49 protein-coding genes, 1 tRNA gene and 2 pseudogenes (2 of these 52 running past the window's edge) are annotated in these 57,671 nt (G+C 36.1%); 34 read left to right on the forward strand and 18 right to left on the reverse strand.

Going from position 1 to position 57,671, the window contains the following annotated elements; genetic code table 11:
* Both M2306_RS16385 and M2306_RS16390 read left to right on the forward strand, forming a co-directional pair.
* Positions 1 to 1,512 carry the 3' portion of a zinc-dependent metalloprotease gene (locus tag M2306_RS16385; protein ID WP_259188940.1) on the forward strand. 372 nt of this gene lie to the left of the window's left edge, so the window shows 1,512 of its 1,884 coding nt (coding positions 373-1,884); the start codon falls outside the window, past its left edge; it ends in the stop codon at positions 1,510 to 1,512.
* 4 nt (positions 1,513 to 1,516) lie between these two features.
* Complete coding sequence (locus M2306_RS16390) at positions 1,517 to 2,362, forward strand: hypothetical protein (RefSeq protein ID WP_259188939.1); 846 nt, start codon at positions 1,517 to 1,519, stop codon at positions 2,360 to 2,362.
* Between the two features lie 42 nt (positions 2,363 to 2,404).
* Here the strand turns inward: M2306_RS16390 and M2306_RS16395 are convergent, their stop codons facing one another.
* Entirely contained in the window at positions 2,405 to 3,754 is a 1,350-nt protein-coding gene (locus M2306_RS16395) for a saccharopine dehydrogenase family protein (protein WP_115091822.1), read from the reverse strand.
* 427 nt (positions 3,755 to 4,181) lie between these two features.
* Here M2306_RS16395 and M2306_RS16400 point away from each other — a divergent pair, with 427 nt between their 5' ends.
* Together M2306_RS16400 and pckA are read left to right on the forward strand one after the other, a co-directional pair.
* Positions 4,182 to 4,580, forward strand: coding sequence for a DUF423 domain-containing protein (locus M2306_RS16400; protein WP_259188938.1), 399 nt, complete (start codon positions 4,182 to 4,184; stop codon positions 4,578 to 4,580).
* Between the two features lie 67 nt (positions 4,581 to 4,647).
* Positions 4,648 to 6,267 carry a phosphoenolpyruvate carboxykinase (ATP) gene (gene pckA, locus M2306_RS16405; protein ID WP_115091820.1) on the forward strand — a complete coding sequence of 540 codons (1,620 nt, stop codon included), beginning with the start codon at positions 4,648 to 4,650 and terminating at the stop codon, positions 6,265 to 6,267.
* Between the two features lie 365 nt (positions 6,268 to 6,632).
* Here the strand turns inward: pckA and M2306_RS16410 are convergent.
* A pseudogene (locus M2306_RS16410) lies at positions 6,633 to 7,377 on the reverse strand (uroporphyrinogen-III synthase).
* 14 nt (positions 7,378 to 7,391) lie between these two features.
* Positions 7,392 to 8,063: a DUF4271 domain-containing protein gene (locus M2306_RS16415; RefSeq protein ID WP_181816735.1), complete on the reverse strand. Its 672-nt coding sequence runs from the start codon at positions 8,061 to 8,063 to the stop codon at positions 7,392 to 7,394.
* Positions 8,064 to 8,166: 103 nt separating this feature from the next.
* On the opposite strand from M2306_RS16415, the gene M2306_RS16420 reads away from it, so the two are divergent.
* From M2306_RS16420 to M2306_RS16430, 3 genes are read left to right on the forward strand one after another with little or no spacing between them, the layout of a single operon-like run.
* Positions 8,167 to 8,886 carry a polyprenol monophosphomannose synthase gene (locus M2306_RS16420; RefSeq protein ID WP_115091818.1) on the forward strand — a complete coding sequence of 240 codons (720 nt, stop codon included), beginning with the start codon at positions 8,167 to 8,169 and terminating at the stop codon, positions 8,884 to 8,886.
* Positions 8,886 to 10,223 (forward strand): dihydroorotase, encoded by a 1,338-nt coding sequence (locus M2306_RS16425; protein WP_259188937.1) that lies wholly within the window; start codon positions 8,886 to 8,888, stop codon positions 10,221 to 10,223. Before M2306_RS16420 ends, M2306_RS16425 begins: the two co-directional genes overlap by 1 nt.
* A gap of 13 nt (positions 10,224 to 10,236) precedes the next feature.
* Positions 10,237 to 10,761, forward strand: coding sequence for a DUF4296 domain-containing protein (locus tag M2306_RS16430; RefSeq protein WP_115091816.1), 525 nt, complete (start codon positions 10,237 to 10,239; stop codon positions 10,759 to 10,761).
* A gap of 34 nt (positions 10,762 to 10,795) precedes the next feature.
* Here M2306_RS16430 and M2306_RS16435 read toward each other — a convergent pair whose 3' ends face one another.
* Positions 10,796 to 11,794: an NAD-dependent epimerase/dehydratase family protein gene (locus M2306_RS16435; protein ID WP_259188936.1), complete on the reverse strand. Its 999-nt coding sequence runs from the start codon at positions 11,792 to 11,794 to the stop codon at positions 10,796 to 10,798.
* Positions 11,795 to 11,976: 182 nt separating this feature from the next.
* Here M2306_RS16435 and tyrS point away from each other — a divergent pair, with 182 nt between their 5' ends.
* The 4 genes from tyrS (at position 11,977) to M2306_RS16455 (ending at position 19,098) form a co-directional block, all read left to right on the forward strand.
* Positions 11,977 to 13,269, forward strand: coding sequence for a tyrosine--tRNA ligase (tyrS, locus tag M2306_RS16440; RefSeq protein WP_259188935.1), 1,293 nt, complete (start codon positions 11,977 to 11,979; stop codon positions 13,267 to 13,269).
* 424 nt (positions 13,270 to 13,693) lie between these two features.
* Positions 13,694 to 16,789, forward strand: a complete 3,096-nt coding sequence (locus M2306_RS16445; RefSeq protein WP_259188934.1) for a SusC/RagA family TonB-linked outer membrane protein — start codon at positions 13,694 to 13,696, stop codon at positions 16,787 to 16,789.
* A gap of 4 nt (positions 16,790 to 16,793) precedes the next feature.
* A complete protein-coding gene (locus M2306_RS16450; RefSeq protein ID WP_115091812.1) occupies positions 16,794 to 18,311 on the forward strand; it encodes a RagB/SusD family nutrient uptake outer membrane protein in 1,518 nt (505 codons plus the stop codon).
* A 127-nt stretch (positions 18,312 to 18,438) separates the two neighbouring features.
* A complete protein-coding gene (locus M2306_RS16455; protein ID WP_115091811.1) occupies positions 18,439 to 19,098 on the forward strand; it encodes a response regulator transcription factor in 660 nt (219 codons plus the stop codon).
* A gap of 36 nt (positions 19,099 to 19,134) precedes the next feature.
* Here the strand turns inward: M2306_RS16455 and yihA are convergent, their stop codons facing one another.
* A complete protein-coding gene (gene yihA, locus M2306_RS16460; RefSeq protein ID WP_259188930.1) occupies positions 19,135 to 19,755 on the reverse strand; it encodes a ribosome biogenesis GTP-binding protein YihA/YsxC in 621 nt (206 codons plus the stop codon).
* A 4-nt stretch (positions 19,756 to 19,759) separates the two neighbouring features.
* Positions 19,760 to 20,524: an alpha/beta fold hydrolase gene (locus M2306_RS16465; RefSeq protein ID WP_259188928.1), complete on the reverse strand. Its 765-nt coding sequence runs from the start codon at positions 20,522 to 20,524 to the stop codon at positions 19,760 to 19,762.
* Positions 20,525 to 21,245: 721 nt separating this feature from the next.
* On the opposite strand from M2306_RS16465, the gene mraZ reads away from it, so the two are divergent.
* The 15 genes from mraZ (at position 21,246) to M2306_RS16540 (ending at position 37,983) form a co-directional block, all read left to right on the forward strand.
* Entirely contained in the window at positions 21,246 to 21,704 is a 459-nt protein-coding gene (gene mraZ / locus M2306_RS16470) for a division/cell wall cluster transcriptional repressor MraZ (protein WP_181816734.1), read from the forward strand.
* Entirely contained in the window at positions 21,697 to 22,608 is a 912-nt protein-coding gene (gene rsmH, locus M2306_RS16475) for a 16S rRNA (cytosine(1402)-N(4))-methyltransferase RsmH (RefSeq protein WP_259188926.1), read from the forward strand. The genes mraZ and rsmH overlap by 8 nt, the downstream gene beginning before the upstream one ends.
* Positions 22,605 to 22,964: an FtsL-like putative cell division protein gene (locus tag M2306_RS16480; RefSeq protein ID WP_002987710.1), complete on the forward strand. Its 360-nt coding sequence runs from the start codon at positions 22,605 to 22,607 to the stop codon at positions 22,962 to 22,964. The genes rsmH and M2306_RS16480 overlap by 4 nt, the downstream gene beginning before the upstream one ends.
* Entirely contained in the window at positions 22,955 to 24,967 is a 2,013-nt protein-coding gene (locus tag M2306_RS16485; protein WP_115091809.1) for a PASTA domain-containing penicillin-binding protein, read from the forward strand. Before M2306_RS16480 ends, M2306_RS16485 begins: the two co-directional genes overlap by 10 nt.
* Positions 24,964 to 26,418, forward strand: a complete 1,455-nt coding sequence (locus M2306_RS16490; protein WP_115091808.1) for a UDP-N-acetylmuramoyl-L-alanyl-D-glutamate--2,6-diaminopimelate ligase — start codon at positions 24,964 to 24,966, stop codon at positions 26,416 to 26,418. The genes M2306_RS16485 and M2306_RS16490 overlap by 4 nt, the downstream gene beginning before the upstream one ends.
* Before the next feature lie 16 nt (positions 26,419 to 26,434).
* Complete coding sequence (gene mraY / locus M2306_RS16495; RefSeq protein ID WP_115091807.1) at positions 26,435 to 27,646, forward strand: phospho-N-acetylmuramoyl-pentapeptide-transferase; 1,212 nt, start codon at positions 26,435 to 26,437, stop codon at positions 27,644 to 27,646.
* 3 nt (positions 27,647 to 27,649) lie between these two features.
* Positions 27,650 to 28,981 (forward strand): UDP-N-acetylmuramoyl-L-alanine--D-glutamate ligase, encoded by a 1,332-nt coding sequence (murD, locus tag M2306_RS16500; protein WP_115091806.1) that lies wholly within the window; start codon positions 27,650 to 27,652, stop codon positions 28,979 to 28,981.
* A gap of 24 nt (positions 28,982 to 29,005) precedes the next feature.
* Positions 29,006 to 30,247 (forward strand): FtsW/RodA/SpoVE family cell cycle protein, encoded by a 1,242-nt coding sequence (locus M2306_RS16505; RefSeq protein ID WP_236594206.1) that lies wholly within the window; start codon positions 29,006 to 29,008, stop codon positions 30,245 to 30,247.
* Between the two features lie 6 nt (positions 30,248 to 30,253).
* Positions 30,254 to 31,348 carry an undecaprenyldiphospho-muramoylpentapeptide beta-N-acetylglucosaminyltransferase gene (gene murG, locus M2306_RS16510; protein ID WP_115091804.1) on the forward strand — a complete coding sequence of 365 codons (1,095 nt, stop codon included), beginning with the start codon at positions 30,254 to 30,256 and terminating at the stop codon, positions 31,346 to 31,348.
* 3 nt (positions 31,349 to 31,351) lie between these two features.
* Complete coding sequence (gene murC, locus M2306_RS16515) at positions 31,352 to 32,701, forward strand: UDP-N-acetylmuramate--L-alanine ligase (protein WP_259188925.1); 1,350 nt, start codon at positions 31,352 to 31,354, stop codon at positions 32,699 to 32,701.
* Between the two features lie 7 nt (positions 32,702 to 32,708).
* Positions 32,709 to 33,446: a cell division protein FtsQ/DivIB gene (locus tag M2306_RS16520; protein WP_115091802.1), complete on the forward strand. Its 738-nt coding sequence runs from the start codon at positions 32,709 to 32,711 to the stop codon at positions 33,444 to 33,446.
* Between the two features lie 9 nt (positions 33,447 to 33,455).
* Entirely contained in the window at positions 33,456 to 34,901 is a 1,446-nt protein-coding gene (gene ftsA / locus M2306_RS16525) for a cell division protein FtsA (RefSeq protein WP_259188922.1), read from the forward strand.
* Between the two features lie 15 nt (positions 34,902 to 34,916).
* Positions 34,917 to 36,965 (forward strand): cell division protein FtsZ, encoded by a 2,049-nt coding sequence (gene ftsZ / locus M2306_RS16530; RefSeq protein ID WP_115091800.1) that lies wholly within the window; start codon positions 34,917 to 34,919, stop codon positions 36,963 to 36,965.
* Positions 36,966 to 37,266: 301 nt separating this feature from the next.
* Entirely contained in the window at positions 37,267 to 37,557 is a 291-nt protein-coding gene (locus M2306_RS16535; protein WP_259188920.1) for a hypothetical protein, read from the forward strand.
* A 195-nt stretch (positions 37,558 to 37,752) separates the two neighbouring features.
* A complete protein-coding gene (locus M2306_RS16540; RefSeq protein ID WP_259188919.1) occupies positions 37,753 to 37,983 on the forward strand; it encodes a hypothetical protein in 231 nt (76 codons plus the stop codon).
* A 41-nt stretch (positions 37,984 to 38,024) separates the two neighbouring features.
* Here the strand turns inward: M2306_RS16540 and M2306_RS16545 are convergent, their stop codons facing one another.
* From M2306_RS16545 to M2306_RS16575, 7 genes are all read right to left on the reverse strand, one after another.
* Positions 38,025 to 40,757 carry a hypothetical protein gene (locus tag M2306_RS16545; protein ID WP_259188918.1) on the reverse strand — a complete coding sequence of 911 codons (2,733 nt, stop codon included), beginning with the start codon at positions 40,755 to 40,757 and terminating at the stop codon, positions 38,025 to 38,027.
* The gene (locus M2306_RS16550) at positions 40,757 to 41,779 is read right to left on the reverse strand and encodes a hypothetical protein (protein WP_115091798.1); all 1,023 of its coding nucleotides are present in this window, start codon (positions 41,777 to 41,779) and stop codon (positions 40,757 to 40,759) included. The genes M2306_RS16545 and M2306_RS16550 overlap by 1 nt, the downstream gene beginning before the upstream one ends.
* A complete protein-coding gene (locus M2306_RS16555; protein WP_259188916.1) occupies positions 41,776 to 42,567 on the reverse strand; it encodes a fimbrial biogenesis chaperone in 792 nt (263 codons plus the stop codon). Before M2306_RS16555 ends, M2306_RS16550 begins: the two co-directional genes overlap by 4 nt.
* Positions 42,568 to 42,581: 14 nt before the next feature.
* On the reverse strand, positions 42,582 to 43,115 hold the full coding sequence (locus M2306_RS16560; RefSeq protein WP_259188915.1) for a hypothetical protein: 534 nt from the start codon (positions 43,113 to 43,115) through the stop codon (positions 42,582 to 42,584).
* Between the two features lie 8 nt (positions 43,116 to 43,123).
* On the reverse strand, positions 43,124 to 43,636 hold the full coding sequence (locus tag M2306_RS16565) for a hypothetical protein (protein ID WP_115091795.1): 513 nt from the start codon (positions 43,634 to 43,636) through the stop codon (positions 43,124 to 43,126).
* Positions 43,637 to 43,863: 227 nt separating this feature from the next.
* Positions 43,864 to 44,424 (reverse strand): hypothetical protein, encoded by a 561-nt coding sequence (locus M2306_RS16570; protein ID WP_115092781.1) that lies wholly within the window; start codon positions 44,422 to 44,424, stop codon positions 43,864 to 43,866.
* A gap of 330 nt (positions 44,425 to 44,754) precedes the next feature.
* Positions 44,755 to 45,606, reverse strand: coding sequence for a helix-turn-helix domain-containing protein (locus M2306_RS16575; protein ID WP_259188913.1), 852 nt, complete (start codon positions 45,604 to 45,606; stop codon positions 44,755 to 44,757).
* A 315-nt stretch (positions 45,607 to 45,921) separates the two neighbouring features.
* Between M2306_RS16575 and M2306_RS16580 the strand changes: the two genes are divergently transcribed.
* Positions 45,922 to 46,374 (forward strand): GatB/YqeY domain-containing protein, encoded by a 453-nt coding sequence (locus tag M2306_RS16580; protein ID WP_002987665.1) that lies wholly within the window; start codon positions 45,922 to 45,924, stop codon positions 46,372 to 46,374.
* Positions 46,375 to 46,386: 12 nt separating this feature from the next.
* A tRNA-Arg gene (locus M2306_RS16585) sits at positions 46,387 to 46,460 on the forward strand.
* 343 nt (positions 46,461 to 46,803) lie between these two features.
* Here the strand turns inward: M2306_RS16585 and M2306_RS16590 are convergent.
* From M2306_RS16590 to M2306_RS16600, 3 genes and pseudogenes are all read right to left on the reverse strand, one after another.
* Positions 46,804 to 47,139, reverse strand: coding sequence for a heavy-metal-associated domain-containing protein (locus tag M2306_RS16590; RefSeq protein WP_115091793.1), 336 nt, complete (start codon positions 47,137 to 47,139; stop codon positions 46,804 to 46,806).
* 20 nt (positions 47,140 to 47,159) lie between these two features.
* Positions 47,160 to 49,401 (reverse strand): annotated as a pseudogene (locus M2306_RS16595) (TonB-dependent receptor plug domain-containing protein).
* An 80-nt stretch (positions 49,402 to 49,481) separates the two neighbouring features.
* Positions 49,482 to 49,955 (reverse strand): HYC_CC_PP family protein, encoded by a 474-nt coding sequence (locus M2306_RS16600; RefSeq protein WP_407940582.1) that lies wholly within the window; start codon positions 49,953 to 49,955, stop codon positions 49,482 to 49,484.
* A gap of 127 nt (positions 49,956 to 50,082) precedes the next feature.
* On the opposite strand from M2306_RS16600, the gene M2306_RS16605 reads away from it, so the two are divergent.
* From M2306_RS16605 to M2306_RS16620, 4 genes are all read left to right on the forward strand, one after another.
* Positions 50,083 to 50,544, forward strand: a complete 462-nt coding sequence (locus tag M2306_RS16605) for an XrtF-associated fRMsr-like GAF protein (protein ID WP_115091790.1) — start codon at positions 50,083 to 50,085, stop codon at positions 50,542 to 50,544.
* A 139-nt stretch (positions 50,545 to 50,683) separates the two neighbouring features.
* Positions 50,684 to 50,953: a 30S ribosomal protein S15 gene (gene rpsO, locus M2306_RS16610; protein WP_002987657.1), complete on the forward strand. Its 270-nt coding sequence runs from the start codon at positions 50,684 to 50,686 to the stop codon at positions 50,951 to 50,953.
* 170 nt (positions 50,954 to 51,123) lie between these two features.
* Entirely contained in the window at positions 51,124 to 53,304 is a 2,181-nt protein-coding gene (locus M2306_RS16615) for a polyribonucleotide nucleotidyltransferase (protein WP_115091789.1), read from the forward strand.
* Positions 53,305 to 53,423: 119 nt separating this feature from the next.
* Positions 53,424 to 54,362 carry a ketopantoate reductase family protein gene (locus tag M2306_RS16620; protein WP_259188906.1) on the forward strand — a complete coding sequence of 313 codons (939 nt, stop codon included), beginning with the start codon at positions 53,424 to 53,426 and terminating at the stop codon, positions 54,360 to 54,362.
* 35 nt (positions 54,363 to 54,397) lie between these two features.
* Here the strand turns inward: M2306_RS16620 and M2306_RS16625 are convergent, their stop codons facing one another.
* Entirely contained in the window at positions 54,398 to 54,688 is a 291-nt protein-coding gene (locus M2306_RS16625; protein WP_115091787.1) for a hypothetical protein, read from the reverse strand.
* A 398-nt stretch (positions 54,689 to 55,086) separates the two neighbouring features.
* On the opposite strand from M2306_RS16625, the gene M2306_RS16630 reads away from it, so the two are divergent.
* Positions 55,087 to 56,472 carry a trimethylamine monooxygenase gene (locus M2306_RS16630; protein WP_115091786.1) on the forward strand — a complete coding sequence of 462 codons (1,386 nt, stop codon included), beginning with the start codon at positions 55,087 to 55,089 and terminating at the stop codon, positions 56,470 to 56,472.
* Between the two features lie 183 nt (positions 56,473 to 56,655).
* Positions 56,656 to 57,519 (forward strand): sigma-70 family RNA polymerase sigma factor, encoded by an 864-nt coding sequence (locus M2306_RS16635; protein ID WP_002987652.1) that lies wholly within the window; start codon positions 56,656 to 56,658, stop codon positions 57,517 to 57,519.
* A 92-nt stretch (positions 57,520 to 57,611) separates the two neighbouring features.
* On the opposite strand, the gene lysS is transcribed toward M2306_RS16635, so the two are convergent.
* Positions 57,612 to 57,671 carry the end of a lysine--tRNA ligase gene (gene lysS / locus M2306_RS16640; RefSeq protein ID WP_259188899.1) on the reverse strand. The gene runs 1,641 nt beyond the window's last position, so the window shows 60 of its 1,701 coding nt (coding positions 1,642-1,701); its start codon lies off the right edge, out of view; it ends in the stop codon at positions 57,612 to 57,614.

Below are 57,671 nucleotides of genomic sequence, written 5' to 3' on the forward strand. Positions count from 1 at the left end.
CGAGGAGTTGTGAAAGATGATTTCAAGAGTTTAGTAGCGATAAGTTTTTTTGAAGATGAAATAGGAGGGGTAATATCTAATAAGTATGGTAATTTTAATATTGGAACAATTTCCAAAAGAGGAGTGATATTTTATAAAGATAGCAATTTAATTAAAGAGTCTGATTGGGTATGTAAAGAAGTTGAAATAGAAGAAGAGAAAGTAATGATGAGTGTTAAGGACCTGAATTCTAATGCTTTAGAAGGTAGGGAGTTAATTTCTAATTGTGTAAAAATACAATTAGATGTAGCTTATGATGTATATACATTTAATCAGTATAATTTTTTGCGTACTGAAAGTTATATGGCTACTCTTTTTAATCAAGTAGCCCTTCTCTATCAAAATGAAGGAATCCGTATTGGTATTTCTAATATAAGAATTTGGACTTCACCAGATCCTTTTGCTACTCTAGATCCCGCTAGTGAAGAACAACTTACTTCCTATCGATCTTATGTCTCTGGAAATTTTTCAGGAAATGTTAGTATGTTGTTTACCAAAAGGACAAATGGAGGAATAGCTTATCTTAACACTAGTTCAACGTTATGTAGTAAAAAAAGCAATAAGGTTGGTATCTCAGGTATATTGGGAAATGTAAATTTGGTGCCTGTTTTTTCCAGACCAGTTAAAGTTGTCACTCATGAGTTAGGGCATATTTTTGGGTCTCATCATACACATGCGTGTGAATGGAATGGAAATAATACGGCAATAGATAATTGTGGTACGTTTTATTTTGATTACAATGGACAATTTAATAGTAGTACCGAAGGATATTATTGTTATGACGCAAATAACCCCATGTTACCTCCACAAGGAGGAACAATCATGAGCTATTGTGACCAATTTTTTCCTGGAAGTCCAGGAGTAAGTTTTAGTGAGGGATTTGGACCACAACCAGGGAATCGTATTAGAACAACAGTTGCTTTGTCATCAAATATGATTTTGTTAAAATGTTTAAACGATTGTCCAATCAATTGTATGGAAAATATTGCGGTTACTTCAACAGTATCAAATTTAATTTACGATTTAAAGCAAGCTTCTTATACTGTTACAGCAACTAATCTTATTGAACCAGGAGGAATGGCCGTTTATTTAGGTAATTCAGTTGTATTAAAAAATGGATTTAAGGCAACTGAAGGTGCGGTGTTTTTAGGGAAAGTGCTTCCATGTGCAGGAAATACTAGAGTAACAAGTGTTGCAGTAGATTTTACAGAAGCTCAAGGCATAAATGAAGAAAATCAATCAATAATACAAGTTTTTCCAAATCCAACCTCAGATCAAGTTACCGTTACATCCAATCAAGCTATTGTATTTTGGGAGCTATTTAATGAAATTGGACAAACAAGTAGTCGTGCTAAAGTAAACCACCAGAAGGAGTTTCAAGTGGATCTTACCCAGTTGAAAAAAGGGTTGTATTTGATTCGATTTACGATGGAAGATGGAACAAGTCACAGTCAAAAAATAATCAAAAAGTAAACGAATGAAAAAATTATTCCCTTACGTACTATTACTTTTTGTTGTGTTGACTTCTTGTAACACAGACGATACAGCAATTCCTTCTTACACTAAAATAACTAAAGAAGAAAAAGAATTATTATTAGGTGATTGGCGATTGAGCAACTATTCCAATACGGAAGGTGAACAGATCGACTTGACTAGAGAAGGTCTATTTGTTCGATATACCTTTACGATAAATGGAAAGGTGATAATTGCAAATGAGTCAAACAAACCGATTGGATCCGCTAGTAATTCCTATTACTTGACTGAAAATGGAACGATGGAATACACGTTTGCGTACGTGAAAAGTTGGGATGAAACAGTCGCTAAAAAAGAGCGATTGCATTTTGAATCCATGTATGATGGTAATCCGAATCTTCAATTTGATCTTGAAGTGACACAAAATAAATTAATCTTAACGCATTATGCAGGGGAAATACTTGTATTCGAAAAAATACAAAAAGGAGTAACCTATCCGAAAATTTCAGAAGAAAGTAAAAAATTACTCTTGGGTACCTGGCGTTTAAAAGAAATGGGTGATTTTACGGGCAGAAGAAGGGTGCTTACTGATGAGGAAGAGGTGTTGTACGAATTTAGCTATTATGACAAACTGTTTGTAACGAATCATTCAGTTTCAAAAGATGGCACATTTGATATTTTTATACAATCGAGAGTTTCAGATTATGGTTATAAGTATGATTTTAAATGGGAAGAACAAGAAATAGTAGTAATAGATGGCTTGGGAGGTTATTTAATGAGAGTTGATCAAGATGCTTTATCTCTTGTTGTATCTGATGGTACTAGGCTTAGGTTTGAACGCATAAGATAAAGAATTAAAAAAGGTCAAAAGCATTGCTTTTGACCTTTTTGATTAGAATCCTTGGTATTCTACTTCTTTTTCGTCGAAAACGATGCCGTTTTCTTCTAATTCTTTTAGAATCGGAGCATATACTTCCTCTTCAATTGGCATTTGTACTCCTGGTGTACTAATAATGCCTTTTAATATTTTTAAAGCTGCAATAGCCAGTGGTAAACCAACTGTTTTTGCCATAGCGGTATAGGTCTGATCATCGCCAATACAAATCATCGTAGAGTCAATTTGTTTTTTCTCTCCGTTTAATTCATAACCAATCTTGTGGTACATCACAATCATGTCTTTGTCATCAGGATCCAATGTCCAACTGTCAGCTAATATTTTTTCCAAAATCTGTGCTGGAGTAGCATTTTTCAAACCAATGATTTTGTTCGGATTGAAAAGGTCTAGTTCTAATAACTTCTCCCATGCAATATCATCTTGGTCAATGTTTAATGCTAATCTCAATTTTGTCTCTACGGTATCCGTCGGATGGTACGGTAAATACAAGTTGATAAACTCGCGGTATGACATGGTCTCTGAATGATCGATTACATAACTATCGTCTGTAATTCCCAATTCAACAAATAAGTTCCAGGCTCTTGAATATCCTACACGGCGAATAGTACCTCTAAAGATCGTTTTCGCATCGTCTAAACCATAAACGCTTTGGTATTTCAATGAATCGCGGTTCGCATACGCTTCAAATTTGCCATAACCTTCCACATTTAAGAACTCCGTACGTCTAAATACTTTGTTATACGGAATGTATTTGTATTGTCCTTCTTGGATAAATTTAGCAGCACCACCTTGTCCGGCTAAAACCACATTACGCGGGTTCCAAGTAAATTTATAGTTCCATAAGTTGTTGTCTGATTCAGGAGCCATTAATCCTCCACAAAAAGACTCAAAAGAAATTACTTTTCCTCCTTTTGCTTTTACTTCATGAATAATTTTCATGGCACTCATGTGATCGATTCCTGGATCTAGTCCTATCTCATTCATGAATACAAGGTTATTGGCTTTTACTTCCTCGTCCAGAGCTGCCATAGCTGGACTGATATAAGAAGCGGTAGCTAAATGTTTTTTAAACTGAACACAATCTTTTGCTAATTCGATGTGTAAAGCGGCTGGTAGCATCGAGATAACAATATCTGATTGCTGAACCAAAGCTTGTCTTTGTTCGGTATTAAATAAATCAAATTCCTTTGCCGTAGCATTTGGATGTCCCATTGCTTTTTTCTCTGCTAAAGCTAAAGACAAATCACAAATGGTTAAATGAAGGTTTTCTGTCGTAGATTTTTCAAGTAAATACTTAATAAGTGATGAGGCAGAACGGCCAGCGCCTACGATTAATATTTCTTTCATTATTTTGTTTTTGGTTGTTTTACGAGTTACGAAAGTAAGGAATTATATAATCATAGGGGCAAAATTTTTGCTAAAAAAGTTTGGAATAAAATTGTCTAAGTGAAGATAATAACGGGCGTTTTTTCCTCCCTAGACACAAAACGAACAATAGTTTTTAATGGAAAAGAATGTGTGGTACGGATATCAGATCGAAGAAAAAGGAAAGAAAAAGGCTTCTATTGATTTTTAATAAGATAGCGTCTTGTTTGATGAACCCTTTTTTAGTTTGGTAAAAAAATAGAAGAGGAGTGAAAAACCAGTAAAAAAAATAAAGAAACCTCAAATTGTGAATAATAGACAACTCCTTCGGGACATGGGGTGTATATTTATTTTTAAGCTTTCTTCGGTGTCGTTTGGTGGATAATTTGTATCTTCGAAAGAAAAATAAATGGGACGAAAAATTATTATAACAGCTACATTATTAGGAGCTTTAGGTATTATTTTAGGCGCCTTTGGAGCACATGGTTTGAAAAAGATTGTCAGTGAAACGGCGGTAGCTTCTTATGAAGTTGGTGTTCGCTATCAGATGTATCACGTCTTTTTTCTCTTGTTCGTCGGTCTTTCTTCTTTCTTCACTGATGCAGTGAAAAAGCGATTGTTTATCTTGACTTTAATCGGAGTAACCTTATTCTCAGGGTCTATTTATCTACTAACGTTCAATGGATTGCAAGGATTTAACGTGAAATTCTTGGGGCCAATTACACCTATTGGAGGAATTTTCATGATTTTAGCTTGGGTGTATGCTGCAATTCAGACCCTTAAAATGGGAAAAAGTACGAAAATCTAGTTTTGTGCATCGTTATATTAAATTTATTTCTAAGTTTGCATATTAATTAAAAAGACAACATAACATAATGAAAATGGCTAATACGCAATCAATTTCACTTGAAAAATATGGTATTAAAGATGTTGTAGAGATTGTATATAATCCTTCCTACGATCTTTTATATAATGAAGAAATTAAGTCTGACCTACAGGGGTTTGAAAAAGGACAAGTAACTGAATTAGGAGCTGTAAATGTTATGACAGGTGAGTTCACTGGTCGTTCTCCAAAAGATAAATATATCGTAAAGGACTCAGTTACTGAGAATACCGTATGGTGGAATTCTCCAGAATCTCCAAATGATAACAAGCCGATTGACCAAAAAACGTGGGAAGCTTTAAAAGCAACTACGGCAGAAGAGTTGTCAGGAAAAAAACTTTATGTTGTTGACGCTTTCTGTGGTGCGAATGAAAATACGCGTTTGAAAGTAAGATTCATTATGGAGGTAGCATGGCAAGCACATTTTGTGAAAAACATGTTCATCCGTCCTACAGAAGAAGAATTGGCAAACTTCGGCGAGCCTGATTTCGTAGTAATGAATGGTTCTAAAGCAACATTTAAAGATTACAAAGCATACGGATTAAATTCAGAAGTATATATTGCGTTCAATCTAACTGAAAAAGTTCAAATCATTGGTGGTACTTGGTACGGTGGTGAGATGAAAAAAGGATTGTTCTCTATGATGAACTACTATTTACCATTGCAAGGAATGGCATCAATGCACTGTTCAGCAAACAAAGGTAAAGATGGTGATGTGGCTGTATTCTTCGGATTATCAGGAACAGGAAAAACAACGTTGTCAACAGATCCAAAACGCGAGTTGATTGGTGATGATGAGCACGGATGGGATGACGAAGGAGTATTCAACTTCGAAGGAGGTTGTTATGCAAAAACAATTAGCTTAAGCAAAGAAAACGAGCCAGATATCTATGGTGCGATTCGCCGTGATGCTTTATTGGAAAACGTTACTGTTGATGCTAATGGTGTTATTGATTTTAATGATGGTTCTGTAACACAAAATACACGTGTTTCTTACCCAATTGATCACATTGAAAATATTGTAAAACCGGTTTCTAAAGCAGGTCATGCAACGAAAGTAATCTTCTTAACTGCAGATGCTTTTGGAGTAATGCCTCCTGTTTCAAAATTGACACCGGAACAAACTAAATATTACTTCTTATCTGGATTTACAGCTAAATTAGCAGGTACAGAAAGAGGAGTAACACAACCAGAACCAACATTCTCAGCTTGTTTTGGTAAAGCATTCTTGTCTTTACACCCAACAAAATACGGAGAAGAGTTAGTGAAGAAAATGGAGGAGCACAATGCGACTGCCTATATGGTTAACACAGGTTGGAACGGAACAGGAAAACGTATTTCTATTAAAGATACACGTGCAATTATTGACAGAATCTTAGATGGTTCTATCGAGAATGCAGAAACAAAAATTATTCCTATTTATAATTTTGTTGTACCAACAGCTTTAGATGGAGTAGATACAAATATCTTAGATCCTCGTAACACGTACGGTGAAGCAAAAGAGTGGGAAGATAAAGCAAAAGATTTAGCTGCTTTATTTATCAAAAACTTTAATTTGTACACAAATAACGATGCTGGAAAAGCTTTAGTTGAAGCAGGACCACAGTTATAGTAGATATCAAAAAGAGAGCTTAGGCTCTCTTTTTTTGTTATGAGTAGTTATGGGTTATGAGGTTAAGGGTTAAAGGTTAAGGGGTATGGGTTGTAAGTTATGGTTAAGGATTAAGGGAGGTCTTATGTGACCACTCACAACTATAACTCACAACTCACGACTCATAACTCACGACTCATAACTCACGACTCATAACTCACGACTCACAACTCATAACTCATAACTCATAACTCATAACTCATAACTCATAACTCATAACTCACGACTCATAACTCACGACTCATAACTCACACCCCATAACCCACAACTCATAACCAAAAAATTCAACCAAAAAAAAGTCTTCCGTTAAGAAGACTTTTTTATATTTATTTATTCACTTTCTGAATGTATTTTTCAAGAGCCATTGTCATAGATGGTGCTTCCGGTGATGGAGCCATGATATCCACGCGTAAATCGTGATCTAAGGCTTCTTTTTGCGTTGTTGTACCAAATACTGCAATTCGAGTATTGTCTTGAGAGAAGTCAGGGAAATTCATGAATAATGATTTAATTCCCGTTGGACTAAAGAAAGCCCAAAACATCGTATTTTACATCGGCTAAATCAGATAAATCACTCATTACCGTTCTGTAAAATGTTCCTGGAGTCCAATCTACTTTTAATTCGCCTAAAATAGTAGGTACTTCCGCGTTTAATTGATCTGAAGCCGATAATAAGAATTTCTCATCCTTGTATTTTTTAATCAAAGGAGCTAAATCAGCGAAATCTTTCTGACCAACATAAATCTTTCTTTTGCGATATACTACATATTTCTGTAAATAAAAGGCGATAGCTTCTGATTGACAAAAATACTTAAGTGTTTCAGGCACTTTATAGCGCATTTCTTCTGCAACACGAAAGAAATGGTCAACGGAGTTTCTACTCGTTAAAATAACCGCTGTAAAGTTATTTAAATCGATCTTCTGTTGTCTTACGTCCTTAGCAGGTACACCTTCAACGTGTATAAAAGGCCTAAAGTCAATTTTTACTTTATACTTTTGTTCGATCTCAAAGTATGGAGAGTTTTCTACTTTAGGTTCTGGCTGAGAAACCAAAATTGTTTTCACTTTCATAGTTTAATTCTTATTTAGGCTCTAAAGTTTTTAAATGCAAAGTATATTATAAAATAAGGAGCTATTTCAAGGGTGCAAAGATACAAAATAAAATAGAACAACTTATTTAATATCGTTTTTCGATTGTTTTTTATAAATATAACGTATAAACCAAGATTTGTTAAGATTAAAGCAATTCCAAGTAGAGTTATTGCGAATTGGTTGACTATATCGTTGTAAAATAAGAGTAAATCTATTCCCAAAAGATACATACCAATGTAATTTCTATAGGTTGCTTTTTGTAAATTAAAATGGTCTACAAAATCTTCTATCTCAAATGTAATGCCAATTATCTTGTCGATTAAATATTTTGCAATAACAAAAAAACAAGTGAAATTCAAGATTTGGATATACGACAACAAGGTATATTGCTCTATAAATCCAAAAGACTTCGCCGCAATCTGTAAAAAGAAGGTAATGGATAATAACTGAATGGTCAAAAAGGAAAGTGTAAAACTATTGCGTAGATTGGTATTGTCTTTGTAAATCTTCAAATACTTATCCGAAATTACCAAACGAGTAAACTCCGCAAAACGAACACTAAAAATAGTTCGATTAATAGCAATGATGGAGAAGCCCACGAAAAACAGTAGGGTAGCCCAATCCTTGTTGGCAACAATTCGCTCAGTTAATAGTAAGTTGTCCATATCATTTGCAAAATTAGTAAAAAAATGCATTTGTGAGACTTTGTTAATTATTTAAGGGTTAACTTTCTATAAAAAGGTTATTTTTGTATCCAAAGTAAAGACAATGAACGCAGGACTAGTTATTATTCCTACCTACAATGAGATCGAAAATATCGCGCAAATTATTGAGGCTGTACTCGAATTACCCGAGTGTTTTCACGTGCTTATTGTAGACGATAACTCTCCTGATGGTACGGCAGCAGCGGTTGAACAGTTGCAAGAAAAATACAATGCGCTTCATTTGCTGAAGAGAGAAGGAAAAAATGGATTAGGTACGGCTTATGTAGATGGTTTTAAATGGGCACTACAGCGCGATTATGCCTATATTTTTGAAATGGATGCTGATTTTTCTCACAATCCCGCTGATTTGAGTCGATTGTTAGCAAGCTGCCAAGAAAAAGGCGGAATGGTAATTGGGTCAAGGTATGTGACGGGAGTGAATGTCGTCAATTGGCCTTTGAACCGCGTATTACTCTCTTATGGAGCATCAATTTATGTCCGTTGGATTACCCGTATGCCTGTGAAAGATACAACAGCAGGTTTTGTTTGTTACACAAAAGAAGTTTTACAAGCTATCGATTTGGATAAGATTCGATTTGTAGGTTATGCCTTTCAAATTGAAATGAAATACAGAGTATACGTCAAGCAATTCCCGATTACGGAAGTACCGATTATTTTCACAGATCGAACACGAGGGGAATCTAAAATGTCAAAAGGGATTATCAAAGAAGCTATTTTTGGAGTAATGAATCTAAAAATTAGAAAACTACTAAACAAACTATAATGAGCAACTATTTAATAAAAAATGGAAGCCTTGTCAATGAAGGTATCGTTCAAAAAGGGGATATTCTGATTCAAGAAGGCAAAATAGCAAAAATAGCACAGACTATCGAAGCAACACCCGATATGCAAGTGATTGATGCAACAGGAAAGTATGTTGTTCCTGGAATGATTGATGATCAAGTACATTTCCGTGAGCCAGGCTTAACGCATAAAGGAGATATTGCTTCAGAATCAAGAGCAGCTGTAGCTGGAGGGATTACTTCTTTTATCGAACAACCTAATACAGTTCCCAATGCGGTTACGCAAGAATTGTTGGAACAAAAATACGAAATAGCATCTTCAGCGTCTTCAGCGAATTACTCGTTTATGATGGGAGGAACCAATGATAATTTAGAAGAATTACTGCAAACAAATCCACGTAATGTAGCGGGGATTAAATTGTTTTTAGGCTCTTCAACGGGAAATATGTTGGTAGATCGTCAAGATGTACTAGAAAAAATCTTTTCCAGTACTTCAATGTTGATTGCGGTTCATGCAGAAGATGAAGGAACGATTCAGGCAAATTTGCAACAACATAAAGAACAATACGGAGAAGACATCCCTGTGCGATGCCATCCAATTATTCGCAGTGAAGAAGCATGCTATATCTCTTCGTCTAAAGCGATTGAATTAGCAAAGAAAACAGGAGCACGATTACATGTGTTTCATGTATCTACAGGGAAAGAAACAGAGTTATTCCGTAATGATATTCCATTAAAAGACAAGAAAATTACGGCGGAGGTTTGTGTACATCACTTGTGGTTTACAGATAAAGATTATGAAACAAAAGGAAACTTCATCAAGTGGAATCCTGCTGTAAAAAAAGAAAGTGATAGAGAAAAGCTTTGGGAAGCTTTGTTAGATGGTCGTATTGACGTTATTGCAACAGATCACGCACCACATACGAAAGAAGAGAAAGCAAAAACATATACACAAGCTCCTTCTGGAGGTCCTTTAGTTCAACATGCTTTAGTTTCCTTATTTGAAGCAAAAAAACAAGGGCGAATTACAGTTGAAAAAATTGTAGAAAAAACAGCACATAATCCAGCTATTTTATTTCAAATAGAAAAAAGAGGATTTTTAAAAGAAGGTTATCATGCGGATATCGTTTTAATTGATCCAAATAGCAGCTGGGAAGTAAATCAAGATAATATCTTGTATAAGTGTGGATGGTCTCCATTTGAAGGAGAAACATTTTCATCTAAAGTGACACATACTTTTGTTAATGGGTGCTTGGTGTATGAAAATGAAGAAGTAAAAGAAATTCGTTGTGGGCAAAGATTGCTTTTTGAACGTTAGTATAAGTAGAAAAATGAAGCAGGTAGTTATAATTTGTTGTATGGCTTTGTTGTTGTTTTCTTGTCAAAAAGATTTAGACAAACCCAACCCATTTATTGAGCAATCAAAAATGGAGGATATTCTATATGATGTAGCGTTGTTGTATGGTATGCAAACAACCAATGCTTTTGCATCAGATACTGTAAAAACAGTGCAGATCAAAGAAGTTTTTGATAAATATCAAATTGATAGTTTGACGTTTACAGCAAATAATCGCTACTATGTAAAGTTGAAAAAGGGCGTGTATTTTGATATGCAAACGCGTGTCATGGACCGACTTAAAAAAGATAAAGAACGAATTGATTCCTTATTGCCTAAAAAAGAATTGGAGTTAGCTCCTGTTGCTGCTATTGCGGTTGATTCTATGCCTATTTTAAAGGCTGATACAAACCAAGTAGAACCTATTAAAAATACAAAATTGATTCCAAAGACTAAAAAGGTAAAACAAACCAGTATTAAAGAAGTCAGCCCAGAAATGAAAAAAAAGTTAGTAGAGTAAATAAAAGATTAGCAATCAGCTAAAGGACATGTGCTTATTTAAATCCTTTACTAACATCAACTAAAAATTTTTGATAAGAAGAGAATGTAAAATCGAGCGTTTGTTCAATTTTAGAAGCATCATAAATAAAACAACTGAAAGAAGCTTTCGCGATAGCACGTGTAAAGCTTCTTTTTTTTCTAGTTAGTATAGAAACAAAAGCATCTAAACGCCAAGCCAAAGCAAGTCCAAACGGGCCTATTTCAAAACTAGCAGGTTTCTTTTGGAGTAAAGCAGCTATATAGTGTAATAGCTCACGGTTTTTTAGATTGTCAGAAACAAGAATATAACGTTCATTCTTGTGTTCACTTTCCATCAGTTGATACATAGCTGATACGACATCTTCAACGGAAACAACAGCCGTAGTTCCAGTTGTGTAAAAAGGAAATCCTTGATGTACTTTATAAAATAGTTCACTACTGCCTTCTCTGTAAAATCCGCGCCCAAAAATGACTCCAGGATTGACAATAACGACGTCAAGCCCCTCTTGAGTTCCACGCCAAACTTCCATTTCACCACCAAATTTACTCAATGCATAATCACTGTGATAAAGGGCGGGATTCCATTCTGTTTGCTCGGTAATGGGAGTAGAGTAATGCAAAGATTCGCCTAAGGCAGCAATAGAGCTTATATGACACAATTTTTCAATGGAATGTGCAAGACAAAGGTTTACAATATTTGCCGTTCCTTCAATATTAGTTTTGCGCAAGATTTTTTCATGTCGGGGATCAAAAGAAACCATAGCAGCACAATGGTAAACATGGGTGATTCCTTCAAAAGCGTCTTCTAGTGCAGGTAAATCTAGGATATCTGCTTGTTGCCACTGAATGCTTTCGAATAAGGTAAGTGCTTGGTGTAATTCAAATACGTGTTTGGTTTTAGCAATACTTTGTGTATTGCGATAAATAGCACGTATCGATTCTGCTCCTTGTTGAAGAAGATGTAATAGAAGATGGCTTCCAACTAAGCCTGTTGCACCAGTAACTAATATCATAATGAACAAATGTAAAGGTTATGTTTTAGAAAGTGAAAGAATTGAACTAAAAGTTTGAAAGTAACGCCCGTATTTTCAGTGTATTGTTTTGAAGCATCTGAAAGCAATAAAAATAGGGATGTGACAAAAAAAAGTTCTAATAGCGTAAGGAATTGGACTATCTTTGCATAAAATATAATTAAATGAAAAATTTTATTGAAGAAGTGACTTGGAGAGGAATGCTCCACGACGTTATGCCAGGCACTGAAGAACATTTGTTGGAGCAGATGCGTGCGGCATATGTGGGAATTGACCCAACAGCGGATTCATTGCATATTGGACATTTAGTAGGTGTAATGCTTTTAAAGCATTTTCAAATGGCAGGACATAAACCAATTGCTTTAATTGGTGGTGCTACAGGAATGGTAGGAGACCCATCTGGAAAATCAAATGAAAGAAATCTATTGTCAGAAGAAGCTTTGCGTCATAATCAAAATGCGATTAAAGCACAGCTAGAGCGCTTTTTAGATTTTAATTCTGGTGCAGAAAATGCTGCAGAACTCGTAAATAATTACGATTGGATGAAAGATTTTTCTTTCCTAGAATTCATCAGAACAGTTGGTAAACACATTACAGTGAACTATATGATGGCAAAGGATTCTGTGAAAAAACGCCTAAATGGTGAATTCCAAGATGGAATGTCATTTACAGAGTTTTGTTATCAATTGTTACAAGGATATGACTTTTTACATTTGTTCCAAGCCAAGCAAGTTACCTTGCAAATGGGAGGTTCAGATCAATGGGGGAACATTACAACGGGTACAGAATTAATTCGTCGTACGATTAGTGAGAAAGCGTATGCTTTAACTTGTCCTTTGATTACTAAAGCAGATGGAACAAAGTTTGGTAAATCGGAAGGTGGAAATATTTGGCTGTCTGCAGAATATACTTCTCCTTACAAATTCTACCAATACTGGGTAAATGTGTCAGATGCAGATGCAGAAAAATACATCAAAATCTTTACGTTTATTGGACGTGAAGAAATTGAAGCATTAGTAAAAGAACACTTAGAAGCACCACATTTACGCGTATTGCAAAAACGATTAGCAGAAGAAGTGACAACGATGGTTCACGGAACTGAAAATCTAGAAAATGCAATTAAAGCTTCGGGTATCTTGTTTGGAAATTCATCAGCGGATGATCTAAAACAACTAGATGCAAAAACATTTTTAGAAGTGTTTGACGGAGTTCCTCAAGCAGAAATCGCAAAGGCAGATGTGGAAGTAGGTTTGCCAATTATTGAAGCACTAGCTGGGAAAAGCGGATTTATGCCTTCAAATGGAGAAGCACGTCGTTCTTTGCAAGCGAATGCTATCGCAGTAAATCGCGACAAAGTAACGGAAGAATACGTAGTTACTACACAAGATTTGATTAATGATCAATTCATCCTCTTGCAAAAAGGAAAAAAGAATTACTTTATTTTACATGTAAAGTAATCAATATAAGTATAATAGAATTAAAAAAAGGTTGCCTCTATACAGTTGAGGTAACCTTTTTTTTATAAATCTACCATATACGTGGTATTTACTTCTATTGTCGGAGCTACTATCTTTGCCTTATCAAAAAACAAATAATAGTTGCTTGATGTTTCATAAAGTTGTGAAAATACAAAGCCTATAATTTAAAAAGTAGTAGTATGCAGTCTATAGTTTTTTTATCGAAAACGACTTCTTTTCTTTATTCTAATCAACATGAAGGGTCTTCTTCCATGTCGATGAAGTGCTGCATGAACTGGTGTTGTTGCTAGCGCAACTTTTATCTTATCTCAGATGTTGAACCGACAACATCTCAATCATTTTAAATCTATCACTTTATTATTAATGTATTGCTAGAAACATCTGGCAATCAAAGGGACAATTTATGCAAAAAATTTTACAAATTGTTTTTGTGCTGATGGGAGTTTATCAGTTACAAGCACAGGAGTTTACACTAAAAGGGACCGTTTCTGACATTGGAGGAAGCTTACCTGGAGTAAGTGTAACCGTAGTAGAAACAGGTAAAGGAGTTGCCACGGATTTTGATGGGAATTATGCCATTAAGGTGGAACCTAACCAAACGATTGCTTTTTCTTTTATTGGTTATACCACGCAAAAAGTGAAAATTTCCAATCAAACGGAATTAAATATTTACCTAGAGGCACATGCCGAAAATCTAGAAGAAGTTATTATTCAAGTACCTTATGGTACGGCCAATAAAAAAACTTATACAGGATCAGTTGGATTAGTTAGCGCTAAAACGATTGGACAAACTCAAGTGAGTAATGTTTCAAGAGTTTTGGAAGGTTCGGTAGCAGGGGTTCAGTCTTTTGCAGCAAGTGGACAACCCGGTTCGGAAGCAGAGATACGCATCCGTGGGATTGGTTCGATTAATGCAGATAGTAAACCTTTATACGTAGTAGATGGAGTGCCTTATGAAGGGGGTCTATCTGCTATTGCTCCGGCGGATATTGAATCTATTTCCGTATTAAAAGATGCGACAGCAGCTACTTTATACGGTTCTAGAGCAGCAAATGGGGTGATTATGATCACAACCAAAAGAGGGGTGAAAAATCAAGAGCCTCAAATTGAAATATCTGCGAAATACGGAACTTCAAGTAGAGCGCGTAGTGATTATAAAACATTGGGAACAAATCAATACATGGAGTTGTATTGGGAAGCAATGCGAAATGGACGTATGGATACAACAGGAGAAGATTGGGCAACCGCTTCTCAGTATGCAACGGATAACTTAGTAAATAATTTAGGGATTAATCCTTATGGATTAAACAATCCTCAACCTGTTGGGACGGATGGAAAATTGCGTCCAGGTTTACAACCGCTATGGAATGATAATTGGACAGATGCATTATCTCAATCTGCTAATTATACCGATGTGAATGTTCGTGTATCTGGGGGTGGAGCGAAATCAAGATATTTCGTGTCAGGAGGTTTTTTAAACAACCAAGGGTACATCAAAGAATCAGGATTCAAACGTTTTAACTTCCGTTCTAATATTGTCATTGACGCGAAGGATTGGTTAGAATTGGGATTGAATGCTTCTGCTTCACATTCCATTCAAGATTACCCAAAACAAGATGATAGTGCGATTGGAAACGTAATTGGCTTTGGACGTAATATGCCTTCTTTTTATCCGATTTATGAGCGTGATTTAACTACTGGGGCTTATCTGTTAGACCCAGAAACAGGAAAGCGTATGTATGACTTTGGAACGTATAGAGCAAGTTCATATGCCCGTCATAACTTAGTTGCAACATTGCCATTAGATAAAGCGGAAAATAAATTTGACATCGCAACAGTGCGTACCTATGCTCAAATTAAGTTCTTGGATAATTTGAAGTTTAAAACATCGTTGAACGTCGATTATAACAGTGAGTACAAACACAATGTCACTAATCCAGAGATTGGACCGTCTAGTGCTACAGGTGGTGGTGTAAGTATGCGCAATACTCGTACAGTTAGTATGACGTATAATAACGTACTGAATTACGATTTAGATTTAGATGATAAAAATAGTTTAGCCTTCATGGCTGGACAAGAGTATTACCAATTCAAGTCAAACTATTTTGGCGGGGCTAGAGAACAAATAGCGATGTTAGGTTATGATCAACCAGATGCAGCTTCTCGATTAGTTGATTTTTATGGTAAAGCAGATGAATATAAAATGTTGAGTTTTTTCGGAAATGCACAATATTCATACGATAAAAAATATTATTTATCAGCTTCTTACCGTGCAGATGGATCTTCTCGTTTTGCTAAAGCAAAACGTTGGGGAGGGTTTTGGTCTGTAGGAGCTTCATGGAGAATTATTGATGAAGACTTTATGCAGAGCTATCGCGATACTTGGTTGAATGAATTAGTGTTCCGTGCTAGTTATGGTGCACAAGGAAATGATAAGGTAGGATATTATGCTTACCAAGAGTTATACGATATCTATAACAACTTAGGAAATCCTGGATTAGTAGCTTCTCGTTTAGAAACACCAGAATTGAGCTGGGAGTCAAACATGAACATGAATATCGGGTTTGATTTTGCTGTATTGGATAACCGATTAAGTGGTACAGTAGAGTATTTTGAGCGTTCTTCTAAAGATTTGTTGTTTAGTAAATCGATTGCTCCGTCTTTAGGATTTACTTCCATCCTAGAAAATGTTGGGAAAATGAAAAACTATGGGTTAGAGATTTCATTAGAAGGATATCCAATCCGAACTGCTGATTGGAAATGGAAATTAGGGATGAACATCACAACCTATAAAAATAAAATTGTTTCTCTTCCGTCTAATGAAATGTTTTCGGGAACAAAAAGATGGGCTAAAGGAGGTTCGTTATATGATTTCTATTTGCAAGAATGGGCAGGACCAGACCCACAAACAGGGAAGCCAAGATGGTATGGTACAGATGATCAAGGAAATCGCTATATCACGGATAACTACAGTAGTTTAAAAGATACAGACAAAGTGAAAAGTGGAAATTCACTACCGAAGTTTTCGGGAGGATTCAATACAGACTTAAGTTATAAAAATTGGCAAATCGTAGCGAACTTCTCTTATAATATTGGTGGTAAAATTTACAATGACGATAAAACAGGTTTAATGCGTAATGACCCAGGTGGAGGAACTTGGAGTGTAGACATGTTAGATCGTTGGACACCTGAGAACCCATATGCAAATGTAGGTCGATTGACTACTGCGGATTCAGGAAGATGGACATACCCTTCGGATCGTTTCTTAGTAGATCGTTCATTCTTGAAATTGAAAACACTTTCTCTTGCATATAATTTCCCACAAGAGTGGTTAGATAAGGTAAATATCGGACAAGCTTCGTTATACTTACAAGCGGAGAATTTATTTACATGGACCAAACAACAAGGATTAGATCCTGAACAAAATTTTGATGGTACTACATACTATCGTTATCCTGCAATGAAAACCATTTCAGTGGGATTAAATTTAAAACTTTAAGCACATGAAAAATTATATCAATTATACAAAAGTTTTATTCTTACTACTTTCTTTGGGATTGGTTTCTTGTGAATTAGAAACTTCGCCAACAGATGCCATGGAGAAAAAAGAAGTATTTAAAACGGTTTCGGGTAGCGAAAAGGTTTTAAATGGAAGTTGGGGGCAATTGATGGAAACATTCAATTCGTATGCGAATCCTGGATTTGGGTCCTTTTTACGTGCCAGTGATGCAATGGGGAATGATGTTGTATTGCAAACCAACAAATATGGTTTTGGATCACATTATCAATTCAATGCCTTGTATGGAAAAGGGGGGACAAATTCATTAAGTTGGAGCCTGGCCTATAAGACAATCAACAACATGAATAATATCTTGGCTAATATTGATGAGGCACAAGGTGATGGAGGAGAGAGAAGAAGAGTGAAAGGTCAAGCATATGCTTTGAGAGGATTTATGTACTTGCATTTGGCATCATCTTATGCCTTTGCGATTGACCATAATCCAAGTGCTTTAACAGCGCCAATTTACTTAGAACCAACTACAGCTAAATCACAGCCTGGAAAAAGAGCAACCGTAACGGAAGTGTATAACCAGGCGCTTAAAGATTTGGAAGAAGCATTGGTATTAATTCCTGAAGGATATGTTCGTGCACAAAAGTTTCAATTCGATAACAATGTGGTTTTAGGTTTATTGGCTCGAGCAAACTTATATGCTAGAAATTGGGAAAAGGCGAAAGAATATTCGGATCGCTTATTAGTGAAGAACGATTATTTGATGAATGAAATAGAGTATAAATCGGGATTTAATGATGTCAATAACCGTGAGTGGATTTGGGGACATCCACAAACACCAGATCAAAGTGATGCGTCGTACCAATTCCATTTTTTAGATGTTACATCAAAAGATAGCTATTACTATAGCTTTAATGCTGATCCGTACTTTAAAGATTTATTTGAAGATGGCGATTATAGAAAATCAATGATTAATTGGGCGCCAGATCCGGGTGCAGATCTAGCGAAAGCCTCTGTAGTTTGGATGCGTTATGGTAAATTTAAATTTAAAGCAGGTCAAATTGCGGATATTGTATTGATGCGTACATCAGAGATTTATTTAATCAATGCGGAAGCAAAAGCACGATTAAATGATGGAGATGCAATAAATAAATTAAATGCTGTTAAACAGGCTAGAAATGCCGCTTTGGCAACAAACTTATCTGGAAATGATTTACTAGAAGCAATTTGGCTTGAAAGAAGAAAAGAATTATTCGGAGAGGGATTTAGCTTGGTTGATATTGTAAGAAATCAGAAAGCAGTAGTTCGAAAAAAATACGAACAAAGTAAGGTGGAGTATACGTACGTGGTACGCGATGCAAATGGCAATGAGGAAACAATAACAAAATTAATGACCGCTAACGGACATTATGCGTTGAATTTTCCAGATCAAAGTCCGTTTGTGGCAAATAGTCCGTATTATTTATACCAAATACCTGCAGTAGAAGAGAGAGAGAATCCGAACCTATAATAGTGAGTGGTTCATTAGTTGTTTATTTTATTCAATCAGTAATGGTGGAAAAGGCTGTCTATTTAGGCAGCCTTTTGCTGTTTATTCCTAATATTATTTCACTAATTTTGTACAACAAAGGTAAAATATGGTGCATATTGCTATTTTAGAAGAGAAAGAATTGGTTCGTTTGGGAATAAAAACGATAGCAGAGCAGGTTGCGCAAGAAGAAATCGTCTGGTATGATTTACAAACGGTGCAAGATATTCGTATGTTTTTGAAAAAGAACAGCTCAGGCTATGTGTTTTTTAATCCAACAACCTATCAATTACTACAACAAGTAGATGTGATTTACGAGTTGAAAAATACGTATGAACGCAGTATATGGGTAATGTGGTTAGAAGAGTTACCTGAGATATGGTTAAAGAAAATGTTGCATATGAAATCTGTCCATGGTTTTAATTTGTTGCAACAAAAAGATTCATTACAGGAAATTAAAAAAGGATTAACGACAGTATGGCGCAGAGAAAATTATATTGCCGCTTGTGTACAGGAAGTTTTTAATTCATATAAAACGACAGCCTTTAAAGTGGATCAAATTTTGACTAATGCAGAACGAGAAATTTTAAAGGAAATTGCGACAGGTAAAATGACGAAAGAAATTGCAGCAGATCGCAATATTAGCATCCATACCGTAATCACCCACCGAAAGAATATTTTTAAAAAATTGGAAGTGAATAGTGTGCATGATGCTACACGATACGCTATTCGAGCAGGAATCATTACCGTGAATGACTATTATATTTAGATACAAAAAAAAACTGCCTTGGCAGTTTTTTGTTTTTTATATCGGTAGTGGATTCTTGAAGATATCTTGATTGATTGTATCAATATAGTTCAATACTTCATCGCGTCCTGTTTTGTCTTCTGAAGAAGTGATAAAATAAGGAGGTATTTCTTCCCAAATACCACTTAACAGTTGCTTTTTATAATCGGCAACTAATTGAGGTACTTTCGTTTTTCCTACCTTATCGGCTTTGGTAAAAATGATAGCAAAGGGAATACCAGATTCTCCTAAATACTCCATGAACTCTAAATCAATCTTTTGTGCTTCATGTCTGATGTCAATTAAAACAAAGGCAGAAACTAATTGTCTGCGTTTTTCAAAATACTCAGTGATGAATTTCTGAAAAACACCTTTTGTTTTCTTTGATACTTTAGCATATCCATATCCTGGTAAATCGACTAAAAACCAATTTGAATTAATCTTAAAGTGGTTAATCAATTGCGTCTTTCCAGGTCTTGAAGAAGTCTTCGCTAAAGATTTTGAATTGGTAAGCATGTTGATTAAAGAAGACTTTCCAACATTGGATCTTCCTATAAATGCATACTCTGGTAAAGGCTCATTCGGGCACTTACTTACTTCAGAGTTACTCATTACAAATGCTGCGGTGTTTATTTTCATTGTTTTATATGTTGCGTTCGTTGAACCACTTATTCAATAGTTCATTGAATTCGTCTGGGTGTTCCATCATAGCGGCATGTCCACACTTATCAATCCAATATAGATTTGAATCAGGTAGCAATTCGTTAAATTCTACAGCAACTTCCGGCGGAGTTACTTTATCGTTTTTTCCCCAAATTAAACAAGTAGGAACATTTATTTTTGGCAAGTCCTTAGACATATTGTGGCGAATTGCACTTTTGGCAATCGTCAACGTTTTAATCAACTTCATGCGATCATTTACAGTAGCAAAAACATCATCTACGATTTCTTTTGTTGCTACAGCAGGATCATAAAATACATCTTCTGCTTTTTTTCGTATATACTCATAATCCCCGCGCTTCGGATAACTATCACCCATAGCACTCTCGTATAGCCCTGAACTTCCTGTCAGCACCATAGCTTTTAGATATTGAGGATACATTTTAGCAAAATACAACGCAATATGACCTCCAAGCGAGTTACCCAATAAAATAACCTCTTTATAACCAATGCGCTCAATAAAGTCTTTGACAAACTTAGCAAAGGCTTTGACATTCGTTTTTAAAATGCTATTGGTATATAAAGGCAGTTCAGGAATAATAACTTTATAGCCTTTTTGAGGGAAGAAATTTGCAACTCCATCGAAATTACTAAGTCCTCCCATTAATCCATGTAAGATGATAATTGGTGTTCCTTCACCAACTTCCACATATCGGAATTTACCGTCTTCTTTTAAAGTTCGCTCCATTAGCTCTTACTTGCGATTTTTAAATTCTTACAAATATACATTTTTAATAGAGACAAATATTGTAATAAAAGGATAAAATACAGGAGGAGGTGAAAAAGAAAAGAGGATAACTGTACTTCTGTAGAGGAGATGATGCGTTTATGTGCTGGAAAGATTCATGTTATCAGTAGGTTAGTTGTTGTTTTGTCACTTAGTCTTAAGCTGTAAAGTTCTTTTGTTCTTGCTTTATTTCTTTTGAGTAGAAGAGGGATTGAACCTCAAAAAGGCAAAATCCTTTTGAAAGTAAACAAGATTCTCAAAATATGCATTAAATCAACTTTTTTTGACTAAAAAAGAGATTAAAATAGGGACTGTTGCTCGAAAAAGGAACATATAAAATGCAAAGAATTTGAGGTGAAAAAACGTCGTTTTTTGCAAAAAATAGTTTCGGCGTTTTTGGTAGATAAATTAGATAATGATTGTTGTAAAAAGAGATTTTGAGTTAAAACAATGGTAAAAAAATAATGACAGGTTGCGAGGTGAAAAACGCCGAATAGTATAGGGATAAGTATGTTCAAATCAAGGAGTTTGATGTAAAAACGGCTAAGTATAAGCAATTAATTCGGCTATTGAAGTCAGTAAATACGCGATTTTTAGAAAACTTATTAACAAAGTGGGTAAAAGTGGGTAAAAGTGGTAAAAAAATAATTACATTTGCTAAGTATATATATATAAACAAATTTTGACGTCGATTATTGGTACATACGAGTGTAAAGTCGATACCAAAGGTAGGGTATTGGTGCCTGCTTCTTTGAAGAAGCAGTTACCTGCTATGGCCGATGGTTTTGTGCTGAAAAGATCGGTGTTTGAGACGTGTTTGGAATTGTGGCCAATGGCTGAGTGGGAGAAGATGATGTTGAAGATCAACAAACTGAATCCTTTTGATAAAAAAGTAGATACGTTTATTCGCGCTTTTATGGCGGGAGTTAAACTTGTAGATATTGATGATGCAGGTCGTTTGCTAATTGCAAAGGATCTGTTGCAGTTTGGAAGTATTACGAAAGAAATCGTAATGGCATCCAAAGTGAATATCGTCGAAATATGGGATAAAGACCTGTATGAAGCTACTTTAGAACCGGATGATTTTGATTTTGGAGCGTTGGCGCAAGAAGTAATGAGTAATATTAGTTTTGATGAGTAAAGATTTATACGCATATCATAGACCTGTTTTGTTAACCGAAACAGTGGATGGATTGAATATCCGTCCCGATGGCGTTTATGTGGATGTGACATTTGGTGGTGGCGGACATTCAAGGGAAATTTTGAGCCGCTTGGGTGAAAATGGAAAATTATTCGCATTTGATCAGGATGATGATGCAGTGAAAAATGCAATTGACGATCCTCGATTTGTCTTGATTAATCAAAACTTTAGACACTTGAAACGCTATTTGAGATTTTATGGTGTACGCGAAGTAGATGGAATCTTAGGAGATTTAGGTGTTTCGTCTCATCAGTTTGATGTTGCAGAACGCGGTTTTTCTACTCGTTTCGCAGGGGACCTCGATATGCGCATGAATCAAAAAGGTGAATTATCAGCGTATCATGTAGTCAATGATTATGATGAGAAAGATTTGAGATATGTGTTGAGCGTATATGGAGAGTTGAACAATGCGGGTGCAATGGCACATACAATTGTAAATGCACGAGCAAACGGAGAGATAAAAGATACAGATCAACTGAAACAAGTATTAGCTCGATTTTTACCTGCACACAAAACAGCTAAAATTTTAGCGCAAGTGTATCAAGCTATTCGAATTGAAGTAAATCAAGAGATTGAAGTGCTAAAAGAATTGTTAGAGCAAAGTGTTGGGGTGCTGAAGCCAGAAGGAAGGTTGAGCGTGATCTCCTATCATTCATTAGAAGATCGCTTGGTAAAGCGCTTCATGAAAAATGGAATGTTTGAAGGGGAACCAGAACGCGACATGTTTGGAAGATTTGAAGTTCCGTTGAAACAATTAGGAAAACTCATTGTTCCAACAGAAGAAGAGATAGCAGTAAATAACAGAGCTCGATCAGCGAAGTTGAGAATTGCCGAGAAAAAATGAAAAAAACAATAGCAAGTCCAGTAGATGTAATAAAAGCTAAAATTCTCGTGAACGAGAATTCCGCGAAGACGTGGGCCTTTATTATATATGTGATTGTGTTAGGAATGATACTGATTGGAAACACCCAACGATACGAATCGAAAGTGTTTAAAATTGGAAAATTAACCCACGAAGTGAAAATGCTCCGTGCTGAGTTTGTCGCAACGCGATCAGAACTTATGGAACTGAAAATGGAATCGACAATTACTCGAAAATTAGAAGAAGAAGGAATATATCCTTCTGAAACACCACCACAAAAAATTAAGGTGTTGAGGGAGGTAGACAATAAAACATTTTGGAATAAACTATGGCCCTAGGTAACAAAAATATTTATGTCAATATTTATGTCGTCACTGCGATAGTATTGCTACTAGCAGGAGGGGTAATTTATAGGATGCTATTAATTCAAGGAGTAGAAGGGAGTGAGCTTCGTCAAAAAGCGCGAAGTGAAAACCGAGTGAAAGAAGAAATAATAGAAGCCAATAGAGGAAATGTTTATTCTGCTGATGGAAGCTTATTAGCCACATCAGTGCCGGTCTTTGAAATACGTTTTGACGGGGTTGCACCCAAACAAGAAAACTTTGAAAAAGAAGTAAAGCCATTAGCGGATTCGCTAGCTGTGATGTTTCGCAAACCAAGCGCATATTATGAAAATATGTTGCGAAAAGGTAGAGCATCTAAAAGCCGATATATTCTTATCGCTCGAAATTTGAGCTATGTAGAATATGTGCGAATCAAAAATTTTCCTCTTTTTAAACGAGGAGGAAATGGTGGAGGTTTTATTTCTTCTCAAAAAACGGTTCGCCAGCATCCAATCGGAAGAATTGCCAAACGTACCATTGGGTATGAACGCAAGAATGAAGATGGAACATTCGGAAGAGTTGGAATTGAAGGCGCTTTTACAAATTATCTGAGTGGATATGATGGGAAGCGTAAAATGCAAAGCTTAGCGAAGAATCAGTGGAAACCAATTAATGACGAGAATGAAATTGAACCGATCGATGGAAAAGATATTATCTCAACTATTGACGTGTACATTCAAGATATTGCGCATCACGCTTTGTTGCAATCGTTAGAGAAGTACAGCGCAGATCACGGTTGTGTGATTGTAATGGAAACGAAAACGGGCGCTATTCGAGCAATTTCAAATCTTGGAAGAGATGAGAAAACGGGAGGATACTATGAAACGGTAAACTATGCCGTGGGAGAAAAACACGAGCCTGGTTCGACGTTTAAATTAGCCTCACTTTTAGCATTGTTAGAGAAAAAGCAAATAGATACAGCTCGTATTTATGATACAAATGAGGGAGTGGTTCGCTTTTATAATGCAAGAGTACGCGATTCCAAACATGGAGGATATGGTAAAGTTTCTTTAGCAAGGGGAATTGAATTGTCTTCGAATACTGTAATTACACAGGCAGTAGATGAAGCATTTAAAAATGATCCGAAAGTGTTTACGGATTATTTGAGCTCTTTGTGGATGGATAAACCCTTGGGATTAAAAATAAAAGGAGAAGCAATTCCTTATGTACCTAAACCAGGAAAAAAAGGATGGAGCGGATTGGCTTTGCCTTGGATGGCTTTTGGATATGGTTTATCAGTAACGCCTTTGCAAACTTTGACCTTATATAATGCAGTAGCTAATGATGGTGAAATGGTCAAACCTTATTTTGTGTCTGAAATCAAAGAATTTGATCAAACGATACAAAAATTTGATAAGGTTGTGTTGAACCCACAAATTGCCTCACCGGATGTTATTCATCAAGCGAGAGCGATTTTAGAAAATACAGTGAAAAAAGGAACAGGTAGAAAACTGTACTCACCAAACTTTTCTATGGCTGGTAAAACAGGAACCGCACAGGTGAATTATGGAAAAGGAAAAGGATATGGTTCAGACATGTACTATTCTTCTTCTTTTGCTGGATATTTTCCAGCTGATAACCCAAAATATTCTTGTATCGTCGTGATTCATAAACCTGATCGATCTAAGAGTTATTATGGAGCGGATGTAGCAGGACCTGTATTCAAGCGAATTGCGCAGAAAATTTATACAGATGTCCCTACAACAAAAGAAATGAGAGACTCCAATGAGGTACCAACGAGTATTGTAGAAAGTTATCAATCTTTCTTGGTACAAAATCAATTTGGAGAGGCAATGATGCCAGATGTAAGAGGAATGCAAGTCATGGATGCCTTGCCTTTATTGGAGAACTTAGGATTAAAAGTTCAAGTCAAAGGGGTAGGAAAAGTCAAAACGCAATCAATACTAGCAGGACAAAAAATAGATAAGAATCAAAAAGTAGTTTTAGAACTATCGTGAAAAAGATAAAAGACATATTATACAAAGTAGAAATACAGTCTATTGTTGGATCGACAGATGCAACAATAGACCATTTGACTTTTGACTCACGTCAAGTGAAGTCAAACACTTTGTTTATTGCCATAGTAGGTGAAGTAGTGGATGGGCATGCGTATATCAAGCAAGCAATTGAGCAAGGAGCAACGGCTATTGTATGTCAAGTTTTGCCAAGTGATTTGATAGAAGGTGTAGTCTATGTTGTTGTAGAAGACAGCAACAGAGCTTTAGCGCTTATCGCAGCTAATTTCTATGACAATCCTTCACATAAATTAAAATTAGTTGGTGTAACGGGAACGAACGGAAAAACAACAATCGCAACATTGTTGTATAATATGTTCACCAGTTTAGGGTATAAAGTAGGATTACTATCAACAGTAAATATTCGTATAGGAGCAGCGCTTTACGAAACTTCTCATACAACGCCTGATTCAATTACCATTAATGCGTATTTGAATCAAATGGCAGAAGAAGGATGTGAATTCTGCTTTATGGAAGTGAGTTCACATGGCGTGGTTCAACATCGTACGTTCGGACTTCATTTTGAAGGAGGAATTTTTACGAATTTGACGCATGATCATTTGGATTACCACAAAACATTTGCCGCTTATCGCGATGCAAAAAAAATGTTCTTTGATCAGTTAGGAAAAACAAGCTTTGCTTTGACCAACCTAGATGATAAAAACGGCCCTATAATGGTACAAAATACCAAAGCAAAGGTTTGTACGTATGCGTTGAAAAACATGGCGGATTACAAAGGGCAAATTCTAGAAAGTCAATTTTCTGGGATGTTGATGAAAATCAACCAGCAAGAATTATGGGTACAGCTAATCGGTGCATTCAATGCCTCTAATTTATTGGCGGTATTAGGTGCAACAGTAGAATTAGGCGTGCTACAAGAAGAAGCATTGGTACACTTGAGTAAGTTAGCAAGTGTGGAAGGTCGTTTTCAATACATTGTTTCATCTAAACAGGTGACAGCAATTGTTGATTATGCTCATACTCCGGATGCTTTAGCTAATGTTATTGCAACAATTAATAGCATTCGCACCAACAATGAGCAACTGATTACGGTTGTTGGATGTGGTGGGAATAGAGATAAAACAAAACGCCCAGAAATGGGTAAAATAGCATCTGATTTGAGTAATAGAGTAATCTTTACTTCAGATAACCCTCGATTTGAGGAACCTGCAGCGATATTGGAAGATATTGAAGCGGGAGTTGAACCACAAAACAAAATGAAAACGGTTGTGGTTGAAGACAGAAAACAAGCGATTAAACTAGCTTGTCAACAAGCCACTGCAGGTGATATTATATTGATTGCAGGGAAAGGGCACGAAACGTATCAAGAGATAAAAGGAGTAAGAAGTCATTTTAGTGACTTAGAAATAGTAAAGGAGTTTTTAGAACTATAGAAAAGGAAAAATAGTTATGTTGTATTACGTATTTCAATACTTAGAAAGTTTTTTCAAGATACCTGGAGCAGGGGTGTTCCAGTATATTACCTTTCGTTCAGGTATGGCGATGATCTTCTCTTTGTTGATCTCCATTATTTACGGAAAGCGAATTATCTCGCGTTTGAGAAAAATGCAAATTGGAGAAACAGTTAGAGAACTAGGTTTAGAAGGACAAAAAGAAAAATCAGGAACCCCAACAATGGGTGGTGTTATCATCATTATTGCAACTTTAATCCCTGTATTATTGTTTGCGAAATTAGATAATATCTATGTATTGTTACTTATTTTGACAACCATTTGGATGGGAGCTATTGGGTTCTTAGATGATTATATTAAAGTATTTAAGAAAGATAAAGAAGGGCTAAAAGGACGATTTAAAGTGGTGGGCCAAGTTGGTTTAGGACTTATTGTTGGAGCAGTTTTATATTTCAGCCCAGCGGTTACAGTTCGAGAAGTACCATCGAAACACATGCTAAGTGAAGTGGCGATAAGTCAATACGATGTGAAGTCTACGGCAACAACCATCCCTTTCTTTAAAGATAATGAGTTTGATTACAGCATGTTAATCAGTTGGATGGGAGAAGGAGCAAAAGATTATGCTTGGTTGATTTTTATTCCTATCGTCATTTTTATTGTAACAGCGGTGTCTAATGGGGCGAATTTAACAGATGGAATAGACGGCTTAGCCGCCGGTACCTCTGCGATATCCACTTTTGTGTTGGGTATTTTTGCCTTTATATCGGGGAACGTAATTTTTGCAAATTACCTCGATATCATGTATATCCCCAATTCAGGGGAAATGACCGTCTTTGTCTCCGCGTTTATTGGAGCATTGATTGGATTCTTGTGGTATAATACATTCCCTGCTCAAGTATTTATGGGTGATACAGGAAGTTTAACCATCGGAGGAATTATCGCAGTATTAGCGATAGCAGTGCGCAAGGAGTTATTGATTCCAGTGTTATGTGCTGTGTTTTTTGCAGAAACACTATCGGTAGTATTGCAAGTGAGTTATTTCAAATACACGAAAAAGAAATACGGTGAAGGAAGGCGAATATTTTTAATGTCACCCCTACATCACCATTTCCAAAAGAAAGGATACCACGAAAGTAAAATCGTTACCCGTTTTTGGATTATCGCGATTCTTTTAGGTGTATTCTGTGTGATTTCATTAAAACTGAGATAAGACATGAGAGTGGTTATTTTAGGTGGAGGAGAAAGTGGCGTTGGAACAGCCTTATTGGCTATTGAAAAAGGATATGACGCTTTCGTTTCAGATTATGGAATCATCCAAGAAAAATATAAAGAAGTTCTTATACATCATCATATCGATTGGGAAGAACAACAACATACAGAAGCGAAGATATTAAATGCAGATGTAGTTGTAAAAAGCCCTGGAATTCCAGATAAAGCGCCAATCGTAAAAAAAATTGTAGCAGAAGGAATTAAAGTAATTTCTGAAATAGAATTTGCTTATCCTTTTAATGACGCGTTGTCGGTTGCTATTACAGGAAGTAATGGAAAGACGACAACTACGATGTTAACATATCATGTTTTACACCGTGGCGGATTAAACGTCGGCTTAGGTGGAAATATTGGTCAAAGTTATGCGGAGCAAGTGAAGGTGGATCCTGCAAAATGTTATGTTTTGGAGTTAAGTAGTTTTCAATTAGATGGTATCGAAACCTACAGACCCCATATTGCAGTAATCACTAATATTAGTCCAGATCATTTAGATCGATACGACTATAAATATGAGAATTATATCGCTTCAAAGTTTCGAATTACGATGAATCAGACCGAAGAGGATTACCTGATTTATGATTATGACGATGTAGAGATTCAGAAATGGTTGAGCGAACATGAGGTAAAAGCACATAAATTACCTTTTTCTATTAAACATAAACTAGAAGAAGGGGCTTATGTGGAAGACGATAAAATTATAGTGAATATGAGTGATGAAAAATTTGTATTACCTATTAAGGAAGTGGCTCTCGAGGGGATGCACAACTTAAAAAATGTTATGGCAGCAACAACAATAGCACAGTTAAAGCGAATTCGAAAAAATGTAATACGTGAAAGTTTGTCAGATTTTCAAGGAGTTGAACATCGTTTAGAAAAAGTACTGAAATTAGAAAACGTTCAATATATTAACGATTCGAAAGCAACCAATGTCAACGCTACTTTCTTCGCTTTAGAAAGCATGAAAACACCAACGGTTTGGATTGTTGGAGGTGTAGACAAAGGGAATGACTACGATGAGTTGATGCCTTTAGTACGTGAAAAGGTAAAAGCAATTGTTTGTTTGGGTATTGATAACCAAAAAATAAAAGCGGCATATGAAAAGGTTGTAGATGATTTAGTAGAAGTACAATCAATGCATGATGCAGTTGTTCAGGCAAAAGCTTTAGCTGAAGGCGGAGATACTGTTTTACTATCACCAGCTTGTGCAAGTTTCGATTTGTTTACCAGCTATGAAGATAGAGGAAGACAGTTCAAGGAGGAAGTAATGAAATTATAACAATAGATAAATTAGAGGTAGATGATGAAAAAATTACTTTCATTATTACACGGAGATAAAATTATATGGGCATTAGCAATTTTATTGGCCATGCTTTCTTTTTTACCAGTTTATAGTGCAAGTACGAATCTAGTTTATACCATCGGAACGGGAAAGGCAACGACTGATTACTTGTTTCGACATTTCGTTCATTTATTTATTGGAATTTGCATCATGTGGTATTTTCACAAAAGAGACTATGCGCTCTTTCGGAAGATCGCCATTATTGGTATGCCCATTATTGCATTGATCTTGTTGTACACCTTGTTGAAAGGAAATACAATTGGAGGAGCCAATGCAAGTAGATGGTTGAAGATTCCCCTATTAGGGCAGTTTCAGCCTTCTTCTACCGCAGCAATTATCTTGTTGATGTATGTGGCGCAATACCTCACCGGCATTAAAGATGAAGTCGTGTCTTTTAAAACATCCTTTTGGCAATTATGGGTTCCCGTATTAGTTATCATAGGATTGATTTTACCAGCCAACTTCTCTACAGCTGCTTTGATCTTTTGTATGGTCTGTGTATTGGTGTTTATCGGAAAATATCCTTTTAAATACTTGCTGTCCATCATCGGAATCGGCGCTTGTGGAATGCTGATGTTTGTGTTAGTGGCCAAAGCTTTTCCAGGGGCATTTCCCAATCGTGTGGATACTTGGATTAGTCGTATTGACCGCTTTACCGGACCGGATGATGGAACACGTGATTTGTATCAAGTGGAAAATGCAAAGATGGCTATCGCTAATGGTGGCTTATTCGGGGTGGGACCTGGTAAAAGTGTATTGAAAAACTTTTTACCTCAGTCGTCTTCGGATTTTATCTATGCCATCATTGTGGAAGAATGGGGATTATTCGGTGGGTTAACCATCTTGGGAATTTACCTTTTGCTGTTTTATCGCTTTTTAATTGCGGTACATAAAGCACCTACGCTCTTTGGAAAATTATTAGTCGCCGGATTGGGATTCTATCTCATCTTTCAGGCATTAATTAATATGGGCGTAGCCGTTTCGCTTTTACCTACAACAGGACAAGCTTTACCGCTAGTCAGTAGTGGAGGAACCGCTATTTGGATGACGTGTTTTGCTATTGCCGTAATCTTGAGTGTAACCAAGAAAGAAGCAGAAATACAAGCCGAAGAACAAAAGAAAAAAGAAGAGGAAGCATTGGAACAAGAAATGCTACATGATTTACATATCGAACGATTAGAAAAAAATACTTTAGAAGAATAAAAGCAAATGGAACGTAAACCAAAGTTTATTGTAAGTGGAGGAGGAACAGGAGGGCATATCTTTCCTGCATTGGCAATTGCCGATGAATTGAAAGCGAGATTTCCTGAAGCTGATATTCTTTTTGTAGGGGCAGAAGGAAAAATGGAAATGCAACGTGTGCCTGAAGCAGGATATCCTATCGAAGGATTGTGGATTTCTGGTATTCAACGCAAACTGACACTAGACAATTTGATGTTTCCTTTTAAGCTGTTAAGTAGCTTAAAGAAATCAAGAAAGATTGTCAAGCAATTTCAACCGGATGTTGTTATTGGAACAGGAGGATTTGCTAGTGGAGCTGTGGTAAAAGTAGCTGCTGGAAAAGGAATCCCAACACTGGTACAAGAGCAAAATTCGTTTCCAGGTATTACAAATAAGCTCCTAGGTAAAGAAGTAGATAAAATATGTGTGGCGTACGATGGATTGGAACAATTCTTCCCGAAGCACAAAATAATAAAAACAGGTAATCCTGTTCGTCAAGGATTACTTGATGTAGCATCAAAAAGAGAAGAAGCTACGGCCTATTTTGGATTGGATCAATCAAAAAATACGCTGTTGGTTTTAGGAGGAAGTTTAGGTGCACGTAGAATTAATCAATTGATCGAAGAACAACTGCCATTATTTAAAGAAATGGGTATACAGTTGATTTGGCAATGTGGGAAGTTCTACTATGAGGAGTATAAGCAGTATGAATCTGCAGAAGTAAAAGTTCGCGCGTTTTTAGACCGCATGGATTTAGCGTATGCAGCCGCAGATAGCATTATTTCTCGTGCAGGGGCTTCATCGGTATCGGAGCTTGCATTGGTTGGAAAAGCAGTGATTTTTATTCCATCACCAAATGTAGCAGAAGATCATCAAACCAAAAATGCGAGAAGCATCGTCGAACAAGATGCCGCACTTTTGATTAAAGAAAGCGAGTTAGCTGAAACGTTTGTCACAACGTTCAAAGACTTGTTTAACAATAAAGCAAAACAAATGGAGCTGGGACAAAATTTTAGAAAATTAGCTTTGCCCCAAGCAACAAAAGATATAGTAGATCAGATCGTAGAATTAATGAAGAAGTAAGAAATGGATATGAATAGCATTAAGAGCGTATATTTTATAGGAATAGGAGGCATCGGTATGAGTGCTTTAGCTCGTTATTTTAAGTTCATTGGAAAAGAAGTTGCAGGATACGATAAAGTATCTACGCAATTAACACAAGAATTAGAAGCCGCAGGAATTGAGATTCACTATGAAGATAATGTAGACTTAATTCGCGCAAATTATAAAGATGTAGCTTCAACGTTAGTTGTAGTTACGCCTGCAGTTCCACAAGAACATTCAGAATGGAATTATTTCAAATCAAATCAATTTGAAATCAAGAAACGTTCAGAAGTATTGGGAATTATTACCAAAGACACCTACTGTTTTGCAGTAGCTGGTACACATGGTAAAACGACGACAACAAGTATCTTAGGACATTTGTTATTTCAAGCAGGATTAGATGTTACCGCGTTTGTAGGGGGAGTAGTCGAAAACTACCAAACCAATTTAATCGGAAGTGGTAAAACAATTACAGTAGTAGAGGCAGATGAGTTTGATCGTTCTTTTTTGCGTTTGTTCCCCAATGTAGCCTGTATCACTTCAACAGAAGCAGATCATTTGGATATATTTGGAACGGCAGAAGAAATGTTGGTTGCTTTTAAAGATTTTGCTCAACGTTTACCAGAAGCAAATAAATTATTTGTTACAGAAGTGGTAGACTTAGCTGGAATCCAAGTTGGATTCGGATCGGATTGTAGCTATCAAGCGAAAAATATAAAAGTAGTAAACGGATGGTATGTGTTTGATATCGTAACACCGAAGGAAACGATTCACGATGTTTCTTTTGGTTTACCAGGAAGACACAATTTGTCTAATGCACTAATGGCTTTTGCAATGGCAAGTGACTATGGAGTAGATACACAAAAATTGGTCGAAGGGTTGAAAAGCTTCCGCGGTGTACGCCGAAGATTCTCGTATAAAATTAGACGAGAAGATTTAATTTACATTGATGATTATGCCCATCATCCAACAGAGATCAAAGCTGCAAGTCAGGCCGTTCACGAAATGCACGGAGATAAAAAGATTGTAGCTGTGTTTCAACCACACTTGTACAGTAGAACAAGAGATTTTATGGATGAATTTGCAACCGCTTTATCTACATTTGACAATGTGATATTGTTGGATATTTACCCTGCACGTGAATTGCCAATCGAGGGAGTTACCTCAGCAAAATTGTTAGCGCAATTAACGTCAAAAGAAAAGCAATTAGTGGCTAAAGAGGAATTAATTACACATTTAAAAGCATCAGATGCTGAAATCATCCTGACGATTGGAGCAGGTGATATTGGAGAAATGGTGCAAGACATAAAAATAGCTTTAGAAGGAAAATAAAAAAAAAATGAAAAAATTGTTGAAGAAAATAAAATGGTCAGATTTGCGCATTTTGATGATGCTAGGAGTCTTATTGTTTTTATATTCTTTTAGCAATGACCGAAGCACACACCGAAATTTAAAAGGAGTAGATATTATTTTTAAAGGAGAAGAAACACATTTTGTAACTTCTAGTGATGTAAAAGATATTGTAACGAATAAAAGTGGTAACATTATAGCTCAAGACCGAACAACAGTCGATTTAAATACGTTAGAAAAAGGGGTATTACAAAATAAACTGATTAAAGAAGCGGAGGTATATGTAACCATTGATGGGGTTTTAAAAGTTGAAGTCAATCAAAAAAAAGCGATTGGACGTGTGGTGGGAGAAGTAGAATCGTACTATTTGGATGAAAACGGAAGTCGAATGCCTTTATCTGATAATTATGCAGAACGCGTAGTTCTAGTTGAAGGAAACATTAAGAATGAAGCACAAGGCGAATTAAAGCGCATGTTGGACGTGATTAATGGCGATGAATTTTTAAAACAAGAAATCACAGGAATTAGTATTCAACCTGATGAAGTGATTTATTTGAAAAGTCGAGTAAATAAGTTCCAAATTTTGTTTGGAAGTTTCAATGAAATGGAACGAAAACTTATGAATTACAAAGCTTTTATGCAGTATGCAATGAATGAGAATATAGATATAGATAGTTATAAAAAAATCAATCTGAAATTTACCCAACAAGTGGTGTGTTCAAAATAAAAATTGAGTATGGAAAAAGAAAATATAGCTGTTGGTTTAGACATTGGGACAACGAAGATTGTTGCAATGATTGGTAAAAAAAATGAATACGGGAAGCTCGAAATCTTAGGTTTAGGAAAAGCAAAGAGTTTGGGTGTGAAAAGAGGAGTGGTGAATAATATTACACAAACCATTCAATCGATTCAACATGCGGTGGCTGATGCAGAAACTCAAGCAGGTTATAAGATTAAAAATGTTGTAGTGGGTATTGCTGGTCAACACATCAGAAGTATTCAACACAGTGATTATATTAGTCGTCCAAATCCTGATGAGGTAATTGGAGATAAAGATATTGAACAGTTGATTAATCAGGTGCAGAAATTGAGTATGTTACCAGGAGAAGAGATTATTCATGTTTTACCACAAGAATTTAAAATAGATGGAGAACCGGGAATTAAAGAACCGGTAGGAATGTATGGTAGTCGATTAGAAGCTACGTTTCACGTAGTTGTTGGTCAGGCAGCTTTGATTAAGAACGCAGGACGTTGTATCAAAGATGCGGGCCTTGAACTAGCGGGGATTACCTTAGAACCTTTAGCATCTGCAGAAGCAGTACTGAGCCAAGAAGAGAAAGAAGCAGGAGTTGCTTTGATTGATATAGGTGGAGGTACAACGGATTTAGCTATTTTTAAAGATGGGATTATCCGCCATACTGCTGTAGTGCCTTTTGGAGGAAACGTAATTACAGAAGATATCAAAGAAGGGTGTTCGATTATTGAGCGTCAAGCAGAGATTCTAAAAGTAAAATTCGGTTCTGCATGGCCAGGAGAAAATAAGGACAATGAAATTGTCTCTATTCCAGGTTTACGAGGAAAAGAACCCAAAGAAATTTCTTTAAAAAATCTTTCGAAGATTATAAATGCTCGTGTAGAAGAAATTATTCAATTGGTTTTTTCAGAGATTAAGAGTTATGGATATGAAAATCCACAGAAAAAATTAATCGCAGGAATTGTTTTAACAGGAGGAGGTTCAGAACTCAAACACATTAAACAATTAGTCGAATATATTACAGGTATTGATACCCGTATTGGATATCCAAATGAGCATTTAGCTGGAGATTCAAGTTTAGAAGTTTCAAGTCCATTATATGCAACGGGAGTTGGATTGGTGATGGAAAGTGAAAAACACCGCAAAAGAGGTGCTGTTTCAGTAGAAGAGTTAAAAGCTGTTGAAACCAAAGTTGAATCAAAACCAGAAGAAAGAAAGGTCGTGTATCCTTCTGCTGTAGAAGAAGTGGTAAACACGCAAAAAGAGCCTGTTGAGCGCGTTATTCAACCTCGTGTTGAAACGGTCTCACAACCTAAGGAAGAACAAAAAGAAGGACAGCCAAGTACAAGTACAGCTGATCGCTTCGAAAGTAGTTTCATAGGGAACTTTTTTAGAAAAATTAAAGAATTTATTGAAAAGCAAGAATAATAAAACGATACGTATATGGAGAATACAGATTTCGGAGGAATAAAGTTTGATATGCCTAAGAACCAATCAAACGTTATCAAGGTAATTGGTGTAGGTGGCGGAGGTAGTAACGCGATCAATCACATGTTTAAGCAGGGAATTAAAGGCGTTGATTTCATCGTTTGTAATACGGATTCACAAGCCTTAGAGAATAGTTCAGTTCCTAATAAAATTCAGTTAGGGGTTAACCTAACGGAAGGACTAGGTGCGGGTGCAAACCCAGAAGTTGGACAACAATCTGCTTTAGAGAGTATAGAAGAAATTGAGAAAATGCTAGATACCAATACCAAGATGGTGTTCATCACTGCGGGTATGGGTGGAGGTACAGGGACAGGTGCTGCTCCTGTAATTGCACAACTATCAAAAGAAAGAGATATATTAACGGTTGGTATCGTGACGATTCCTTTCCAATTTGAAGGGAAAGTACGTCAAGAACAAGCGTTAAAAGGAGTTGATCGATTGAGAAAACAAGTGGATTCTCTAATCGTCATCAACAACAATAAATTACGTGAAGTATATGGAAACTTAGGCTTTAAGGCTGGCTTCTCCAAAGCAGATGAGGTATTATCAACTGCTGCCCGTGGTATCGCTGAAGTTATTACGCACCATTATACGCAAAATATTGACTTGAAAGATGCGAAAACAGTATTGTCTGATAGCGGTACCGCTATTATGGGATCTGGAACTGCATCAGGAGACAATAGAGCAAAAGATGCGATTATTGATGCGTTAGATTCTCCATTGCTTAATGATAATAAAATTTCAGGTGCTAAAAACGTATTGTTACTAATCGTTTCTGGAACAAATGAAATTACAATTGATGAAATTGGTGAAATCAATGATCACATCCAAACTGAAGCAGGTCATAATGCAAATATCATTATGGGGGTTGGTGAAGATGAATCATTAGGAGAAGCAATTTCAGTTACTATTATTGCTACGGGATTTAATTACGAGCAACAAAAAAGTATCGTAAATTCATCTGAACCAAAAGTGATAATTCACACGTTAGAAGAAGAGCAAAAGGTAGTGCGTGATTTAACGCAAACAGCTGCTGTATCTTCTTACGGATTTACTACACCTGATCAACCGTTGCGCGTTTCTACTCCAGAAACAAGCGAACTTTCAGTAGAAAAAGAAGAAGTAAACTACGAGATAGAGACAAGAAAAGTTTTTACGTTAGAGGATGATTACGAAGAAGGAGATGACGATGATGATTTCGGCGGGCCAACAGCTCCTACACAACCGGTAGGGGAAGTAGATGAGGTTGTGTTTGAAAGAAAATCAGTAGACGCTTCTAACTTAGATGTGTTCTTCGAAATTGTAACGCCAAAAGCAGAAGAAAGAACACAAGAGCACAACCAACAGGATCCGATGGCTTCAAAACAAAAAGACATCAGAGATATTCAAGTAATTGACCCTGAGTTTGTCATTGTTACGCCTAAGAAACAAGAAGTAGCTGCACCAATTGTGTACCATTTCGATGAAGAATTAGCTGAAATGGAAGTATCTGCTGCGGAAGTAGTAGGCCATGCAAATGATGCAATAGCTCAGTCTGCGGCAAAGAAAGAAGAAGTTATTCGCTTTTCTTTAGAAGACTACATGGATAAAGAAGAAGAGTTATCTTTAGCTAAACCAGTAGTGAATCACACCGAAGAAATTGCAGAGGAATTTAAATTTTCTGTACGTTCAGAAGGTGCTCCAGTTGTAAATAAAGTAGAGGTAGAAGCTTCTACAGAAGATTACGACGAGATGAATCCAACAGAAATGAGTATTGAAGAATTTACATTGAGAAGCAGAGCGGCAGAGCGAAGAAGAAAAATGAAAGACTTCAATTACAAATTCAATAATTCAACAGCTCATTATTCAGATTTAGAAAAAGAGCCTGCGTATAAACGCTTAGGAGTTGATTTGGAAGATGTAAATGACGAAAGTAATAAGTCTAGAATATCATTCGGTGTAGATGGGAATAATGATCCTAAATTGAGATCAAACAACTCATTTTTACACGATAATGTAGATTAAGAAAGAAACCTTTAGGTAATTACTTATAATTTAAAAAACAGCAGTAAACGTACGTTTACTGCTGTTTTTTTATACCGATGTTTTATCTTCTTTTTAAAAACGCTAGTTAAGGATAAAAATAAGAAGTAGCGGTGTTGCTTTTTGTATAGGATAGTATGTTAAATTCGTTACTGTATTCAAATATTTATTCGAATTGTTTAATAAACACCTTCTTTTATTTGAATGTGTTCTGTAATTTATTTTCACAACTACTTGGTTTACTATAAATTGTCGTCTCTTTTTTTAATATAAAATCGTGATGATGAAAAAAATATACCCTCTTTTATTTTGTGTATGGATTGCTTTTACTTCTTGTTCTCAGCTCAGTCCAACGCTTGTGAAATCCAAATATACCGCAGATGAAGTTCTACGGAAGTTGGAGTTTACACAACCTTACGCCGTTACCACAAGCACGCCTGTTACCTTTGGTGAGAAGATCGTGACGGGTGATTTTAAAGCTAGTGATTATAAGGATACTCCCTGGTCTGATGCGAAAAAGGGAAGGGAATTTGTGGTAGTAGAATATGCGGATCCTAAGCAAAAGACGGAATGAGGCTATCTGTACCAAGTGTACCTTTGGAAAGATCGAATCTTGCCTTTTTTTGTTAATCGAGGAGATGGTATGGGATTAAATCTACATTATCAGCAGGAATCACAACCGTATTATAGGGTTAATTATCCTAGGGATTTATATCGGTTTCGTTTTCCAACGTTAGTGGAGCCCAACCAAATATTGAATTTGACGTTTATGGAAAAAGAATGGATCGTACGCAAGGATAAAATAAAGATAAGTTCGTATGTATTCAATGCAGATGAAAGCAATGGCGTAGAATTAATTGCTAGAACAGAAGAACCTTGTAGAGGGAATATTCTGATTACGTATACTATTAAAGTCATTGCAGATGATGCTTGGATTGCTATTGATAAAACGATAAATAGTCATAAAATCAACTGTAGTGAGGCTGAGGTTAGACCCTGATACAACAAAAAAACTTCCCATTTGGAAAGCCTTTTTTAAGATTAGAAACTAACCGCTTTGAATTTTTTAACCTGAACTTCTTTCTCTTTTACTTTCAAGGTAAATGATACCTCTCTGGATTCACCTACTGCAGTACTGATTTTAACTGCATTTTCCACTACATCCACCTGATTCTGATGTTCTGGATATACAGTTAAGATATAATCTCCTTTAGGCAAATAAAAGGCGTATTTACCTTCATCTGATGTATAGGTAGTAAATACTTCTCCTTGGGTGTTTTGTGCTGTTATGCGTTGTCCTGCTAAGTTCTTGTTGATAGAGAATGAATTCGCTGTATATTCATAAGCAAGACTTCCTGTTACGGTAGTCGTTTGCCTTAAATAAATAATATGCGTCACATCTGAATTCAATTGAATTTTTTCAACCTGTGCAAACCAGTGTTTGTCATTTTGTGTTTGAATCGTATAGGTATTTGCAGGTAGTTTTTTGTATTCAATAGTGCCTTCATCGGTTGTAACAAACGCTTTGTTGTTGATAGTTACGATGCGATGGTTCGCCGGTGTTAAGGTTTGATCTTCATCTTGATAATATACGAGTACTTTTAAATTATAAGATTTCTCATAGAATTTATAAGGCATCAATTGTTTAATCAATCCCACTTGTACATAATTGGTTTGGTTACTAGAAGAATAACCCCCATAATTATTGTAATTCGTGATATAAACATCAAAGTCTTTCTTAAGCTTGTATTCGACACGGGTATTAAACTGCCAAAAATCACCACTTGTAGTCGTATGAGTATAGTAACTACTGAATTGAATGCCTAAGCGATTGTTGAAAAAACGCTGTCTATAGTTTCCCATAATCATTAAGTTAGTATAGGTATTCAGCGTTTGCACATCGTAATAAGAAGCATTAATAAGTTCGCTTAAGTTATTGTAATTGTATTGGTAACTCAACCCAAAATCAAAGTATTTATAGTTTAATCCCAGGTTGATTCGATAATGTAAGCGCTCTTGTAGTTCTGTTTCTGTTGTGTAATTCCCTAAATCAATAGACGCATTATACCCTAAGCCTTTTAAGAAGTTACTTTTCGTAAAGGCTGTATTGAGTCGAACTGCATATAAATCTTCCATAGCCGTAGTGTGGTAATTATAGCGTTTCTCATGGACATATTGAGGACTTACAGCAAGTGTACTTGTTGCGAATCGATACGAATAGCTGAGCCCCACCGTATTGGATTGTTGTTTTGCATTATAGGAATTAGTATAACTGTATTTTGGCGCATAATCAATAAAATGTTGAACGATTCCAACACTGTGTCGGTCAAAATTTCGTCGAACAGTCGTGGCTACTTGAGAAACCCCTTGACGCATACCTCCGTAATACGGGCTACTATAAAAACTGTTGTGTTGTACCTGATACTTATTGAAGTTGGCATATAAATTTAACCCGACAAAAAGCCCTAGTTGCTTGGATTCTGTTGCTTGTAGTAAAGAAGTCCCTTGATTTATATCCGCCTGAATAGTCGGTTTATTCCATAAAGTAAAGCTATTGTACGTTAGTATTTTCTTTTCATCATAGCGATGATTGACATCGTAATACAATTGTGCCTGTTTCCAGCGATTCTTTTGTGATTGGAATCCCACCCAAGTATTATAGCCAATAGAACGATCATTCGGGTCGGTAATCAGGTATGTTTTATCTAAATACCCCGCTTGAATATAGAGGGAATCACTCACTTTAATATTCGTTTGAATTCCGCGTCCTTGTTGAGAGAACTCACCCGATTGAAAGATATTACCCGCTTGTACTTGCGCTTTTTCTGTTTGAAAGTCAGCAAGGAAGTAGCGCAAATTCATTTTATTTTCTTTGTCCCAATGAATCAAATCAGCAGTTAACCCCAATTGCGTTTTCTCTGTAAATTGTAAGGTCGCTGAACCAATCAATTGTGTAGCCCCCAGTACGTTTTTTCCCATTACACGGTTTAATTCTACCGTATTGGACTGTGCTGCATAGGCAAGGTTTTGGTCTTCTGCTTTATAGCGACGTTTTGATTTTAAAGAACTAACAGCATAATTGGTACGAGCAATAAAATCGCCATTTTCATATAACAAAGTCGCGCTAATATCGAAATCCTCTAATTTAAAAGCCTCTTTGCTAATGCGTTGTTGAATGGAAAGTAAGGTGTCATTTTGTGGTTGAAGGGCAAAATCAAGGGCTAAGGTTTTATCTTTGTACAGTTGAGAAGGTAAGGTCAGAATGTAGTGAACTTTCTCTGTTGTATTTCCTTTATTTTGAATCAAAGCTTTCAAATAGATACTGTCTCCAATTTGTTGAAATTGGAGTTGATTTTCTACATTTAAAAGTAGAATGCGTCGATTCTTTTGAATTAAAATAGGCTGTTCTACCCAAGGAATAGAAGGACCAAAATCAGCGGTTAATTTAGCTTTGATGGATAAGTTTCCTTCCATTGCTGTACTTTGGTCTACTTGTGCAATAATGGGCACAAACATTTTTTGACCAGGATTTAATCGCACTACTTTTGTTGGCGAACTCGAAATGCGAATGGATTTGGCATTGCTTTCTATCCCTAGATTTCCTGTCCACGCAGATTGCCCCAAATTGGATAGTTCCAACGTAGCAGTAACATGACCTAGTTCATCGGCTTGGGAAGCAGTAGAGGTAAATTTTAAAAAAACAGATGCCCCCTGTGCCCACAACGAAGATGAACCAAGTAAAAAGAAAAAGAAGATAAAAAGCTTTTTAGCCATTAATTCGGAACAATTATAAAATAAAGATAGGTTTCATATCTTCCACTTGCTTGTTGTAGTTCTTTGGTATTGGGAGGAATACTCAATTCCAAATTGTAGGACATGGATTGACTCCATCTCGGAAAAGAAGCCAAGGCTTGTTCTTGAGCCGATAAGGAGAGTGGTCCAAATAAGGTAACCTCAGAAGCATTTCCGCCTTGAATATTGTTTAATGTGGCTTTTAGTTTTAAAACAGAAACAGGAATACTATTAGACATCGTTGTGTTGTATAGTAAATTATCAGCTGTTTTAACCAATACTTGGTGCCCTTGATAGCTTCGAACATATAAAGCATTGTTGATGGTAATTTTTTTACCCTTAACGATGTCTTCTGGAGAATCAAAATTAAAAATAAATTCATTGGCTCCATTGCGCAATTCAGCCACTTGATCCCCGTGATTTCCTACATAATTCACTTGGAATCGCGCAATTCCTGGTGAGGAAGTTCGACGAGTGAGTAAAACATCTTTCCCCGAAGTTGTATCATAGAGTGAAAACTCATAAGTACTGCGGTAGATGCCATTGGGAATGGTTAAAAGATGCACGCCTCCTCTTAGTGCTAGGTTAAAAGATAGGGTGTAATAGTTCCCTTCCGGAAGTGCTGTTGTACTTTCTACAATAGTGCTTTCTTGAAACTTACTCAAAGGCAAATCTCGTCCTATGCTGCTAAATGAAATTTGATTGAAATTACCACTTTGTCTATTGATGCTTAAGCTCGAATTTTCTGCTGGAACACTATAGTTTTCGAATGTATAATCATCGAGTAAACGAACTGTAATCTTCCATTTGGCAGGGGCAGTTACATTAAAATTTCTTCTAAATTGAACCGAAATTTGTCGTTCTTCCGACTTGCCAAATTTTAAATCGTTATAGGAGTTTAATACCAATTGCCCACCATCGTATACATTGAGGTCATATTGTGCATAAATAAAGGTATGCAAACAACAAGCAAGTGCTAAAAAAATTTTTTGTTTGAAACTCATAGGGTAAAATCAAGTTCGGCTACTTTTACAGTATTGTCTTTTCCATAAGTCAATTGTACTATAAAAGTGTAGGTGCCTGGTTTTAAATCTTGCGGCAAAGGAAAAGATTGTTTTCTCGAGTCATCAGGTAAGCTGTAAAAATCAAGCGTATTCAAGGCTTGTTTTTCTCCTGTTTGTTGATCAAATATTGTAGCTGTGATTTTTCCATCACTCCACAATAACCCATTATTTTGAAACGAAACATCAATTGCACGCTGGCCATCTGTCGTTTTATTTGGTTCTAAATTTGTAATCTCTACGGATTCTGTATTATTCTGATTGGCATGATATACTTTTAATCCCATGCGAACCGTTACTTTTATTGCAGCTCCATTTTCGTCTACTGCATTCCCCGGATTTAACTGCGTAAAGAAAATCATTGCTGTGTGTACTGGTGTGTCAGCATCTAATTGCTGTGGAACATTCAAAATTACCTCTACCTCTTTGATCTCATTTGGTTCAATTACAAAATAAGAATTAGGTAAAACCTGAATCCAAGAGGAAGCAGAATTACGCAAGGTATTAGCTTCCGCAATGTGATTACTTCCATTGGTATCATAATTCCAATCTCCTAAAGAAACTCCTACTTCAACTGCTTTATCATTGGGATTTGCAATACGTACCTTTTGTGTAGTAACCGTACCCGCCGTATTTCGAAAATACATTTTTCCAGGAGAGATGGATAATCCCGCTTGTGCAAATGAAACAATTGAACTCAAAAGAAAGACTAGATAAAATAATTTTCTCATTATAAAGCAATTAATTAATGGGGCAATAAAGTATAAACAATTGTAGTTTGATAACTTCCTGCTTTTTGATTTAATGTTTGACCAATATTTTGAACGGGTATTGTATAATTGACATCTATTTGTTGACTATTCCCTCTATTATTAGATTGAATAATAAGCTGTGGATTGATGGTCAGATCAACGGGATGTAGTTGTAACGGAAAATCCAAAGCCGTAGATGTGGTGATATTCGGTTTAATGCGAATGATGGATACGGGTAAACCAGAAAGCGAATTTTCATATTGGAAATACGCATTAATGGAACGTACCGATAATTCGTAAGGAGTGGAACATTGGATGATTAAGTGATTTTTAAGCATACCTGTTTCTACACCTTTAGCGTATTCAGCACCTTTGTTGAGGTTTATGTCAACAGAAGGATGACTAATTACCAACGACTGTTGTTCTCGAAAATTGAGCACAATTTTAGACTTAGCAGAACCAATTTGAGCTAAGATTGGAGAAGTGGTAAGTAACAAAGTTAAGATAAATAGAGTTTTTTTAAACACGTATATTGTTACAAAGATAAAATAGTATAGGTTATAACAGTACTATAAGTACCTACTGGTTTATTTAATAATTCATCAGAGGCATTCATTTTGTACGAAACATTAAAAGTTCGTTTCACATCCCCTGCATTCGATTGGATCATATTGCGTTCGCGCATAGAAAGCGAAACGGGAAGAAGCGTAATATTATCTCTAAAATCACCAATACCACCTAAGCTAGGGTTGAGTCCGATATGTTCTACTCGAATTTCATCGGCATCATGCATAAGAGGAGCTTGAGCAACTACGCGTATTTCATAGGTTCCACTACTCATCACTTCGATGTGATCTGCTTGATTGCTGATTTTTCCTTTGGTATAATCCTCAACCGTTTCAAAAGATAAATTAACGTGTTGTTGCTGATCGTTAATTTTAATCGATTGGATGGGTTTCAAAATAACATTAAGGTTACTTTGAGCTGAATTTTGCGCAGATAGAACAAAACTAAACAACAGGAATAAAGGGGCTAATATGTTTCGCATTGTATCAAATTATCTAGGTTAAATTTAGCAAAAAAAATCGAATTAATTAAGCAGATTTCTCTAAAATAAAGACCTTAAAGGTGAAATAGAAGCTAGACTTCTCAATTTTTTAGCACGACCTAAGCGATTTGTTTGAACACGTGTTGACCCAGTGAAAGGAGCAGACAAAAAAAATCTACTGTTGCAAAGATGTAGCAACAGTAGATAAAATTGGGGCGCTTTTTATATTATAATGCGTATAAATTGTAAGTCACTGTTGTAGTGTAAGTTCCTTCTTTTTTGTCTGTATAAGCAGAAGTTTGACTTGCTGGAATAGCATACTCAACTGCATATCCCATTTTTGCTGTACCTGCAGAAGTTGTAATTAAAGGTGTACTTTCTGTTGTTGCTAATTGCGCAATGTTGTGAGAGGCAGTGAAATTGTTTGGTGCTGCTCCTTCAGCTAAGTTGGTATTTCCTTTGATTCTTACTTCTACAGTGTTTACTGGAATAGTTACACCGCTGTTGTTTAAATCGCTACTTGCTACTACTTTGATTTCGTATTTTTGAGTAGCTGTTACTTCTAAGTGATTTTTTAATTCTCCAGAAGTACTTCCTTTTTGAAACTGCTCAACAGTATTCATCGGGATAGTTACAGATGCATTTGTTACGTTAAGTTCGTATACATCTGACAAATTAACGTTTAAGTTGGTAGTGCTTGAACTTTTTTTGTTGCCCTCTTGAGCAAATGATGTTACACTGATAAAAGATAAAGCGGCTACTAATGCTAATTTGAAGGTTGTTTTCATCGTTTTGTTATTTTTTTTTAAAGTGTTTTTTTTACTTGTTTTGATAGGACAAATGTATAGTAGGTTAGCTTCTAAATAAAGGTCTAATCTCACTAAAAAATTGTCATTTTTCTCTTAATTAGTGAATATTTACTTAAAAATACGGTTTGAAGTCGTGTTTTGAGAATTTAATTCGGTTTTGTTGTCGCGAATGGAAAGATTTTAGAAGTGTTGAAATGTGCTTTTCGATTTTAATTCGGAGGGTTGAGGGTTCGAGTCCTTCCGCGGACGTAAAAAAAGCACCAATGAAACTCATTGGTGCCTGTATAATTTTATAAAAGAGAATATACGTTATAAACTCTCGCGGTATTCTTTGGGACTCAGTCCTGTTGCTTTAATGAAAAAGCGTGTGAAATTACTTGAATCTTCAAAGTTTAACTCATACGCAATCTCTTTGATTGTCAAAGGAGTGTGCTTTAATAATAGCTTTACCTCATTTACTACGGAACTCGCAATAATCTTTTTAGGCGTTGTTCCATAAATATCCTTGCTAATTTCGGTAAGCTTTGAAACTGAAATATTCATGTGATCTGCATAAAACTGTACGTTGCGTTCTTTTCGAATATTGGTTTTAATCAGTTCATTAAACTTAATGACATTTTTAAGTTGAGCAGGAGATAACTTTTCCTTATTAAACTCTACATAGGTATTAATATGACAAGCCATGATGAAAAGTAAGACGCGCTCAATAATATTATGAGCAGTCATATAATTCAAATTGCTGTACGTTTTGCTTTGTAATTTCAGTAATGAAATAAAATAGTATTGCGCAAAAGCCGTTTGTTCCGGTTTCAGTGTAATGGAATTAATCGCTTTGGTATTGTCAAAAAAGACACATTTATCCAAAAAGTGACGATCTACTTCCGTGCGACAATAGAAGTTGTCCGTAAATTGGACATAACAGAGGGAATAGCTCTCGTCAGCGGTTAAGCGAAATAATTCATTTTTACCCAGAAATAAACAGTCGCCTTCTGTCAATTCTTTTTTGTTGGTAGACATGATCACGGAAACTTTTCCTTTTTGCAACCAAAGCAATTGATATACGTCGTTGTGCTGTTGAAAAAGATAATCATTTTCAGTCAGATAAGTGGCTGTGCCAGCATCAAATCCATAAATGGATTTTAGTTCAATAGAAGATAACATTATAAGAAGGGGTAAATAGTGTTTTCTAAAATATTTTATTGACTGTAAAAATAGAATTTTCTATGGAATATGAAGGGTTCTCGCTCTATTTTAACGTTTTACCGAGACTAAATAAAGTCAGCCGTTTTCTTTTTTTGATTTTTTTTGAGTAGGGAAGTACTATAAAGAAGAGGGAATTATTTCTTCAAAAAAGGAATAATTTAAATTTTTTTATAAAAGAAGAATGAATATGTGGGGAGAATAGAAAGTAAAAATAGCGAATTTGTCTTGTTTTCTCGGCTTTTTTATATCTTTGCAAAATCAAATAAATAAGATATGAGTTTACAAGCAAGTATTATGGATGCGATGAAAAGCGCCATGAAATCAAAAGATAGTATCGCTTTAGAAGCACTTAGAGCAGTTAAGGCAGAATTGTTATTAGCGCAAACTCAATCAGGTTCTAAAGAAGAAATCAGCGAAGAGGAAGAGATTAAGATTTTACAAAAATTAGTAAAACAACGCAAAGACAGTGCAGCTATTTTTGCTGAACAAGGAAGAGCGGATTTAGTAGAACCTGAATTAGCACAAGTAGCTGTTATCGAACAATTTTTACCAGCACAGTTGTCTAACGAAGAAGTAGAAGCAATTATTGCTAAAATTATCGCTGATGGAAATCATGCAGGTATGGCTGCTATGGGACAAGTAATGGGAATGGCATCGAAAGAATTAGCTGGTAAAGCTGATGGAAAGACAATTTCAACAATAGTAAAAACACTATTGACAAAATAAATTTTTTGGTTGGTCCGCGTAGTTCAATTGGATAGAATATCAGATTTCGGCTCTGAGGGTTGAGGGTTCGAGCCCTTCCGCGGACGCAATAAAAAAAGCACTTATGAATCTCATAAGTGCTTTTTTTTATGAAAAAAACGTTTTTTAAGCTATTTTTTCTAAAAAGTGATAAAAATCATGTTTTATGCATGCATAGCATCTTACTTTTGTTGTGTAATAAAATACAGCTATAAAGAGAAATTACGTTTCTGTTTATCTTTCTAGTAAACGATGTTTTAGTGTCTTGTTCAAGATGGTTTACAGAAGATAGGGAGAAATGCTATGAAAAAGAAAAAGATATTTTGTAGTTTGTGAGTTTGGCTACAGAATAGCATATTGTTGTTTGAAAAAAAGCACTAATCGCTAGTTAGTGCTTTTTTATTTTTATACCTATCTCTCGTATTTACAACAACCATGTAAATTGTTATACGCTTCATCTGTTGCTTTTACTGATTCTGTATCATGACCCGCTAAAGCAACTGCTTCTTGTACTTCTTTCCCTGTTGTTTTCTTTGGATTCAAATACACTGTTAACTGTTGATCTGCAATAGACCAATCTACAGAGCGTACGCCTTTAACGTCTAAAGCTGCTTTTTCAATGCGTTTTTTACACATCTCGCATAAACCTTTTACGCCAATTACTTGTTTTGGTTGTTCTTTTTCTTGTGCAACGATAGCTGCATTTGTAATTAGGAATAAACCTAGTGTTAAAAATATTTTTTTCATCTTATAAGAGTTTGAGTTAATTAAAGTTTAAGACGCAAGCCAGCATAATACATTGAGCCTGCAATAGGAGCATAGACCATAGAGGTATCAAAATCAGTATCGAAAGGATTACTAGCACTAACAATTGGATTGCGTTGCTTGTAGTTTCCAATATTCTCGCCACCGACATAAAATTCAAAACGAGGAGAGAATACTTTTGTAATTTGGAAGTTCATCAAAGAATACGGATTTGAAGCTGATTTCATTTGATTCGCAGTAGCATATTCTGCTGTAGAGGATATGCGTTGTTTGCCTAGCCAATTGTAAGTGAAATCAAATTTCCAATGTGCACCATTGTCTTGTTCGTTCGTTGTAAACTCTAAATTCGCAAAGAAACGATGTTTGGGTTGATAGGCTTTTTCAAATTTACCTGTCTTTTGATCTGTAGCAATATCGTAGTATTTGTAGGCAGAACGAAGATTTAAATTACGCGCTAAGTTGTAGTTGACCTCTAGCTGGAAGCTATTAGCATAGGATTTTCCATCTAAGTTGTAAAATAGTAACTGATGTGCGTCATAATCTGCATCTACCACAATTTGGTTTTCAAAATCTGTACGGTAGAAATCCAATGTTACATCCCCTTTACGACCAATTAAATGGAAGTTTTGAGTGAAACTTAACCCATAATTCCAGGCAATTTCAGGATCTAAATCATAGAATTTTTCCGTTGTTCCCTTCAATTTGGAAGTAGTGATTCGTTGCAAAGAAAATTTGGTTTTCCGCAAATACGTTTGCCAGGCGTTTTCCTCGACCTACTGAAGCACGTAAAACTCCATTTTCCCATGGATTATAGCGCAAATGCAAACGCGGTGTTGCAAATAGCCCCATGCGATTGTGATAATCTACACGCATACCGGCTACAACACTGAAGTCAGTGGTATTGTCATACGTATATTCGTAGAAAGCTCCTAAGGCATTATCTGTGCGGTTGAAATTTGCATCAATACCAGGAACAAATACTTGTTCAGTATATTGGTCTAATGTAAAACTAATTCCCGTAGTGAATTTGTGTAAGGTATTGTTGATAATAGAATTGAAAACAAGATTAGAGTATAAGCTATTCTGTTTGATATCATAGAGATTCAATCCAAAATAAGAATCTTGTTTGTGGTAGTTATACGCAACTTGTAATCCTGCGCTTTGGAAAGGTAAATCGGGAAATACATACCCTAGTTTGGTAGATAAATCGATCTTTTCAGTATTAATCTCTGATCCCCAAAGTACTGTAGAACCCTTGTTTTTCTTTTTGTCGAAATCCACTTGTCCTGCAACTTTATTATCTTTCATATAACGAGCCGTGATAAAACTTACCACCCCTTTCTCTGGGTTGATGTATTGCCAACGATTCATTACATTAATTTGTTCTCCTTTCGGCATGTCCAAGAAACCGTCATGGTTTTTGTCGTGGTCACCAGTTCTCAAGTTACCATGAATGAATAGCGAAGAACTCCATTTGTCATTTAAACGGTAATTTCCGTGTACGTTCGCTTCAAAACGTTCATCTGTTGAACCATATAGATTTAAGAAAAACGGACGATCCGTCGCGGGTTTGATTAATTCAGTATTCAATTGACCTGAAATACTTTCATATCCATTGATTACGGTTCCCGCTCCTTTCGTTACTTGGATACTCTCTACCCAAGTCCCTGGTGTAAAAGTCAGCCCGTAAATTTGCGAAGCTCCGCGTACTGAAGGAATGTTCTCCTCTGCAATCAAAATATAAGGACTAGTTAATCCTAGCATTTTAATTTGCTTAGTTCCAGTAATCGCATCTGTATAATTGACATCAATGGATGGATTTGTTTCAAAAGCTTCTGAAATATTACAACAAGCTGCTTTGAGTAATTCTCCACTATTCATGGTGAAACTATTCGTTGTTCCCTTAATTGAACGAGTGGTATTGCGTTGTTTCGTTTGGATGATTACTTCATCTAACGATTCTTCAGGTTGTAAAACAAGGTGATAAGTTTGTCCTACTTGTGGAGTAAGCGATTGAGTTTTATATCCAATATATGAAATGGTTAAGGACTCCTTTTCTACATAAGGCAAGGTGAATTTTCCTTGTGCATCTGTCGCTACACCAATAGATTGATTGGCATAAAAAACAGAAGCTCCAATGATTGGGGTATGAGTTTCATCTACGATTTGTCCAGTAATCGTTTGTTGTGCATATAGCGAAGTACCCACTGTCAATACAGCAAGGGTAACTAAATGTTTGATCATTTTTTACGTGTAATTGTTAATACAAAATAGAACTGTTCGACTTACAAAGGGAAGTCAAACGAAAATGTAGCAACAATAGATTACGCGTAAAGAACTAGACGACAATATAATTGATAGAGTGGAGGAGCATTTGCCTCCATGTAATAGGCCAGTGTTTCCTGTTTTTGTACAGGAAAATCTACTACATATTTAGAGCATTCGGTCCAGCTATAATCAGGAAGAATGAATTCGAAATGCGGAGTATAGACATGCTGAATGTTGTGGTCTGAAGGATTGGATTTAATCAATTCATCTTGACAACATTTTTTATCAGCAAATTTTTTGATGGGTTTTTCAACTGGAGCTTTTGTAGAACAACAGGCTTTTTCTTCTTGTTGTATTTCTTGCTCCATCTCCATTTCCATGGTACATCCCGTATCTTGATGGGTGTGCGTATAACGCAAGGGACTGTAATGTGCTTCGCCTTGACAGTAATGTACACTCATTGACCATCCTATGTTTGAAAATAGGAAAATCAACAGAAACCAAATACTGACAAGTTTTTTCTTTAGCATGGAGCAAAAATAAGAAAAAAAGCATTATTTCGGGAGGGCAAAAAGTTTTTTGTATAAATTATTGGAGAGAAAAAAGAAAAAATGCCTACAACAGAAATTGTACCTTTGGTAGACTAAAAAATAAAACATGCATACGTTATATACCACCCTTTTAGAAGAAGCTACACATATACTAACCAAAGAAGTTAGTGTGACAGAAAAACTACAGTCTATTTGTGATTTATTGGAGGAAAAAGTATCCCATTATGATTGGGTTGGATTTTATTTTGCCGATGCAGAAAAGCGCTTGTTGCATTTAGGACCTTATACAGGAGAGGCAACAGACCATACCGTTATTCCTTTTGGAAAGGGAATTTGCGGGCAAGTAGCAGAGAGCAACCAAACGTTTCTAGTTGATGATGTGAACGCACAAAGCAATTATATTGCTTGTAGTATGACTGTAAAGTCAGAAATCGTGGTTCCTTTATTTGTGGAAGGAAAGAACATCGGACAAATTGATATCGACTCCCATACGCTTCGTGCATTCACTCAAGAGGATCAACAATTCTTGGAAACACTGAATGAAAAGATTGCTTCTTTATATGTGTAATAGGGTGTTAGCGAGTAACTTATTATTTTTTTGAAAAAAAATATAGAACTGTGATGATGGTTTGAAAAATAAAAGTAACTTTGCAATTGAATTTTAGAGAACTAGAATTCGTACATAAAAATCATTAAAGAATATTGGCATGTATTTAACGAAAGAAAAAAAAGCTGAGATCTTCCAACAACACGGAGGTGTAGCTGCAAACACAGGATCTGCAGAAGGACAAATCGCTTTGTTCACTTACAGAATCTCTCACTTAACTGAGCACTTGAAAAGAAATCGTAAAGATTACAACACGGAGCGTTCATTAGTTCTTTTAGTAGGTAAAAGAAGAAGACTTCTTGACTACTTAAAGAAAACTGAGATTAACAGATATCGTGAGATCATTAAAGTATTGGGTATTAGAAAATAATCAATATAGGAAAGAGGTGCCTGCGCGCCTCTTTTTGTTTTTTTGCCTTTAGCAGAGTTAGATCTGGTTTTTCATTGGGTTTCATATACTACACAACACACAACACAACACACACAACACATTTTACGTCTCTCTTCGGAGAGACAGAAACCCTAAAGTATTAAATTATTATGATTCCTAAGGTAACCAAAGAAATTATCGATTTAGGAGATGGACGTAGCATCTCAATCGAAACGGGGAAATTAGCGAAACAAGCAGATGGTTCTGTTGTTGTTCGTATGGGAGACTGTATGCTTCTTGCTACAGCTGTTTCTGCGAGAACGGCAAATCCTGGTGTGGACTTCCTTCCTTTAACTGTAGATTACAGAGAAAAATTCGCTGCTGCTGGACGTTTTCCAGGAGGCTTTTTTAAACGTGAGGCTCGCCCAAGTGACCAAGAAGTATTGACAATGCGTCTAGTTGACCGTTGTTTACGCCCATTGTTCCCGGACGATTACCACGCGGAAACACAAGTGATGATTCAGTTAATGTCTCATGACGAAAATGTAATGCCTGATGCATTAGCTGGTTTAGCTGCTTCTGCAGCATTAGCGGTATCAGATATTCCTTTTTACAATTCAATCTCTGAGGTAAGAGTTGGACGTGTTGACGGACAATTTATTATCAACCCTTCAAGAGAGCAGTTAGATGCTTCTGATCTAGATATGATGATCGGTGCTTCTAAAGACTCTGTTTGTATGGTAGAGGGAGAAATGAGAGAAATCTCAGAACAAGAGATGATTGATGCAATTAAATTTGCACATGAAGCTATTAAAGTTCAAATCGAAGCACAAGAGAAAATGCGTGCAGCTTTAGGTCTTACTTTCCGTGAGTACGAACCAGAAGCTACAGATGTAGAAGTAGAGAAAATCGTTCACGATGCAGCGTATGCTAAATTGTACGAAATCGCTTCTCATGCAAGTGGTAAAAGTGAGCGTGGTGAGAAATTTGCTGAGGTATATGAAGAGGTTAAAGCTTTATTCTCTGAAGAGGATCTAGCAGAAAAAGCAGAGTTAATTAGCACGTATTTCAAAAAGACACAAAAAGAAGCGGTACGTAACTTGATCTTAGATCAAAACATCCGTTTAGATGGTCGTAAAACGACAGAAATCCGCCCTATTTGGAGTGAAGTAGATTACTTACCTTCAGTACACGGATCATCAATCTTTACACGTGGAGAAACACAAGCATTAGCTACAGTAACATTAGGTACATCTAGAGATGCTAATATTATTGACTTACCAAGTGAGCAAGGAGAAGATAGATTCTATTTACACTATAACTTCCCTCCATTCTCAACAGGTGAAGCAAAACCATTAAGAGGTACATCACGTAGAGAAGTTGGTCATGGTAACTTAGCACAACGTGCTTTGAAAAATATGATTCCTGCTGATTGTCCTTATACTATTCGTTTAGTGTCTGAGGTATTAGAGTCAAACGGTTCGTCTTCTATGGCAACAGTTTGTGCAGGTACATTGGCTTTAATGGATGCAGGTATCCAAATGATCAAACCAGTTTCAGGTATCGCAATGGGATTAATCTCAGATTCAAAAACTGGACGTTGGGCTGTATTGTCTGATATTTTAGGTGATGAAGATCACTTAGGAGATATGGACTTTAAAGTAACAGGTACAAAAGATGGTATCACAGCTTGTCAAATGGATATTAAAATTGACGGATTAGCTTATGATATCATGGAGCAAGCATTAAAACAAGCGCTTGAAGGACGTCTACATATCTTAGGATTATTAGAAGAAACAATCGCTACACCTAATGCAACTGTGAAACCAAAAGCACCAAAAATTGTTACCGTTACAATCCCTAAAGATTTCATCGGTGCAGTTATCGGACCTGGAGGTAAAAATATTCAAGCACTTCAAGCAGATACAGGTACAACTATCGTTATTAACGAAGAAGGTGACTTTGGTGTAATTGAAGTATTGGGTACAGATGCTGCAGGTATGGATAGAGCGTTAGCTTCAATCAGTAATACAATCTTCTCTCCAGTAGAAGGAGAAGTATATAAAGTAAAAGTGGTGAAAATGCTTGACTTTGGCGCAGTTGTAGAATTTGTACCAGGAAAAGAAACATTACTTCACGTATCTGAATTTGATTGGAAACGCATTGAAAATCCAGCAGATGTATTGAAATTAGGGGATGAGTTAGAAGTGAAATACATGGGTATTGATCCGAAAACGAAAAAACCAAAAGTTTCGAGAAAAGCGCTTTTACCTCGCCCTCCAAGAGAAAATAAACCAGAAGGAAACAAACCAGAAGGAGCTCAAGGACCGAAAAAAGAAGAGAATAAATAATTCTGATCTAATATATAAAAACACCTCAATCGAGGTGTTTTTTTTGTTTTAAACGAATGGAGGTAGCATGTTTTCTAGCTTTTTGAGTATCTTTAAAAAAGGAAAAAAGAAATAAAACAATGAATAAAGTAAATATAGGTGTTATTGGTCTAGGTGGTGTTGGTGGGTTTTATGGCGGATTATTAGCCCATCATTTTGCACAAGATGCACAAATAGATATCCATTTTGTAGCAAGAGGTGAACACGGCAAACAAATTAAAATGCATGGACTAACTGTTTTGTCTAAAGGTAATGCAATCATTGGAAAACCTACACAAGTAGTAGAACACGTAAAAGAGTTGGAGGCGATGGATTTTATCTTGCTTTGTACGAAGGAATATGATCTGGATAGGGTAATTGATGATTTGAAAGCGATTGTGTCTAAAAACACGGTTATTCTCCCTTTGCTGAATGGTGTTGAAGCTTTCGAGAAGCTAGATTGTCTTTTGGATGCTGAAGTTTGGCAAGGGTGTACGTATATGGTTTCTCGTTTAAAAGAAGCAGGTGTTATAGATAACCCTAGTGGACGACAAAAGATTGTTTTTGGACGTACAGAAGGGATAACGCCCCAGATGTTACAATTGGATGAATTGCTGAAAGCTGCAGGGATTAGCTCTATTTGTACTCAGGATATTGCACGAGAAGTTTGGAAAAAATATATTTTAGTTTCTTCTTCTGCCGTGGCAACAACGTTTTATAATTGTTCTTTTGGTGTTGTGATGCGTGATCATCCTGCAACCATACAAGCCTTAGTAACGGAAGCAAGTCAAGTTGCTCAAGCCAAAGGAGTAAACTTAACAGAAGATGTAGTTGAGTTAGTGATGCAGCGTTTAGCAGCAATTCCCTTTGATTCTACAACGTCCATGCATAGTGATTTCTTGAGCAATAAACCCCAAACAGAACTTGAAGTGATGGCGGGTTATTTAATTCGAGAAGGTCTGCGCTTGCAAACGGATGTTCAAACGTATCAGAAACTGTATGACGTTTTAAAAGTAAAACAAGGTCATTATACCGTATAGCAAATAAAAAGAGCCTGTATTTAAAGGCTCTTTTTTTATTGTGATAGCATTAAGTACGCGATTGTTCCAACGGATAATGCACAAGGAAGGATTAGCTTTGTCCAAGCTACTTTTTTTCTACAAGCTAAAACAAACCACACCACTGGAATACTAAATAAAGCGGCGAGAAGTGGAAACCATAATAATTCGTATAATGCACCTAACAATGGCTGTGTATATATACCGTTAGCTCCCCTTCGGCTTAAAAATATAAAGAAGAAAATCAGCAAGGTACTTAAGAAAGAACCACAGTGTAAAACATAGGTTAATTTAGGTGTTTGATTCATCGTTTTTTGTATTGGTTAAGGTAAAGATAACCTTTTTTTGTCTTCATTAAACCGTCCTTTTTTTTAATTAGATGTTGATAATTAGCTAGTTAAAAATGGAGGAGTTTGGCCATGTCCTAAAAATTGCTTATATTTGCTCTATCAGCTGTAAAGTGATTGATTAAAATCACTTGCAATTAGGCAGTAATCTATAGAGGCTTTTCCTCTTTGTCTAGTAAGAACCCACTACGGGTTCTCCTATTATTAGGTTGTCTTTCACGATGACCTATCAAATCACTCAGTAAGAGTGTCTGTAAGAGTCTTCGTACAAGATTCTTTCTTTGATGAAATCGAAAATATCGTTTATTAATTAGCTCCATTTCGCATGAAAGTTAGGGGCCTAAAAATAGTAGTATATAATGACTAATTTTAAAGTAGGAATTATTGGAGCAGGTCCAAGTGGGCTTGCTATGTTAAGAGCTTTTGAATCAGAACAGAAAAAAGGGAACCCAATCCCTGAGATTAAATGTTACGAAAAACAAGATAACTGGGGAGGAATGTGGAATTATACTTGGCGTACAGGTGTAGGGAAATATGGTGAACCTTTGCACGGAAGTATGTATAAATACTTGTGGTCGAACGGACCTAAAGAGTGTTTAGAATTTGCCGATTATACCTTTATGGATCACTTTAAACAACCGCTATCTTCCTATCCTCCAAGAGAAGTTCTCTTTGATTATATTGAAGGGCGAATCAAGCAAAGTAACGCAAGAGATTATATTAAATTCAATACGGTAGCTCGTTGGGTGGATTACCTGGAAGATAAAAAACAATTCCGCGTAATCTTTGATGACTTGGTAAAGAATGAAACGTTTGAAGAGTTTTTCGACTACCTTGTATTGGGTACGGGACACTTCTCAACCCCTAATATGCCTTTCTTTAAAGGAATTGATCATTTCCCTGGAACAGTAATGCACGCGCATGATTTCCGTGGAGCAGACCAATTTATTGATAAAGACATTCTATTAATTGGAAGTAGTTATTCGGCAGAAGATATCGGGGTACAATGTTTCAAACACGGAAGTAAATCGGTAACCATTTCATATCGTACGAATCCAATTGGCGTTAAATGGCCAAAAGGAGTAGAGGAGAAGACAATTGTTACGCATTTTGAGGATAATAAAGCCTTTTTTAAAGACGGAACATCAAAAGCTTTTGATGCTGTTGTATTGTGTACAGGGTATCAACATAAATTCCCGTTTTTGCCAGATAATCTGCGACTAAAAACAAAGAACTGTTTGTATCCAGATAATCTATACAAAGGAGTGGTGTATAACGAAAACGAGCGTTTAATCTTCTTGGGAATGCAAGATCAGTACTATACGTTTAATATGTTTGACGCGCAAGCTTGGTTTGCAAGAGATTATATGTTAGGACGTATTGCACTTCCTGCTAAAGAAGAGCGTCAAGCTGATATTGATAAATGGTTGAAAGGGGAAGAACTGACCATGACAAGTAATGAGCAGGTAGATTTCCAAACAGCTTATATTAAGGACTTGATTAATCTTACGGATTATCCAACATTTAATATTGATAAGGTGGGAGAAATGTTTAAACGCTACTTAGATTCGAAAGAAATCGATATCCTAACGTATCGTGACCAAGTGTATACCTCTGTTATGACAGGTGTAACAGCAGAAGAACACCATACCGTTTGGATGAAAGAACTAGATGATAGTTTAGAGCGTTACTTAGATGAAGTAGAAGTTGATGAGAAAGAACTGAGTAAAGTCAATTATTATTAATCGTTAGCGATTATTGAAATAAATTGTTTTTATAAAGCCTTAGAAACCATGTTTTTAAGGCTTTGTATTTTTAGAAGGCAACAAAAAGAAAATATTTTTTGACATATTGTAACTTTTTGAGGAATGTGTACGTATAACTTATGTAGACCATTATGGACAAAGACAAATAAGGAGTAAAATACTATGAGACAACTTAAAATTACCAAGCAAGTTACGAATCGTGAAACCGCTTCACTAGATAAGTATTTGCAAGAGATTGGTAAAGTAGATTTGATTACTGCAGATGAAGAGGTAGAATTAGCACAGCGAATTAAAGCAGGTGATCAAAGAGCTTTAGAGAAATTAACTAAGGCTAACTTAAGATTCGTGGTTTCGGTAGCTAAACAATACCAAAACCAAGGGTTGACGCTTCCGGATTTAATTAATGAAGGAAACTTGGGGTTGATTAAAGCCGCACAGCGTTTTGATGAAACTCGTGGTTTTAAATTTATTTCTTACGCAGTTTGGTGGATTAGACAATCTATTTTGTCTGCTTTAGCTGAACAATCTAGAATTGTACGTTTACCATTAAATAAAATTGGTTCGATTAATAAAATTAATAAAATGTACGCGCTGTTAGAGCAGTCTAATGAACGTCCACCTTCAGCAGAGGAAATCGCTGTAGAATTGGATATGACTGTAAACGACGTAAAAGAGAGTATGAAAAACTCTGGGCGTCATTTATCAATGGATGCTCCTTTAGTAGAAGGAGAGGATTCTAACTTATACGATGTATTGCGTTCAGGTGAATCACCAAACCCAGACCGTGAGTTAATCCACGAATCATTGCGTACAGAGATCGAAAGAGCCTTAGAAACATTAACACCACGTGAAGCTGATGTTGTTCGTTTGTATTTCGGTTTAGGAGATCAACACCCAATGACATTAGAAGAAATAGGAGAAACGTTTGACTTAACAAGAGAGCGTGTTCGTCAGATTAAAGAAAAAGCGATCCGTCGCTTAAAACATACGTCAAGAAGTAAAATACTGAAAACGTATTTAGGATAATAAAAAAAGCACTGCTAAGCAGTGCTTTTTTTATGCTTGTCTTTTACACGTTGAATAGAATAAAAAAGGGATGCATTTGCATCCCTTTTTTATTACTGTTGATAAATAACATATTTATTATCATCTTCCGTCACTACTTTGGTTAAGTTATG

The organism is Myroides gitamensis (assembly GCF_029894455.1).
GTDB classification, from domain to species: Bacteria; Bacteroidota; Bacteroidia; order Flavobacteriales; family Flavobacteriaceae; genus Flavobacterium; species Flavobacterium odoratum.

Excerpts from the sequence above, each read along its gene's own strand:
- yihA (WP_259188930.1), bottom strand. The coding sequence starts at position 19,755 with ATGAAAATAAACACCGCAGCATTTGTAATGAGTAACTCTGAAGTAAGT.
- M2306_RS16520 (WP_115091802.1), top strand. The coding sequence starts at position 32,709 with ATGAAAAAATTGTTGAAGAAAATAAAATGGTCAGATTTGCGCATTTTG.
- M2306_RS16435 (WP_259188936.1), bottom strand. The coding sequence starts at position 11,794 with ATGATATTAGTTACTGGTGCAACAGGCTTAGTTGGAAGCCATCTTCTA.
- M2306_RS16390 (WP_259188939.1), top strand. The coding sequence starts at position 1,517 with ATGAAAAAATTATTCCCTTACGTACTATTACTTTTTGTTGTGTTGACT.
- M2306_RS16545 (WP_259188918.1), bottom strand. The coding sequence starts at position 40,757 with ATGGCTAAAAAGCTTTTTATCTTCTTTTTCTTTTTACTTGGTTCATCT.
- murG (WP_115091804.1), top strand. The coding sequence starts at position 30,254 with ATGGAACGTAAACCAAAGTTTATTGTAAGTGGAGGAGGAACAGGAGGG.
- M2306_RS16540 (WP_259188919.1), top strand. The coding sequence starts at position 37,753 with ATGGAAAAAGAATGGATCGTACGCAAGGATAAAATAAAGATAAGTTCG.
- M2306_RS16420 (WP_115091818.1), top strand. The coding sequence starts at position 8,167 with ATGAACGCAGGACTAGTTATTATTCCTACCTACAATGAGATCGAAAAT.
- M2306_RS16635 (WP_002987652.1), top strand. The coding sequence starts at position 56,656 with ATGAGACAACTTAAAATTACCAAGCAAGTTACGAATCGTGAAACCGCT.
- M2306_RS16615 (WP_115091789.1), top strand. The coding sequence starts at position 51,124 with ATGATTCCTAAGGTAACCAAAGAAATTATCGATTTAGGAGATGGACGT.
- M2306_RS16630 (WP_115091786.1), top strand. The coding sequence starts at position 55,087 with ATGACTAATTTTAAAGTAGGAATTATTGGAGCAGGTCCAAGTGGGCTT.
- murD (WP_115091806.1), top strand. The coding sequence starts at position 27,650 with ATGAGAGTGGTTATTTTAGGTGGAGGAGAAAGTGGCGTTGGAACAGCC.
- M2306_RS16505 (WP_236594206.1), top strand. The coding sequence starts at position 29,006 with ATGAAAAAATTACTTTCATTATTACACGGAGATAAAATTATATGGGCA.
- murC (WP_259188925.1), top strand. The coding sequence starts at position 31,352 with ATGGATATGAATAGCATTAAGAGCGTATATTTTATAGGAATAGGAGGC.
- M2306_RS16590 (WP_115091793.1), bottom strand. The coding sequence starts at position 47,139 with ATGAAAAAAATATTTTTAACACTAGGTTTATTCCTAATTACAAATGCA.
- M2306_RS16445 (WP_259188934.1), top strand. The coding sequence starts at position 13,694 with ATGCAAAAAATTTTACAAATTGTTTTTGTGCTGATGGGAGTTTATCAG.
- M2306_RS16455 (WP_115091811.1), top strand. The coding sequence starts at position 18,439 with ATGGTGCATATTGCTATTTTAGAAGAGAAAGAATTGGTTCGTTTGGGA.
- M2306_RS16400 (WP_259188938.1), top strand. The coding sequence starts at position 4,182 with ATGGGACGAAAAATTATTATAACAGCTACATTATTAGGAGCTTTAGGT.
- M2306_RS16580 (WP_002987665.1), top strand. The coding sequence starts at position 45,922 with ATGAGTTTACAAGCAAGTATTATGGATGCGATGAAAAGCGCCATGAAA.
- M2306_RS16605 (WP_115091790.1), top strand. The coding sequence starts at position 50,083 with ATGCATACGTTATATACCACCCTTTTAGAAGAAGCTACACATATACTA.
- M2306_RS16535 (WP_259188920.1), top strand. The coding sequence starts at position 37,267 with ATGAAAAAAATATACCCTCTTTTATTTTGTGTATGGATTGCTTTTACT.
- M2306_RS16480 (WP_002987710.1), top strand. The coding sequence starts at position 22,605 with ATGAAAAAAACAATAGCAAGTCCAGTAGATGTAATAAAAGCTAAAATT.
- M2306_RS16565 (WP_115091795.1), bottom strand. The coding sequence starts at position 43,636 with ATGCGAAACATATTAGCCCCTTTATTCCTGTTGTTTAGTTTTGTTCTA.
- pckA (WP_115091820.1), top strand. The coding sequence starts at position 4,648 with ATGAAAATGGCTAATACGCAATCAATTTCACTTGAAAAATATGGTATT.
- M2306_RS16415 (WP_181816735.1), bottom strand. The coding sequence starts at position 8,063 with ATGGACAACTTACTATTAACTGAGCGAATTGTTGCCAACAAGGATTGG.
- rsmH (WP_259188926.1), top strand. The coding sequence starts at position 21,697 with ATGAGTAAAGATTTATACGCATATCATAGACCTGTTTTGTTAACCGAA.
- ftsZ (WP_115091800.1), top strand. The coding sequence starts at position 34,917 with ATGGAGAATACAGATTTCGGAGGAATAAAGTTTGATATGCCTAAGAAC.
- M2306_RS16570 (WP_115092781.1), bottom strand. The coding sequence starts at position 44,424 with ATGAAAACAACCTTCAAATTAGCATTAGTAGCCGCTTTATCTTTTATC.
- M2306_RS16485 (WP_115091809.1), top strand. The coding sequence starts at position 22,955 with ATGGCCCTAGGTAACAAAAATATTTATGTCAATATTTATGTCGTCACT.
- mraY (WP_115091807.1), top strand. The coding sequence starts at position 26,435 with ATGTTGTATTACGTATTTCAATACTTAGAAAGTTTTTTCAAGATACCT.
- rpsO (WP_002987657.1), top strand. The coding sequence starts at position 50,684 with ATGTATTTAACGAAAGAAAAAAAAGCTGAGATCTTCCAACAACACGGA.
- M2306_RS16465 (WP_259188928.1), bottom strand. The coding sequence starts at position 20,524 with ATGGAGCGAACTTTAAAAGAAGACGGTAAATTCCGATATGTGGAAGTT.
- M2306_RS16425 (WP_259188937.1), top strand. The coding sequence starts at position 8,886 with ATGAGCAACTATTTAATAAAAAATGGAAGCCTTGTCAATGAAGGTATC.
- M2306_RS16430 (WP_115091816.1), top strand. The coding sequence starts at position 10,237 with ATGAAGCAGGTAGTTATAATTTGTTGTATGGCTTTGTTGTTGTTTTCT.
- M2306_RS16395 (WP_115091822.1), bottom strand. The coding sequence starts at position 3,754 with ATGAAAGAAATATTAATCGTAGGCGCTGGCCGTTCTGCCTCATCACTT.
- M2306_RS16450 (WP_115091812.1), top strand. The coding sequence starts at position 16,794 with ATGAAAAATTATATCAATTATACAAAAGTTTTATTCTTACTACTTTCT.
- M2306_RS16555 (WP_259188916.1), bottom strand. The coding sequence starts at position 42,567 with ATGAGAAAATTATTTTATCTAGTCTTTCTTTTGAGTTCAATTGTTTCA.
- M2306_RS16550 (WP_115091798.1), bottom strand. The coding sequence starts at position 41,779 with ATGAGTTTCAAACAAAAAATTTTTTTAGCACTTGCTTGTTGTTTGCAT.
- tyrS (WP_259188935.1), top strand. The coding sequence starts at position 11,977 with ATGAAAAATTTTATTGAAGAAGTGACTTGGAGAGGAATGCTCCACGAC.
- M2306_RS16600 (WP_407940582.1), bottom strand. The coding sequence starts at position 49,955 with ATGCTAAAGAAAAAACTTGTCAGTATTTGGTTTCTGTTGATTTTCCTA.
- M2306_RS16620 (WP_259188906.1), top strand. The coding sequence starts at position 53,424 with ATGAATAAAGTAAATATAGGTGTTATTGGTCTAGGTGGTGTTGGTGGG.
- ftsA (WP_259188922.1), top strand. The coding sequence starts at position 33,456 with ATGGAAAAAGAAAATATAGCTGTTGGTTTAGACATTGGGACAACGAAG.
- M2306_RS16625 (WP_115091787.1), bottom strand. The coding sequence starts at position 54,688 with ATGAATCAAACACCTAAATTAACCTATGTTTTACACTGTGGTTCTTTC.
- M2306_RS16575 (WP_259188913.1), bottom strand. The coding sequence starts at position 45,606 with ATGTTATCTTCTATTGAACTAAAATCCATTTATGGATTTGATGCTGGC.